51 protein-coding genes (1 of these 51 cut by a window edge) are annotated in these 55,846 nt (G+C 64.3%); 21 read left to right on the top strand and 30 right to left on the bottom strand.

All coding sequences use genetic code 11. From position 1 onward, the window contains the following. Positions 1–2,119, bottom strand: partial view of a PAS-domain containing protein gene (locus N4G42_RS22590; protein ID WP_260668805.1) — the 5' portion only. It extends 560 nt beyond the left edge of the window; the window shows 2,119 of its 2,679 coding nt (coding positions 1–2,119); its start codon is at positions 2,117–2,119; its stop codon lies off the left edge, out of view. A gap of 239 nt (positions 2,120–2,358) precedes the next feature. Here N4G42_RS22590 and N4G42_RS22585 point away from each other — a divergent pair, with 239 nt between their 5' ends. Both N4G42_RS22585 and N4G42_RS22580 read left to right on the top strand, forming a co-directional pair. Beyond that, positions 2,359–3,729 carry a dicarboxylate/amino acid:cation symporter gene (locus tag N4G42_RS22585; RefSeq protein WP_260668804.1) on the top strand — a complete coding sequence of 457 codons (1,371 nt, stop codon included), beginning with the start codon at positions 2,359–2,361 and terminating at the stop codon, positions 3,727–3,729. A gap of 172 nt (positions 3,730–3,901) precedes the next feature. Beyond that, positions 3,902–4,348 carry a DUF2214 family protein gene (locus N4G42_RS22580; protein ID WP_260668803.1) on the top strand — a complete coding sequence of 149 codons (447 nt, stop codon included), beginning with the start codon at positions 3,902–3,904 and terminating at the stop codon, positions 4,346–4,348. Positions 4,349–4,445: 97 nt separating this feature from the next. Here the strand turns inward: N4G42_RS22580 and N4G42_RS22575 are convergent, their stop codons facing one another. Both N4G42_RS22575 and N4G42_RS22570 read right to left on the bottom strand, forming a co-directional pair. Further along, the gene (locus N4G42_RS22575) at positions 4,446–4,739 is read right to left on the bottom strand and encodes a PsiF family protein (RefSeq protein WP_260668802.1); all 294 of its coding nucleotides are present in this window, start codon (positions 4,737–4,739) and stop codon (positions 4,446–4,448) included. A gap of 84 nt (positions 4,740–4,823) precedes the next feature. Further along, a complete protein-coding gene (locus N4G42_RS22570) occupies positions 4,824–5,348 on the bottom strand; it encodes a hypothetical protein (RefSeq protein ID WP_260668801.1) in 525 nt (174 codons plus the stop codon). A 110-nt stretch (positions 5,349–5,458) separates the two neighbouring features. On the opposite strand from N4G42_RS22570, the gene argS reads away from it, so the two are divergent. The 6 genes from argS (at position 5,459) to N4G42_RS22540 (ending at position 11,757) form a co-directional block, all read left to right on the top strand. Beyond that, entirely contained in the window at positions 5,459–7,168 is a 1,710-nt protein-coding gene (argS, locus tag N4G42_RS22565; RefSeq protein WP_260668800.1) for an arginine--tRNA ligase, read from the top strand. Positions 7,169–7,183: 15 nt separating this feature from the next. Beyond that, complete coding sequence (locus N4G42_RS22560) at positions 7,184–7,840, top strand: SPOR domain-containing protein (RefSeq protein WP_056747785.1); 657 nt, start codon at positions 7,184–7,186, stop codon at positions 7,838–7,840. A 112-nt stretch (positions 7,841–7,952) separates the two neighbouring features. After that, on the top strand, positions 7,953–8,609 hold the full coding sequence (locus tag N4G42_RS22555) for a thiol:disulfide interchange protein DsbA/DsbL (protein WP_056747786.1): 657 nt from the start codon (positions 7,953–7,955) through the stop codon (positions 8,607–8,609). A 108-nt stretch (positions 8,610–8,717) separates the two neighbouring features. Continuing rightward, on the top strand, positions 8,718–9,377 hold the full coding sequence (gene lptA / locus N4G42_RS22550; RefSeq protein ID WP_192422346.1) for a lipopolysaccharide transport periplasmic protein LptA: 660 nt from the start codon (positions 8,718–8,720) through the stop codon (positions 9,375–9,377). Further along, a complete protein-coding gene (gene lptB / locus N4G42_RS22545; protein ID WP_056065226.1) occupies positions 9,374–10,156 on the top strand; it encodes an LPS export ABC transporter ATP-binding protein in 783 nt (260 codons plus the stop codon). The genes lptA and lptB overlap by 4 nt, the downstream gene beginning before the upstream one ends. Further along, on the top strand, positions 10,156–11,757 hold the full coding sequence (locus tag N4G42_RS22540) for an RNA polymerase factor sigma-54 (protein ID WP_108498276.1): 1,602 nt from the start codon (positions 10,156–10,158) through the stop codon (positions 11,755–11,757). The genes lptB and N4G42_RS22540 overlap by 1 nt, the downstream gene beginning before the upstream one ends. Positions 11,758–11,819: 62 nt before the next feature. On the opposite strand, the gene N4G42_RS22535 is transcribed toward N4G42_RS22540, so the two are convergent. Next, positions 11,820–12,299 (bottom strand): glutaredoxin family protein, encoded by a 480-nt coding sequence (locus tag N4G42_RS22535; protein WP_260668799.1) that lies wholly within the window; start codon positions 12,297–12,299, stop codon positions 11,820–11,822. A gap of 239 nt (positions 12,300–12,538) precedes the next feature. On the opposite strand from N4G42_RS22535, the gene N4G42_RS22530 reads away from it, so the two are divergent. From N4G42_RS22530 to N4G42_RS22520, 3 genes are read left to right on the top strand one after another with little or no spacing between them, the layout of a single operon-like run. After that, complete coding sequence (locus tag N4G42_RS22530; protein ID WP_260668798.1) at positions 12,539–13,021, top strand: acyl-CoA thioesterase; 483 nt, start codon at positions 12,539–12,541, stop codon at positions 13,019–13,021. Further along, positions 13,018–14,310, top strand: a complete 1,293-nt coding sequence (locus tag N4G42_RS22525) for a class I SAM-dependent RNA methyltransferase (protein WP_260668797.1) — start codon at positions 13,018–13,020, stop codon at positions 14,308–14,310. Before N4G42_RS22530 ends, N4G42_RS22525 begins: the two co-directional genes overlap by 4 nt. Next, positions 14,300–14,785: a putative toxin-antitoxin system toxin component, PIN family gene (locus N4G42_RS22520; protein ID WP_260668796.1), complete on the top strand. Its 486-nt coding sequence runs from the start codon at positions 14,300–14,302 to the stop codon at positions 14,783–14,785. Before N4G42_RS22525 ends, N4G42_RS22520 begins: the two co-directional genes overlap by 11 nt. A 398-nt stretch (positions 14,786–15,183) precedes the next feature. On the opposite strand, the gene N4G42_RS22515 is transcribed toward N4G42_RS22520, so the two are convergent. Together N4G42_RS22515 and N4G42_RS22510 are read right to left on the bottom strand one after the other, a co-directional pair. Further along, positions 15,184–16,005, bottom strand: a complete 822-nt coding sequence (locus N4G42_RS22515) for a hypothetical protein (protein WP_260668795.1) — start codon at positions 16,003–16,005, stop codon at positions 15,184–15,186. Between the two features lie 8 nt (positions 16,006–16,013). Next, complete coding sequence (locus N4G42_RS22510; RefSeq protein ID WP_260668794.1) at positions 16,014–17,756, bottom strand: FMN-binding glutamate synthase family protein; 1,743 nt, start codon at positions 17,754–17,756, stop codon at positions 16,014–16,016. Positions 17,757–17,972: 216 nt separating this feature from the next. On the opposite strand from N4G42_RS22510, the gene N4G42_RS22505 reads away from it, so the two are divergent. From N4G42_RS22505 to N4G42_RS22495, 3 genes are all read left to right on the top strand, one after another. After that, positions 17,973–18,830, top strand: a complete 858-nt coding sequence (locus N4G42_RS22505) for a UPF0149 family protein (protein ID WP_260668793.1) — start codon at positions 17,973–17,975, stop codon at positions 18,828–18,830. 33 nt (positions 18,831–18,863) lie between these two features. Next, positions 18,864–19,682 carry a sterol desaturase family protein gene (locus tag N4G42_RS22500; RefSeq protein ID WP_260668792.1) on the top strand — a complete coding sequence of 273 codons (819 nt, stop codon included), beginning with the start codon at positions 18,864–18,866 and terminating at the stop codon, positions 19,680–19,682. A gap of 121 nt (positions 19,683–19,803) precedes the next feature. Further along, positions 19,804–20,364, top strand: a complete 561-nt coding sequence (locus N4G42_RS22495; protein ID WP_260668791.1) for an IPTL-CTERM sorting domain-containing protein — start codon at positions 19,804–19,806, stop codon at positions 20,362–20,364. A gap of 55 nt (positions 20,365–20,419) precedes the next feature. Here N4G42_RS22495 and N4G42_RS22490 read toward each other — a convergent pair whose 3' ends face one another. The 8 genes from N4G42_RS22490 to N4G42_RS22455 all read right to left on the bottom strand — a co-directional run bounded on the left by N4G42_RS22490 (position 20,420) and on the right by N4G42_RS22455 (position 28,398). Beyond that, a complete protein-coding gene (locus N4G42_RS22490) occupies positions 20,420–20,920 on the bottom strand; it encodes a nuclear transport factor 2 family protein (protein ID WP_260668790.1) in 501 nt (166 codons plus the stop codon). A gap of 84 nt (positions 20,921–21,004) precedes the next feature. Beyond that, a complete protein-coding gene (locus N4G42_RS22485; protein WP_260668789.1) occupies positions 21,005–22,894 on the bottom strand; it encodes a cyclic nucleotide-binding and patatin-like phospholipase domain-containing protein in 1,890 nt (629 codons plus the stop codon). Between the two features lie 218 nt (positions 22,895–23,112). Beyond that, entirely contained in the window at positions 23,113–24,018 is a 906-nt protein-coding gene (locus tag N4G42_RS22480) for an alpha/beta fold hydrolase (RefSeq protein WP_260668788.1), read from the bottom strand. A 90-nt stretch (positions 24,019–24,108) separates the two neighbouring features. Beyond that, entirely contained in the window at positions 24,109–24,636 is a 528-nt protein-coding gene (locus N4G42_RS22475) for a CinA family protein (RefSeq protein ID WP_260668787.1), read from the bottom strand. After that, positions 24,636–25,160: a phosphatidylglycerophosphatase A gene (locus tag N4G42_RS22470; RefSeq protein ID WP_015016078.1), complete on the bottom strand. Its 525-nt coding sequence runs from the start codon at positions 25,158–25,160 to the stop codon at positions 24,636–24,638. Before N4G42_RS22470 ends, N4G42_RS22475 begins: the two co-directional genes overlap by 1 nt. An 18-nt stretch (positions 25,161–25,178) precedes the next feature. Continuing rightward, positions 25,179–25,658 (bottom strand): universal stress protein, encoded by a 480-nt coding sequence (locus N4G42_RS22465; RefSeq protein ID WP_260668786.1) that lies wholly within the window; start codon positions 25,656–25,658, stop codon positions 25,179–25,181. 110 nt (positions 25,659–25,768) lie between these two features. Further along, entirely contained in the window at positions 25,769–27,445 is a 1,677-nt protein-coding gene (locus N4G42_RS22460) for a DUF4139 domain-containing protein (protein WP_260668785.1), read from the bottom strand. 68 nt (positions 27,446–27,513) lie between these two features. Continuing rightward, positions 27,514–28,398 carry a LysR family transcriptional regulator gene (locus N4G42_RS22455; RefSeq protein WP_260668784.1) on the bottom strand — a complete coding sequence of 295 codons (885 nt, stop codon included), beginning with the start codon at positions 28,396–28,398 and terminating at the stop codon, positions 27,514–27,516. Positions 28,399–28,540: 142 nt separating this feature from the next. On the opposite strand from N4G42_RS22455, the gene N4G42_RS22450 reads away from it, so the two are divergent. The 3 genes from N4G42_RS22450 (at position 28,541) to N4G42_RS22440 (ending at position 32,266) form a co-directional block, all read left to right on the top strand. Next, positions 28,541–29,581, top strand: coding sequence for an NAD-dependent epimerase/dehydratase family protein (locus N4G42_RS22450; RefSeq protein ID WP_260668783.1), 1,041 nt, complete (start codon positions 28,541–28,543; stop codon positions 29,579–29,581). 33 nt (positions 29,582–29,614) lie between these two features. Continuing rightward, a complete protein-coding gene (locus N4G42_RS22445; protein WP_260668782.1) occupies positions 29,615–30,796 on the top strand; it encodes an Acg family FMN-binding oxidoreductase in 1,182 nt (393 codons plus the stop codon). A 153-nt stretch (positions 30,797–30,949) separates the two neighbouring features. Next, a complete protein-coding gene (locus N4G42_RS22440) occupies positions 30,950–32,266 on the top strand; it encodes a ferric reductase-like transmembrane domain-containing protein (protein WP_260668781.1) in 1,317 nt (438 codons plus the stop codon). 23 nt (positions 32,267–32,289) lie between these two features. Here N4G42_RS22440 and N4G42_RS22435 read toward each other — a convergent pair whose 3' ends face one another. From N4G42_RS22435 to apaG, 7 genes are all read right to left on the bottom strand, one after another. Next, positions 32,290–32,841, bottom strand: a complete 552-nt coding sequence (locus N4G42_RS22435; protein ID WP_056065265.1) for an RNA polymerase sigma factor — start codon at positions 32,839–32,841, stop codon at positions 32,290–32,292. Positions 32,842–32,847: 6 nt separating this feature from the next. Beyond that, a complete protein-coding gene (locus tag N4G42_RS22430; RefSeq protein ID WP_056065267.1) occupies positions 32,848–33,051 on the bottom strand; it encodes a DUF2892 domain-containing protein in 204 nt (67 codons plus the stop codon). Positions 33,052–33,171: 120 nt separating this feature from the next. After that, entirely contained in the window at positions 33,172–34,146 is a 975-nt protein-coding gene (thiL, locus tag N4G42_RS22425) for a thiamine-phosphate kinase (protein WP_260668780.1), read from the bottom strand. A gap of 56 nt (positions 34,147–34,202) precedes the next feature. Then, on the bottom strand, positions 34,203–35,330 hold the full coding sequence (locus tag N4G42_RS22420; protein ID WP_056065271.1) for a YbdK family carboxylate-amine ligase: 1,128 nt from the start codon (positions 35,328–35,330) through the stop codon (positions 34,203–34,205). Continuing rightward, positions 35,320–36,582 carry a cation:proton antiporter gene (locus tag N4G42_RS22415; RefSeq protein WP_056065273.1) on the bottom strand — a complete coding sequence of 421 codons (1,263 nt, stop codon included), beginning with the start codon at positions 36,580–36,582 and terminating at the stop codon, positions 35,320–35,322. The genes N4G42_RS22420 and N4G42_RS22415 overlap by 11 nt, the downstream gene beginning before the upstream one ends. Positions 36,583–36,740: 158 nt before the next feature. Further along, entirely contained in the window at positions 36,741–38,759 is a 2,019-nt protein-coding gene (locus N4G42_RS22410; protein WP_146872025.1) for a site-specific recombinase, read from the bottom strand. 88 nt (positions 38,760–38,847) lie between these two features. Continuing rightward, positions 38,848–39,255 (bottom strand): Co2+/Mg2+ efflux protein ApaG, encoded by a 408-nt coding sequence (apaG, locus tag N4G42_RS22405; protein ID WP_056748068.1) that lies wholly within the window; start codon positions 39,253–39,255, stop codon positions 38,848–38,850. Positions 39,256–39,343: 88 nt separating this feature from the next. On the opposite strand from apaG, the gene rpe reads away from it, so the two are divergent. Next, positions 39,344–40,024, top strand: coding sequence for a ribulose-phosphate 3-epimerase (gene rpe, locus N4G42_RS22400; protein ID WP_099731931.1), 681 nt, complete (start codon positions 39,344–39,346; stop codon positions 40,022–40,024). Positions 40,025–40,093: 69 nt separating this feature from the next. Here the strand turns inward: rpe and N4G42_RS22395 are convergent, their stop codons facing one another. The 3 genes from N4G42_RS22395 to N4G42_RS22385 form a co-directional block, all read right to left on the bottom strand. Next, positions 40,094–40,486, bottom strand: a complete 393-nt coding sequence (locus N4G42_RS22395) for a hypothetical protein (RefSeq protein ID WP_056747839.1) — start codon at positions 40,484–40,486, stop codon at positions 40,094–40,096. A gap of 127 nt (positions 40,487–40,613) precedes the next feature. Next, a complete protein-coding gene (locus tag N4G42_RS22390; protein WP_260668779.1) occupies positions 40,614–42,785 on the bottom strand; it encodes a HAMP domain-containing sensor histidine kinase in 2,172 nt (723 codons plus the stop codon). Beyond that, the gene (locus N4G42_RS22385) at positions 42,782–43,474 is read right to left on the bottom strand and encodes a response regulator transcription factor (RefSeq protein WP_260668778.1); all 693 of its coding nucleotides are present in this window, start codon (positions 43,472–43,474) and stop codon (positions 42,782–42,784) included. Before N4G42_RS22385 ends, N4G42_RS22390 begins: the two co-directional genes overlap by 4 nt. 230 nt (positions 43,475–43,704) lie before the next feature. Here N4G42_RS22385 and N4G42_RS22380 point away from each other — a divergent pair, with 230 nt between their 5' ends. The 3 genes from N4G42_RS22380 (at position 43,705) to N4G42_RS22370 (ending at position 48,218) form a co-directional block, all read left to right on the top strand. Further along, positions 43,705–45,051, top strand: a complete 1,347-nt coding sequence (locus tag N4G42_RS22380; RefSeq protein ID WP_260668777.1) for an SPFH domain-containing protein — start codon at positions 43,705–43,707, stop codon at positions 45,049–45,051. A gap of 2 nt (positions 45,052–45,053) precedes the next feature. Continuing rightward, a complete protein-coding gene (locus N4G42_RS22375) occupies positions 45,054–46,565 on the top strand; it encodes a hypothetical protein (RefSeq protein ID WP_260668776.1) in 1,512 nt (503 codons plus the stop codon). 261 nt (positions 46,566–46,826) lie between these two features. Then, positions 46,827–48,218 carry a TniQ family protein gene (locus N4G42_RS22370; protein WP_260668775.1) on the top strand — a complete coding sequence of 464 codons (1,392 nt, stop codon included), beginning with the start codon at positions 46,827–46,829 and terminating at the stop codon, positions 48,216–48,218. Positions 48,219–48,220: 2 nt separating this feature from the next. On the opposite strand, the gene N4G42_RS25695 is transcribed toward N4G42_RS22370, so the two are convergent. The 6 genes from N4G42_RS25695 to N4G42_RS22345 all read right to left on the bottom strand — a co-directional run. Next, the gene (locus N4G42_RS25695; protein WP_409557858.1) at positions 48,221–49,513 is read right to left on the bottom strand and encodes a TniQ family protein; all 1,293 of its coding nucleotides are present in this window, start codon (positions 49,511–49,513) and stop codon (positions 48,221–48,223) included. 42 nt (positions 49,514–49,555) lie between these two features. Continuing rightward, entirely contained in the window at positions 49,556–51,061 is a 1,506-nt protein-coding gene (locus N4G42_RS22365; protein WP_260668774.1) for an ATP-binding protein, read from the bottom strand. Next, positions 51,062–53,374, bottom strand: coding sequence for a hypothetical protein (locus tag N4G42_RS22360; protein ID WP_260668773.1), 2,313 nt, complete (start codon positions 53,372–53,374; stop codon positions 51,062–51,064). Then, on the bottom strand, positions 53,353–54,366 hold the full coding sequence (locus N4G42_RS22355) for a TnsA endonuclease N-terminal domain-containing protein (protein ID WP_260668772.1): 1,014 nt from the start codon (positions 54,364–54,366) through the stop codon (positions 53,353–53,355). Before N4G42_RS22355 ends, N4G42_RS22360 begins: the two co-directional genes overlap by 22 nt. 159 nt (positions 54,367–54,525) lie before the next feature. Further along, the gene (locus N4G42_RS22350; RefSeq protein WP_260668771.1) at positions 54,526–54,738 is read right to left on the bottom strand and encodes a DNA-binding protein; all 213 of its coding nucleotides are present in this window, start codon (positions 54,736–54,738) and stop codon (positions 54,526–54,528) included. Between the two features lie 889 nt (positions 54,739–55,627). Beyond that, positions 55,628–55,846: hypothetical protein (locus N4G42_RS22345; protein WP_260668770.1), on the bottom strand; the 219-nt coding region annotated here is incomplete at its 5' end.

Genomic DNA, 55,846 nt, shown 5'->3' with positions numbered 1-55,846 from the left:
GGCCTGCGCCCCGGTCGTCGGCGCGGCCTTCGTCCAGGCGGCGGAATTCTTCGAAGATCTCGCGCTGCAATGCCTCGGGGATGCCGGGGCCCTGGTCGTGCACCTCGATGCGCAGGTGGTGGTCGCCCACCCTGCGGCAGCCCACCACGATGCGCCCGCGCCGGCTGTAGCGGATGGCGTTGGAGACAAAGTTCTGCAGGATGCGGCGCAGCAGGTTGTCGTCGGTGCGCACCACGGCGCGCGTGGGCACGCAGCGCAGTTGCAGGCCCTGGCTTTCGGCCATCACGCCAAAGTTGTGGCCCAGCACCTGTAGCAGGGGCCCCAGGGCCACGTCGTGGATGTGCACATCGAACTGGCCCGACTCCATGCGCGAGATGTCGAGCAGGCTGTTGAGGATGGCGTCCTGCGCGGCCAAGGCGCCGTCGATGCTGTCCACGGCGTGCCGTTCGGCGTCACCCGGCAGATGGCTGCGCAGCAGCGAGGTGAACATGCGTGCGGCGTTCAGGGGCTGCAGCAGGTCGTGCACGGCGGCGGCCACAAAGCGGGTTTTGGATCGGTTGGCCTGCTCGGCCTCGCGCCGCGCGGCGTCCAGGTCGCGGGTGCGGTCGGCCACGCGCTGCTCCAGTGCGTCGGCCAGCGATCGCAGCTCGCGTGCGGCGTTCTTGTAGCTGGTGATGTCGGCGTAGCTGGTCACAAAACCGCCCTCGGGCAGCGGGTTGCCCCGGATCTCCAGCACCGTGCCGTCGTCCTTGGCGCTTTCGTGCAGGTGGGGGGTGCCGCTGCGCAGGTGCGCCAGGCGGCGTTCGATGGCTTCTTCCACCGGGCCCGGGCCCAGCAGGCCCCGGCGTGCGTTGTGGCGCATCAGGTCTTCAATGGGGCGGCCCACCTGCATCAGGTCGGCGGGGTAGCGGAACAGTTGCACATAGCGCGAGTTCCAGGCCACCAGCTTCAGGTCGGCGTCGATGATGACCACGCCCTGGGGCAGGTGTTCCAGGCTGCGGGAGAGGCCCGTGTCCGTTTGTTGCGCGGCTTGCTGCGCGGCCTGCACGATGCCGTCCTGCGCGGTGCGCAACTCCTGCGCGTGCTGTTGCAGCACGGTCTCCAGCTCCTGGCGGCTGCGCTGGCGCAGGCGGGCCAGGCGCTGGCGCTGGCGCACAAACAGCACCAGCAGCGACAGGGCCAGCCAGCCGCCGCCCCCGGCTGCGGCCGCCCAGCGGCTGTCGGCCATGCTGCTGTGGGTGGTGTGCACCAGGTGCAGTTGCCAGGGCGTGCCGGGCAGGGGCTGGGTCAGCCACAGCATGCGGCCGGGTGGGGCGGGCATGTCGGCGGACGTTTGCACGCGCACCAGCCGTCCGCCGTTGTCCAGGTGGTCGTCCACCCGATAGTCGAGCGGGCGCAGAGGCTGGTCGGAGTATTGCCGCGTGGCGTTCAGCTCGCGGCGCTCTTCGTCGTCCAGCGGCTCCAGCAGGCGGTAGCGCCAGGCGTCCTGGCTGGCCAGAAAGACCACGCCATGCGCGTCCGACGCCAGCACGATGTCGGGTGTCTGCAGCCATTCGCGCTCCAGCTCCTGCAGCGCGATCTTGATGGCCACCAGCCCCAGGATGTGGCCGCTGTCGTCGCGGATGGCCTGCGACAGGAAGTAGCCCGGCTCGCCCGTGGTCACGCCGATGCCGTAGAAGCTGCCGCGCCCCTGGGCCAGCGCCTGCTGCACATAGGGGCGAAAGCTGTAGTCCACACCCACATTGCTGGTGGCCGTGCGCCAGTTGCTAGCTGCCACGGCCAGGCCGTCGCGGTTGAGCAGGGTGAGGGTGGACGACTGGCTGGCGCCGTTGGCCTGCTCCAGCTTGCGGTTGAGCTGCGCCACCTCGTCCGGGCTCAGGGTGCGGCGCAGGGCGTCCTGCAGTTGCGCGTCCAGGGCCAGCACCTCGGGCAGGGTGCGGTAGCGGTCGATGCGCTGGGCCAGCGTCTGGCCGTACAGGGCCAGCTGGCGCTGCACGCTGTCGCTTTCGTCCAGCAAGGACCGGTGCCAGGCCCATTGGCCGGCGGCAAACATGCTGGCCGCAGTGCCTGCAAGCAGGAGGAGCAGCGTCCAGAACTGGCGAAGGCGGGGCGTGGGCATGAAAAAACGGAGTTCTGAAACCAGTCTGGTGCAGGTGGGGAGTGTGCCGCACCGGTTCCAGGGGGCTCCAGGGGCTAGGTAGTTACCCTTATGGTGCGTCGATGCTCTCCTCTGGGGCGTTGGGCGACTAATACCAATAGGTTATCGGCTGAAACAAAGTGCAGCGGTACAAACGGCACCCTGACAGCGCACCGGTGCACTCCGGTGGTGCAGTCCCAAGACCCCAGGAGACCCGTTCCATGCACAACCATTCCGCTCCCGCAGCCTCGACCTTGAAGCTGCCTTTTTATCGGCAACTGTACTTCCAGGTGGTGTTCGCCATCGTCCTGGGCGTTCTGCTGGGCCATTTCGAGCCGTCCTACGGCGAGGCGCTCAAGCCGCTGGGCGATGCTTTCATCAAGCTGGTCAAGATGATCATCGCCCCGGTGATCTTTCTGACCATCGTGACCGGCATCGCGGGCATGTCGCAGCTTTCCACCGTGGGCCGCGTGTTTGGCAAGGCCATGGCGTACTTTCTGTTCTTCTCCACGCTGGCCCTGGTGGTGGGCCTGGTGGTGGCCAACGTGGTGCAGCCCGGCGCGGGCATGAACATCAACGTAGCCGACCTGGACCAGACGGCGGTGAAGGGCTACGTGGCCAAGTCGCACGAGATGACGCTCACGGGCTTTGCCATGGACATCATCCCCAAGACGCTGGTGAGCCCGTTTGTGGGCGACAACATCCTGCAGGTGCTGCTGGTGGCCGTGCTGTTCGGCATTGGCCTGGCCATGGTGGGTGAGGCAGGCCGCCCGGTGCTGAACTTTCTGGACGCGCTGACGACGCCTGTGTTCAAGGTGGTGGGCATCGTGATGAAGGCGGCGCCTCTGGGTGCGTTTGGTGCCATGGCGTTCACCATTGGCAAGTTTGGCCTGGGCTCGCTGGTCAACCTGGCGTGGCTGGTGGGCTCGTTCTATGTCACCTCGCTGCTGTTTGTGGTGGTGATCCTGGGCTTGGTGGCGCGCCTGTGTGGCTTCTCGGTGTTCAAGCTGATCCGCTACCTCAAGGCCGAGCTGATGCTGGTGCTGGGCACTTCGTCGTCTGAATCCGCCCTGCCATCGCTGATGGAAAAGATGGAAAAGGCGGGTTGCAGCAAGTCGGTGGTGGGCCTGGTGGTGCCCACGGGCTACTCGTTCAACCTGGACGGCACCAACATCTACATGACGCTGGCCGCGCTGTTCATCGCCCAGGCGACCAACACCGAACTGACGCTGGGCCACCAGGTGGCGCTGTTGCTCGTCGCCATGCTGTCGTCCAAGGGCGCGGCGGGCGTGACGGGCGCGGGCTTCATCACCTTGGCCGCCACCCTGGCCGTGGTGCCCGAAGTGCCCGTGGCCGGCATGGCGCTGATTCTGGGCGTGGACCGTTTCATGAGCGAATGCCGCTCGCTGACCAACTTCATCGGCAACGCCGTGGCCACGGTGGTCGTCTCCCGCTGGGAAAACGCGCTGGACCAAGATCGCCTGGACGCGGCGATGAATGGCCATCCGCTGCCGCTCGCAGTGTCTGCAGCCTCGGCCCCCGTGGTGTCGGCGGATGTGCCTGTGGCGACGGTGGCGCGCACCGTGGCTTGATGGCGGGTACTTGCTGAATCAGCGCTGCCAGCGGCGCGGGCTTTCGGGCCCGCGCCGCTTCTTTTTGGAGCGGTCAGGCCCGCGCCATCGCGCACAATGGTGGCCCTGCCGGATGGCACTGTGAGCGCTTGGAGCTGCGCAGTGGCCTCGGGCGCTACAAGGAATCTGCACCATGACCCTCGAAGCCATCCTGGCCGCCTTTCACCTTCTGGCCATCCTGACCTTTGTGGTTTTTCTGTCCAGCCAGGCGGCGCTGTGCCGTATCGAGTGGCTCAATGCTGCCGTGGTCGAGCGCCTGGCCCGCTTGGATGTGATCTACGGTGTGGCCGGGGCGGTGATGATTGGCAGCGGCCTGGCCCGGTTGATCTGGGGCGTGAAGGGCGCCTCGTGGTACCTGTCGCAGCCCCTGTTTCACATCAAGATCACCCTGGTGCTGGCCATGGTCGTGCTGTCGTTTGTGCCCTCGGCTGCGTTTCGCCGCTGGCGCCAGAACCTGCGCATCACTGGCGCCCTGCCGCCCGCCGCAGAAGTCGCGCGGGTCCGCCGCCTGGTGATGATCCAGTCGCATGTGCTGCCTGTGGTGGCCGTGATTGCAGTGTTCTGGGCGCGCGGCTGGTAAGTGCAAACACGCCCCCCATAAAAAAGCCCGCCTGGCTGGATGCCGGCGGGCTTTTGCTTATCGAGCCCGGTGAAGATGCACCGGGTGTGAACTTACTTCACTTCTTCAGGCACTCGCTCATGAAGGCCTTGCGCTCGTCGCCCTTGAGCGTCTTGGCCTTGGCGTCAGCGTTGCAGGTTTTCATCTTGTCCTGCTGGGTGGCGGGCTTGTTGCTCAGGCAGGTCTTCATGAAGGCCTTGCGCTCGTCGCCCTTCATGTCTCCGGCGTCCTTGTTGCAGGTCGCCATCTTCGATTGCTGTTTGGTAGGGGCCTTAGCGTCTTCGGCGGCGTGGGCACCAAAGCCCAGTGTCAGCGCCAGGCCGAGTGCAGTCAGGGAAAGAAGCTTTTTCATGGAATCTCCTGGTGTGAATGCGTTATGGGGGGTCCCGGCGGCATTGCACCATAGAACATGGCGCGCGACAACGCGGACCCGTCATCACAACCCTGCGCGGGCCCTGGTGGCCGCGGCTGCATGAAAGGCTTTCAGTGCCGTGTGGATCTGCCGGGGGTCGTGCGCCAGGCCACCCAGGGCAAACACCACATCCCCCCGTTGCTGCCAGCGTTTGAGTGCCTTGACGATCACACCCCGTGCGGAGTCTCTGTGGCCGGGGCGCAACTTGACCAAGATCACGCCTTCGTAGTCGTCCAGGTGCGCACGTTCCATGGCCTCCCAGGTCACGGTGTGCGGGTCGTCCTGGCGCAGATCGGTGATACCGGTGGCGTCAATGACCACCGCCGGGTCTTGCTCCCGGTAGGCCTCCAGGGCGGACCGGCCCAGGGTTCCGCCCACACAGAAGGAGACGAATGCGGCACACAGGCAGAGGGCCGTGAGCAGTCGGTCGTTCGATACAGACGCCCAATACAGCGAGAAGGCCAGGCATACCGCCATCAGCAGCACAAAAGGCACCTGAAACACCAGGGTCCAGCGGCGCCGATAGAGCAGGATGGGCTGGGGTTGCACGCGCACTCTCCGGTTGAAAGGGCATTGCGGCCCATTGTGCCTTTCGCTGCGGGATGCCTCCTGGCGGCGCGTCTGGCGCCCTGCTGCTGGCAGACCCGTAAAATCCACCGATGCTCACAGCCAAAAATGAATTGCTCGCTGCGCTCGCAGCCGAGCTGGAAAACCTGTTCCCCGGCGCTGGCGCCAAGGCAGCCTTTGAATCTCCCAAGGTGGCGGCCCATGGCGACTTCGCCTGCACCGCGGCCATGCAACTGGCCAAGCCCCTCAAGCTCAACCCGCGCGCACTGGGCGAGCAGCTCAAGGCCGCACTCGAAGCCACGCCCGCCTTTCAGCGCTGGGTGTCCGCCATTGAAATCGCGGGCCCGGGCTTTCTGAACATCCGCCTCCAACCCGCCGCCAAGCAGGAAGTGGTGCGTGAGGTGCTGGCTGCGGGCGAGCGCTTTGGTTACCAAGCCAGCAACGGCCAGCAGGTGCTGGTCGAGTTCGTGTCGGCCAACCCCACGGGCCCGCTGCACGTGGGCCACGGCCGCCAGGCCGCGCTGGGCGATGCGATTTGCAACCTGTTCAGCACCCAGGGCTGGAAGGTGCACCGCGAGTTCTATTACAACGACGCAGGCGTACAGATCGACACGCTGACCAAGAGCACGCAGCTGCGCGCCAAGGGCTTCAAGCCTGGCGACGACTGCTGGCCCACCGACAGCGAGAACCCGCTGGCCAAGAACTTCTACAACGGCGACTACATCGCCGACATCGCCGAGGCCTTCAAGGCCAAGGCCACCGTGAAGGCTGACGACCGCGAGTTCACGGCCAACGGCGATGTGGAGGACTACGACAACATCCGCCAGTTTGCGGTGGCCTACCTGCGCAACGAGCAGGACAAGGACCTGCAGGCCTTCAACCTCCAGTTCGACGAGTACTACCTCGAATCCAGCCTGTACACCAGCGGCCGCGTCGAGGCCACGGTGAACAAGCTCGTAGCCAACGGCAAGACCTACGAGCAGGACGGTGCGCTGTGGCTCAAGTCCACCGATTACGGCGACGACAAGGACCGCGTCATGCGCAAGCAGGACGGCACCTTCACCTATTTCGTGCCCGACGTGGCGTACCACATTGCCAAGTGGGAGCGCGGCTTCACCAAGGTTGTCAACATCCAGGGCACGGACCACCACGGCACCATCGCCCGCGTGCGCGCCGGCCTGCAGGCGGCCGATGTGGGGATCCCCAAGGGTTACCCCGACTACGTGCTGCACACCATGGTGCGGGTGGTCAAGGGCGGCGAAGAGGTCAAGATCAGCAAGCGTGCCGGCAGCTACGTCACGCTGCGCGATTTGATCGAGTGGACCAGCAAGGATGCGGTGCGCTTCTTCCTGCTCAGCCGCAAGCCCGACACCGAGTACACCTTCGACGTGGACCTGGCCGTGGCACAGAACAACGACAACCCCGTGTACTACGTGCAGTACGCGCATGCCCGCATCCAGTCGGTGCTGCGTGCGTGGCAAGAGGCGGGCGGTGGTGATGTGGCTTCGCTCAAGGATGTGGACCTGTCCGCCCTCGAAGGCCCGCAGGCCCAGGCGCTGATGCTGCAACTGGCCAAGTACCCCGAGATGCTCACCGCCGCCGCCGACGGTGAGGCGCCACACGATGTGACCTTCTACCTGCGCGACCTGGCCGCCAGCTACCACAGCTATTACGATGCCGAGCGCATCCTCGTGGACGACGAGGCTGTGAAGAAGGCGCGCCTGGCGCTGGTCGCTGCCACCGCCCAGGTATTGCACAATGGCCTGGCCGTGCTGGGCGTGTCGGCCCCGGCCAGAATGTAAGCAGTTACTACCAATATGAAAAAGCAACAGACGGGCGGGACCATTGTCGGCTTCATCGTCGGGGTCATCGTGGGCCTGGGCGCGGCGCTGGCCGTGGCCGTGTACGTGACCAAGGTGCCGGTGCCCTTCCTGAACAAGGGCAATGGCCGCGGCGCCGACCTGGACGCAGCGGAGTCCCAGAAAAACAAGAACTGGGACCCGAACTCGCCGCTGTATGGCAAAAACCCGGCCCGCCCTGCGGCGCCAGCGGTGGCAGCAGCCGCGTCAGCCCCTGCATCGGCACCGGCACCCGAGGTGCGCGCCGCCGCGTCGGCTGCCAAGCCTGCCGCGAGCAAGCCAGACGCCAAAGCCGAGGCCAAGGCCGAGAGCAAGCCGGGCGCTGACCCGCTGGGCGATCTGGCCGTGGCCAAGGCCGCGGCCAAGGGCAGTGTGGACCCGTTTGACTACTTTGTGCAGGCGGGCGCCTTCCGCACCCAGGCCGACGCAGACGCCCAGCGCGCCAAGCTGGCCATGCTGGGCTGGGAGGCCCGTGTGAGCGAGCGTGAGCAAAATGGCCGGGCGGTCTTCCGGGTGCGCATCGGTCCTTTCACCAAGCGTGACGATGCCGAAGTGCTCAAAGAGAAACTCGATGGCGCCGGGCTGGAATCGGCGCTGGTGCGTGTGCAGCGCTGATCGGCCTGTGGCTGTGAACAGGGGCCTGTGCATACAGCGCCACCACCAGGGCTGAACTTTTTGTAAAGGGATGTCTCACATCCCGCATACCTGAACCAGGAGAGTCTTTGTCATGAAACGCCGTGAGTTTTCTTTGTCCGCCGCCTCGGCGGTTGCCGCTTCTGCCCTGACGCTGCCAGTGGCCAACCCCGCGATGGCGCAAGCCCGCCAGTTCAAGGAGGGCAAGGACTTCAAGCGGCTGGACAAGCCCGTCGCCCCCGATGCGCCGGCTGGCAAGGTCGATGTGATCGAGTTCTTCTGGTACAGCTGCCCCCACTGCAACGCCTTCGAGCCCACGCTGGACGCCTGGGTCAAGGCTGCGCCCAAGGACCTCTCCATCCGCCGCGTGCCCGTGGCGTTCAACGCCAGCTTCGTGCCCCAGCAAAAGCTGTACTACACGCTCGAAGGCATGGGCAAGCTCGAAGCCCTGCACGCCAAGGTCTTCCGCGCCATCCACGTGGAAAAGGCCAAGCTCGCCAAGGACGACGAAATCCTGGCCTGGGTGACCCAGCAGGGCGTGGATGCGGCCAAGTTCAAGGAGGTCTACGGCTCCTTCAGTGTGGCCAACCAGGTGCGTCGCGCCTCGCAGCTGCAAGATTCGTACGGTGTTGAGGGCGTGCCTTCCATGGGTGTGGCAGGCAAGTACTACACCGACGGCACGATGGCCGGCAGCATGCAAACCGTGTTGCAGGTGGTCGAATACCTGGCGGCCACGGCACGCAAAGCCTGATGATGTGCCGACCCTGTCGGCAAGTTGTCCCAAAGGCCCGCTGACGCGGGCTTTTTTTTCGGGGTGGGTACCATCGGGTGGCTACAATCATTGCAAGATTCGTGCCCTATGACCCACCGCCTACTCCCCCTCCTTGTGCTCGCAGCCTTGACCGGCCTTGCGGGCATGGCACATGCCGAAAAGGCTGACCGTGCCAAGCCCATGAACATCGAGGCCGACGCCCTGCGCCACGATGAACTCAAGCAGACCAGCGTGTTCTCGGGCCGCGTGGTGATGACCAAGGGCACCATCGTGCTGCGCGGCGCGCGGCTGGATGTGCGCCAGGACGCCGACGGCTACCAGTACGGCGTGGTCACGGCCGAGGCGGGCAAACGGGCGTTCTTCCGCCAAAAGCGCGACACCGTGGCGGGGGCGCCTGACGAGTTCATCGAAGGCGAAAGCGAAGTCATCGAATACGACGGCAAGGCCGACAACGTGCGCTTCATCACCCGCGCCGAACTCCGCCGGTACCGTGGGTCGGTATTGAACGACGAGATCACCGGCGCCGTGATCGTCTACAACAACCTCACCGATGTGTTCACCGTCGATGGCCAGAAGGCACCAACGTCCTCTGCCGCAGCGGGCGACACACCAGCGCCCGGTGGTCGTGTGCGCGCCGTGCTGGCGCCCAAAGACCCTCCGCCCGGCGCGGCAGCCCCGGCCCCAGCGCCTGACGCGCCCGCACCGGCGCTGCGCCCCAGCAACAGCCTTGGCGGCGGCGCCAAGTGAGCGGGCCTGCTGTGAGTACCGGTCCTGACTCCCAGGCGGGTAGCCGCCTGGAGGTACAGCATCTGGCCAAATCCTATGGCAGCCGCAAGGTCGTCAAGGATGTGTCGCTGGTGGTGCAAAAAGGCGAGGTTGTGGGGTTGCTCGGCCCCAACGGCGCGGGCAAGACCACATCCTTTTACATGATCGTGGGCCTGGTGCGCAGCGATGCAGGCGATATTCGCATCGACGGCCACTCGGTGGCCCACATGCCCATCCACCGCCGCTCTCGGCTGGGTCTGTCGTACCTGCCGCAAGAAGCCTCGATCTTCCGCAAGCTCACCGTCGAAGAAAACGTGCGTGCGGTGCTGGAACTGCAGCGCGCCGATGACGGCCAGCCGCTATCGCGCGACGCCATCGAAGAGCGCCTGACGGCACTGCTGCAAGAGCTGCGTGTGGACCACCTGCGTGCCTCGCCCGCGCTGGCGCTGTCCGGTGGCGAGCGCCGCCGCGTCGAGATCGCCCGCGCCCTGGCCACCCAGCCGCGTTTCATCCTGCTGGACGAGCCTTTTGCCGGCATCGACCCCATCGCAGTGATCGAGATCCAGCGCATCATCGGCTTCCTCAAGGCACGCGGTATTGGTGTGCTCATCACCGACCACAACGTGCGCGAGACGCTGGGCATCTGCGACCACGCCTTCATCATCAGCGACGGCCGCGTGCTGGCGCAGGGCACGCCGTCCGAGATCGTGGACAACGCAGAAGTACGCCGCGTGTACCTGGGCGAGCATTTCCGCATGTGATGAAGCCTGGACTGTCGCTGCGCGTCTCGCAGCACCTTGCATTGACCCCCCAGCTCCAGCAGTCCATCCGGCTGCTGCAGTTGTCCACGCTCGAACTCTCGCAGGAAGTCGAGCAGATGCTCGACGAAAACCCGTTCCTCGAACGCAATGCCGACGAAGCCCCGCGCGAGGAGTTTGGCCTGGAAGCCGCCGACACGCCCGCGCAGGCCGACGACTACAGCGCCGATGATGCTATGTTTTCAGGAGCTGTCAGCGCAAGCAGTACTAGCGCTGAGAGCCAAAACGAGGCTGAAATCCCCAGTGGAGGCGCCGACGAGCCCGACTGGAGCGGTGACGGCACCGTCGAGATGGCGCCCAACGACGCCGAGTGGGGTGGCGACGCCCCGGCGCGCACCCGCAACGATGCGGAAGGCGACGAGGCCGACGCCACCGAGCTGGCCCGTTCGCACGAATCGCTCACCGCCTTTTTGCACCGCCAGGCACTGTCGCTGAGGCTGTCTGAAGTGGACACTGCCGCGCTGCGTTTTCTCATTGAATCGCTGAACGACGACGGCTACCTCGAAGAGCCTCTGGAAGAACTCGCTACCAGCCTGGCCGGGCCCGACGACCTGGAACAGATCGAAGAACTGGTGCACCGCTTCACCGTGGCCCAACGTCTGCTGCAGAGCCTGGAGCCCGTGGGCGTGGGCGCGCGCAACCTGGCCGAATGCCTGACGCTGCAGCTCACCGCGCTGGCGGCCGACGAAGACAGCGACGCCGACCCCGAGACCGTGCAGACCGCGCTGCGCATCTGTCAGCAGCCGCTGGAGATGCTGGCCCGCCGCGACATCCGCCGCCTGACGCAGCTGTGCAGCGAAGGTGGCGTGGCCGGAGAAGAACGCACCCGATCTGCCATGGCACTCATCGCCCGCCTGGAGCCTCGCCCTGGCCGCCGTTTTGCCGACGTAGAGCGCAACATCATCATCCCCGACGTCATCGTGCGCAAAGCCGGCCGTGCCAACGGGCGGGACGGCCAGCACAACTTCATCGTGCAGCTCAACCCCGATGTGATGCCCCGTCTGCGCGTGCACGACATCTACGCCGGCGCGCTGCGTGGCCATAAGGGCGGCGAAGGCCACCAGGGCATGCAGCAGCGCCTGCAGGAGGCGCGCTGGTTCATCAAGAACATCCAGCAGCGTTTTGACACCATCCTGCGCGTCTCGCGCGCCATCGTCGAGCGGCAGAAGAACTTCTTCACCCACGGTGAATTGGCCATGCGCCCCCTGGTGCTGCGCGACATCGCCGACGAGCTGGGCCTGCATGAGTCCACCATCAGCCGCGTGACCACGGCCAAGTACATGGCCACGCCGATCGGCACCTACGAGCTGAAGTACTTCTTTGGCTCTGGCCTGGGCACCGAGACTGGTGGCAATGCGTCCAGCACGGCCGTGCGCGCACTGATCAAGCAGTTCGTGTCCGCCGAAAACCCGGCCAAGCCGCTGTCCGACAGCCAGATCGCCGAGATGCTCAAGGAGCAGGGCATCGAATGCGCACGCCGCACCGTGGCCAAGTACCGCGAGGCGCTCAAGATCGCGCCAGCGAATTTGCGCAAAGCGCTTTAGCGCTGCCGGCGTGGAGGCGCGCGAGTGTTCTCTGGCCGTCCAGGCGACGGTTCGGTGCTGGGCTATTTGCGCGCCATGAATACCGCGTCATATGCTTGTGGCGTGAATCCTGCGATCTTCTGGCCGTTGGTCAGCAAGACCGGTACGCCTCTGGCCCCCAGCTGACTGAACGCCGCCTTGCCAGAAGGCGTGTCGATATCCAGCTCCCGATAGGCGATGCCCTTGCTCGCCAGATAGGCCTTGGCCGCCTTGCAGTAGCCGCACCAGGTGGCCATGTACAGCACCACATCGCCCCGAGGAGCCGCAATCTGTGGAGTGTCCGGAGTGGCTGTTTTGGGGGCAGGGCCCGCCCCCGGTACCACGCTGACCGGCAGGTTTTCCAGCTTCATCGTTTTCTCTACGGCACCGGCCGTGGGAGGCTTGTCGCTGTAAACCACCCTGCCGTCCGTACCCACTGATTTGTACAGCGTCTGGGCGTTGGCTGCCAACGGCACCACGGCCAGCGCCAGGGTGGTCAACAGGGTCCGAACAAAAGGGCGCATGAAGGGGCTCCGGTAAAATCCACTGCCCGAGAGCATACGAGACAGTGGCGCCCGGCCCACAGGACTCGTGCGCAACACTCCCCTGCAGTGGCCTGGGCACCACGCTGTGGATGGGATGGCGTCCCCCTGTGCTTCCCATCTGGCGCCTGGAAGGGCAGACCCTGTCTTTCGCGCAATGCGCTATGTCCGTCGCTGGCACCTGCCTTCGCTTCCTGTTTTGCCCTCCCACTTCCCGCACCATGGCCCGCATCGTCTTCGACCTCCCACCGCACTTCGACTTTGCCACTGAACTGCAGATCTACATCAGCCACGTGAACCAGGGCGGGCATCTTGACAACGCGCAGTTGCTCAGCCTGGTGTCTGAAGCGCGCGTGCGCTTTTTCCAGTCGCTGGGATACCCCGAGGCCGATGTGGGCGGTCTGTCCATCGTGGTCGGCGACATCGTGGCGCAGTACAAGTCCGAAGGTTTCCATGGCGAGACCATGCGGGTGGAGATGGCGCCAGCGGATTTCAACCGCTATGGGTTTGACCTGGTCTTTTGCATGACCGAGAAGACCTCAGGCCGCGAGGTGGCGCGCGGCAAGATCGGCATCGTCTTCATCGGCAAGGCCGACCGCAAGGTGGCACTGATCCCCGAATCTATCCGCCAATTGCTGCTGGCCCGCGCAGGCACGCCGGATTCCCATGCATTGTCCGAGCGCGTATCCTCCCTATCGACATGAACCAACTCCAACTTTTTCTCCCCTGCGCCGCGGGCGTCGAGGGCTTTCTGGCCGACGAGGTGCATGGCATCACCGGCCTCACGGGGCAAGACCTGCTGGTGGGCCGGGGCGGCGTGCTGCTGCGCGCCTCATGGCGCCAGGCCATGCAGCTCAACCTGCACAGCCGCCTGGCCCAGCGCGTGCTGGTGCAGCTGGCGCACCGCCCCTACCGGTCTGAGAACGACCTCTACGCCATGGCCAGCGAGGTGGCCTGGGAGATCTGGTTCACCACGCGCCAGACCTTCAAGGTCGAGGTGACGGCCCAGCACAGCCCGCTGCAGAGCCTCAACTTTGCGGGCCTCAAGGTCAAAGATGCCGTGGCCGACCGCTTCCGCCACAAGAGCGGCGTGCGGCCCGACGTGAACACCCAGTGGCCCGATGTGCGCATTCACCTGCACCTGACCACCGACGAGGCCACGATCTACATCGACACCTCGGGCGAGCCGCTGTTCAAGCGCGGCTGGCGCGAGGATAAGGGCGACGCGCCGCTCAAGGAAACCCTGGCCGCCGCCATGATCGCCGCCAGTGGCTGGGACCCGCATGGCGACAACCCCCAGCCCCTGTACGACCCCTGCTGCGGCAGCGGCACCATCGTGGTCGAGGCCGCACAGATCGCCTGCCGCATCCCGGCGGGCATGTTGCGGCGTTTTGCGTTCGAGAAGCTGTTGCCGTTCCAGGCGCATGTCTGGGGCGCTATTAAAAACGAAGCTGAAAGCGCAATACAGACCAGCGCAGTGCCCATTTTTGGCAGTGATGTGGCCTTCCGCATGGTCGATTTTGCGCAGCGCAATGCCGAGCGCGCAGGCGTGGCCGAGGCCGTGCAGCTGCGCGGCGGCGACGCCCTGCAGCGCATGCCGCCCTGCGACCAGCCCGGCGTGATGCTGCTGAACCCACCCTACGGCGAGCGCATTGCTGCCGCAGGTAGCGCCGGCCGCAACGCCAGCGAGCGCGCCGCCGACCGCGCCCAGGGCATGGCCGTGGGCCGCGAAGAGGCGCAGACCGAAGACGGCGGTGAGTTCTTCAGCCAGCTGGCAACCCACTGGAAGAAGAACTACAGCGGCTGGACCGCCTGGATGCTCACGCCCGACCTGAAACTGCCCGGCAAGATGCGCCTGAAGGAATCGCGCCGCGTGCCCATGTGGAACGGCCCCATCGAATGCCGCATGTTCCGCTTCGACATGATCAAGGGTGCTGTGCGCGACCGGGCTACCAAGCCTGCCCCCGACGGCGGCCCACGCCATGAAGGTTGAGCTGCGACTGCCCGCAGAGGCGCTAGCAGACGAGCCCGCTCGCCCCGTGGTGGTGGACACCAATGTGGCGCTGGACCTGCTGATTTTCAGCGACCCGCGCACCGTCCCCCTGCGTACGCTGCTGGCCCAGGGTCGCCTGGCCTGGATCGCCACGCAGGTCATGCGCGACGAGCTGGAGCGCGTGCTGGCCTATCCGCACATCGCAGAGCGCATGGACTACTACCGCGTGGGTGCCGCGCAGGTGCTGGCAGCGTTTGATGCGCAGGTGCGGCTGGTGGACATCGCACCCAAGGTGGCCTACGTGTGCAAGGACGCGGACGACCAGAAGTTCATCGACCTGGCGGCGGCGCACCGGGCAATTTTGCTGAGCAAGGACAAGGCGGTGATCTGCATGCGCAAGCGGTTGGTGAACCTGGGGGCGGATGTGGCGACTGCGCTGGTGCTGGAAGAGGCGCTCGCCACGGCGGCGGCCTGATCACGCATTGATTAGTTTCTGCTGCAAGGATCGGTATGGGGCCGTTGGGTTTTCTTGTCCTCTCGGGCTTCTTCGCCTACCTCGCTTTTGATGCGTTTCAGTTCAACCGGACATCCGGTCACAAAGTCTGGGCCGTGCCGCCCTCTTCCGGTCGGGCGGTTGGTGTGGATCCTTTGTCGCGCGCCGAGCAGGAGGGCGCGCAATCGAACGAAATCACTGCAGTGGGGGGGCATTCCCGGCCTCTACTGGATTTTTGTGATGCTGTCGGTGGGCTGCTTGGGGGTTGCTGCCTGGCTGTGGCTAGCGTAGGTTGGGGTAGCGAGGTCTAACCCGACGTTTTCTTCCACGGGCATGGCCTGTCGGGTTACGCCAGCGGCTAACCCGACCTACTGGTTGATCTAGCCTTGAGCCAAGAGGTCATACGCCGCCCGCACCCGCTGCAAATCCCGCCCCAGTTTGCGATTGGTGGGCAGATTCCGCATCCACCCCATCCGCCGGACACTGGTGGCCAGCACCGCCCGCATCTCCTCGCTCCCCTGCGCCACCCACGCCGCCCAGCGCTCGCGCCCCTCGGTCAGCGTGCCGCTGGCATGCAGGTAAATCGCGGTGGAATGCGCGTAACACAGCGCATCGCGCACATGGCACACCGCCAGCGGCAGCACGGCGGCGGGGTCGTCCTCAAAATCGATGCAGGCCACCTCGCCATCGGGGCAGCGCACCAGATTGCGCGCAAACGCCTGGCTCAGGCAGGTGCCCCGGTGGTGCACCTGGGTCAGGGTGTCCAGCCCCTGCTGCCACAGCGCCAGCACAGCGGCCGTGTCGCCCGCCTGCACGGCGTGGTCGATCTCGTTGCCCAGCGAGTGAATCTCTTCCCCCGTGTGGCCCAGGTGGCGCATGGCAAAACCATGGGGCAAGGCGGCCAGCACCACGGGCACGCGGATGCCGCGCGCGGCCAGGTCACGCAGGCGCTGCACTTCGGTGGCTATGGCCGCAGGGCCGCCGGGGTTGGGCACGGGGCGCAGGGCGTCCAGCCGCAGCAGGGCAGCCAGCGCGGCCATGGCACGGTAGCGGCCCATGCCGTGGGGTGCACCCGCACGCTTGATCCAGATCTGCTCATCGCCCAGCACGTGGGCCATCACGTTGTGCGGCTGGGTGGCCAGCTGCTGCTGCAAAAAGGCGGCGTAGTCCGCGGCGGTGTGGGTGGGGGCGGATGCGTCCATCGTCAAGTTCATACAGCGGCGTCCCCCGCCACGGCCGCTGCGGTGCCCGCGGCTGCTGCGTGCACCAGCTCGACATGGTGGGGAATGGAGGGTTCCAGTGCAGGTTCGCTGGCCTGAAAGCTGTGCGCGCTGGCCAAGGGCCAGTACAGGCGGAACACGTTGTGCTGCGCGTCGAGCGGGCCGAGCAGCGCGCCCGGTTGCATGCGCGTGATCAGGTTGGACAGCAGGCGCACCTCGGTGTCGCTGATGCGGCGCACGATGTGGTGGGCCGTGATGTCCTTGGGGTGGCGCAGCCCGGCGGCCTGCACCAGTTCCTGCAGCGCGTGCAGCGTGCTGCGGTGAAACTGCGCCACGCGCGTGGCCTTGTCGGGCACCACCAGGGCCTGCTGGCGCAGCGGGTCCTGGGTGGTCACGCCCGTGGGGCAGTGGCCGGTGTGGCAGTTTTGCGCTTGGATGCAGCCCAGCGCCATCATGAAGCCACGCCCCGCGTTGCACCAGTCGGCGCCCAGCGCCATCATGCGAGCGATGTCGAAGGCGCTGATCACCTTGCCCGCGCAGCCAATGCGCACGCGGTCGCGCAGGTTCACCCCCACCAGCGTGTTGTGCACCAGCAGCAGGCCTTCTTGCAGCGGGGCGCCCACGTGGTCGGTGAATTCGACGGGCGCCGCGCCCGTACCGCCCTCGGCGCCATCGACCACGATGAAGTCGGGCGTGATGCCCGTGACCAGCATGGCCTTGACGATGGCAAACCACTCCCAGGGGTGGCCCAGGCAGAACTTGAAGCCCGTGGGCTTGCCGCCCGACAGGGTGCGCAGCCGCGCGATGAACTGCATCATTTCCACCGGGTTGCTGAACGCACTGTGGCTGGCGGGCGAGATGCAGGCCTCGCCCTCCTTCACCCCGCGCGCAGCGGCGATCTCGGCCGTCACCTTGGCGCCCGGCAGCACGCCGCCGTGGCCCGGCTTGGCGCCCTGGCTGAGTTTCAGCTCGATCATCTTCACCTGCGGGTCGGTGGCGTTGGCCGCAAAACGCTCTTCGCTGAACGTGCCATCGGGGTTGCGGCAGCCAAAGTAGCCCGAGCCGATCTCCCAGATCAAGTCACCCCCGTGCACGCGGTGGTGTTGGCTGATACTGCCCTCGCCCGTGTCGTGCGCGAAGCCGCCTTTTTTTGCACCCTGGTTCAAAGCCAGGATCGCATTGGCCGACAGCGCACCAAAGCTCATGGCCGAGATGTTGAACACGCTCGCGTGGTAAGGCTGGGTGCAAGGCGCCACAGACTGCGACGGCGCATCGGGGTTGCCGCCGATCCACACGCGAAAGTCGTGCGACGGCAGCTGTGTGGGAGCGAGCGAGTGGTTCACCCATTCATAACCCTGCGCGCCAACGTCCAGGTGCGTGCCGAACGGGCGGTTGTCCGGGTCGCCCTTGGCGCGCTGGTACACCAGCGAGCGCTGGGCGCGCGAGAACGGCGCGGCCTCGCTATCGCTTTCGATGAAATACTGGCGCACCTCGGGCCGCACATATTCGAGCATGAAGCGGATGTGGCCGATGACCGGGTAGTTGCGCAAAATGGCGTGGCGCGACTGCTGCAGGTCGTACACGCCCACTGCTACCAGGGCAGCAAACACCAGCACCACGGGCAACCCCACGTGAAAAGCCACCAGCGCAAACAGCGACAGCAGCAGCCCGAAAACGCACAGCGCAAAGGCCGTGTAGCGCACCGGGTACAGGGAGTTCAGTTGGTGGAGCATGGGGGTCCTGGTTCTGGTGGCGGTGCGAGAGGGGGCTACACTGACCGCCTTTTTATCGGGTTGCCATGTTGCGCAAGGCGCTTTTGAGGCCCGGCACCACCCCGGGCCGCCGTACCTCCGCCGCTACACCAGCGCCACGGCACAAGGCCTGCGCATCATAAAAGTAAAACAATGTTTTACCGCCCCCGCTTTCTCGCTTGACGACCGGAGCCCCCCATGACCGAACCCACATCGCCCACTCCCTCCACCGACGATCTTGACGACCCCACGGGCGCCCCGGCCGCCGCACTGGGCCCTGAAGAGCTGGAAGAGATCGACAACATCCTCGACGACCTGCGCTCGCGCGGCGAGGAAATCCCGCAGTGGGAGTTCTGCGACGGTTTCATGACCGCGCTGATCTGCAGCCGCCGCCCCATCGCCCCGGCCGAGTACCTGCCCATGCTGCTGGGCGACGGCGCCGAGCTGGATGTTGCCGAAGGCGACCCGCTGCCCCAGTTGCCCGCCTTTGCTGACGCCGCCCAGCAGGCGCGCTTTTTAGAGCTGTGGAGCCGCCGCTGGGTCGAAATAGCGACCCAGCTCGACACCGACGTGAAGACGCTGGACGACGACCGCACCTTCCAGCCCGAAGCCATGGACATGCGCGGCGCCGTGGCCAGCCTGACCGACGAGCAGCGCGCCGAAATGGGCGACGACCAGGAGATCCCGTCCTTCGGCCAGGTGTGGGCCCTGGGCTTCATGTTTGCGGTGGAAAACTGGCCCGAAGACTGGGCCGCCCCGCGCGACAAGGAAGCCGCCAAGTGGCTGGACGACGCGCTGGACCGCATCGTTGCCCTGACCGAAGACGACACCGGCAAGCCCGAAGTCTGCATGTACGACGAAGACGGCCCACCCAGCACCAGCCAGGCGCGCGTCGAGGCCTTCGGCGAAGCCATCTGGGCCGTGTACGACCTGCGCCAGCTGTGGAAGAGCATGGGCCCGCGCGTGGAGACGGTGCGCAAGGCGCCCGAGCCGGGGCGCAACGACCCTTGCCACTGCGGCAGCGGCAAAAAGTACAAGAAATGCCACGGCGCTTGAGGCCTCTTTAGCCTCTTTAGGTACACAAATCTGATGCAGTTCATGCAGGCCGTGATGGATCACTTTGAATGGGGGCAGTACGTATTGCTCTCAGTAGTCCTGGGCATTCTTGCTTTGACAGAGCACTTCTGGCCTCGCCGTGTGACTGGCGAACGCCACCAAGGCCGGAGAAGGGTCAACCTGCTGCTGTATGGGCTGGGTGGTCTGTTGATGTGGTGGGTGGCCGAGCCTGTGCAGACCGCTGCGGTGCGACTTGGGGCGTCCTTGGGGTGGACCGGGTTGGCCGGGGGGGCATTGCCCGATGTTCCCAAGATCGTCATCGGCGTGTTGCTGGTGGATGCAATCCAGTATGTGCTGCATCGTGCTTCGCACGCCATTCCACTTCTGTGGCGAATGCACCAAGTGCATCACGCGGATGCCGCATTCGATGTGACGACCAGTGTGCGCCACCATCCTCTGGAAGTGGTGGCACTTGCGGCTCTGACGCTGATGCTGTGCGCGACACTGGGCATGCCTCTTGTGTCCTTGTTGTTCTATGCGGTGCTTCAACTGGTGCACACCGCGTTTTGCCATGCCAATGTTGCGATCCCATTGCGCTGGGATCGGAGACTGCGTTGGGTGATGGTGACCCCTGATATGCACCGTGTGCACCATTCCGACCGCATGGATGAAGGCAACAGCAACTTCGGAATGGTGTTCCCCTGGTGGGACCGCCTGATGGGAACATATTGCGCGCAACCAACGTTGGGCCATCAGGGCATGCACTTAGGGCTGGCCAACGACAACAACAATGATGCCCGGCCTGACCGGTTCTGGCGGGCCCTGATCCAACCCTTTGGCAAGCTGCCCTGAGGCCTCCCCTTCAAGACCGGGGGCACGCGGTCATTTTTTGCAAGACATTTGCAAAACCCTGAAGTACAAACGCCACTCGCTCGATTGAGCGTTCAGAAAATTTGTATTTTTTAAGGGTGATATGTCGAAAGTTCGTTGGATGGGCGCGCTGTTGGTTGGCGCAGGCGCTTTGGCGGCAACAGGTGCGCAAGCAGGCGTTGTTTTTACTTTTAGCAAGGCGTTTGGAGCGCCCAGCGTCTCGGTCGGAAGTTCCACCTCGCTGGCGTTCACCATCAATCGGCTGGGGCCAGCTGCGAATAACATCACGTTCACAGACAATTTGCCGGCGGGCCTGGTGGTGTCCACTCCCAACGGTTTGGTGGGCGACTGTGGGGTCGGCAGCGTGGTGACCGCCGCACCGGGTTCCTCCTCGGTGGCCTTGGCCGGCGGGGTGTTGGCCGGTGGGGCCAGTTGCACGTTTTCTGTTCAGGTCACCGCAACAGCGCCGGGTGTAAAAAACAACGTTACTACGGGCCTGAATTCCAGTTCTGGCAGCGCCCCTGCCGCCAATGCCACACTCAACGTGCTCGCTGCCAGCGCAACCTCGGTTCCGACGCTGAGCGAATGGGGGCTTATGGTACTGTTGCTGGCCATGGCGGCATCGGCATTCAATGCTGTACGTCGCAAGAAAATCGGCAGCTAAAGCGCAGTCCTTTGCACAAGGGGCTTGTGTCGTGTCCTGCGGGCTTCTGTGCGGATCAGAGAGACCGTACTTCCTGCGCCAGAAACTTCTTCAAATTCCCCGCTGCCGTACTCCGCACCTTGCGCTTGAGCGAAGGCGACCAGCCCAGCAGCAGCCCCGGTGCGCCCAGTGCCTGCCGCGCCCAGCGCCAGAAGTTGAAGCGGTCGCGGTGCGTGGCAATCAGCCCCTCGGGCGTGAAGGTGAAGGTGCCGTCGATGATGTTGTGCACCCTGCGCCCCGTGGCGCTGAAGAGGTAGTGCGCCTCCCAGTGGGCCTTGCCGCCCTGCGCATCGGCGTCGATGCCGCTGAACTCCAGCTTCCAGTGCTCGGCGGCGCCGGGCTTTTTCGTGGCGGTGCACAGCATGCGCCACATACCTGCCACCTGCTCGCGGCCTTTCAGGGAAAAGGCTTCGTCGTCAAACGTGGCGTCGGGGGCATAGCAGGCGGCCATGGTGGCATGGTCCAGTTGCGCAAACGCGGTGTAGAAGCGTTGCAGGGTCTGGGCGTTGGGGTGCATGGGTTCTCCTCCTCAAGGGCGCCCATGCTACACCGGGGCCGTCGCGCTGCCTGCCCCCTGCGGGACCGGCGCGGCGATGTGCTTTCAGCTGGTGCGCAACCCACCGATGCGCCGCCGCTGGGTGTCGTCCAATGCGTCCAGCACCTGGATGCCGTGCGCATACCCCTGCTGCACGATCTGCTCGAACCGGTTCCACTGCAGCATGCCCACGCGGTCCATGGGGGGGTTGAAGTACAGGTCTGTGAGCTGCTGCGATTGGCGCTGGCGCGACATGCTGTACAGGATGGTGACCTGCATGAGGTAGCTGGCCAGCGAGGGCAGCTTGTAGCGCCGCTGGGCGCGCGGGCGCAGCTTGTCGCGCAGCAGGGCCCAGCTGCTGGGGATGTCGTCCAGCTCGATGCGGCGCGGTTTGCGGAAGTTCAGGTCCACACCAATCACCGTGCCCACGCCGCGCATGTTGCTACGCATCACGTCCACGGGAAAGTTGTTGAACGTACCGCCATCGCACAGCAGGTCGCCCTCGTGCACCACGGGCGGCAGTGCGCCGGGGATGGAGATGCTGGCCAGCAGCGACTTCACCAGGCTGCCCCGGCGCACCACCTGTTCGCTGGCGCGCGAGTAGTTCGTGGCCACGCAGTAGTAGTTCTTCCACAGGTCTTCCACCTGGGCCGGGAAGCCCACCAAGCTCCCCACGGCCTCGTGCAGGATGTGGCGCAGTCGGCGGCCCTTGATGAGCGACATCAGCGGCAGCAGGTTGAAGTCTCCCGTGGGGTTGGTGCGGAATGCCTCTCGCGCGTTGGCCATCACCGTCGCCAGCGGCTGGTCGGACGCCACATACGCGGCCATCACCGAGCCGATGCTGGTGCCCCCCACACAGTCGATCTCCACGCCTTCTTCCTGCAAGGCGCGGTAGATGCCCAGGTGCGCAAAGCCGCGTGCGCCGCCGCCCGCCAGCACGAGGCCCACGGCCGTGCGGCTCTGGATGCGGGCCAGGCGCGCCATGTCGCGGTCGAGGGTGGGGCGCACATGCACGTGGTCGGCCACGGGGCGGCGGTCCAGCCATAGCTGGGTGCCACGTGGGCACTGCGCGCCTTCCGGGTGCAGCAGCACCAGGATCTCGGCGGCCTCGGCCAGGGGCGCGCGGCGCAGCAGGCAGTTTTCCTCGATGGGGTGGATGGCAGGCTCGGCCTGCGCGTCGGCCAGCAGCAGCAACTCGTCGCAGTGGCGGCTCACGCGGCGCGTCCAGGGGGTGGGCTCGGGGTCGGCCAACAGCAGCACAAAGTCGTTGCGGGCCTCGATCTCGTCGAGCAGCATGGCAATGCGGCGGTTGGCCGTGGCGTCTGCGCCTTCGCGCTGCGCAATGCCGGGCTCGAGCAATTCGGCGTCCACGGTGGTCGAGTCCACCACCCGTACGCGGCCCACCGTGCCGAGGTGGCGCGCCAGACGCTGGCCAAAAGCCTGCAGGTCTACGCCGCCGCTCACCGGCAGCAGGCCCATGGCCACCGGGCGCTCCTGCGCGGCCGTATGGGCGGCGGTGCCGGACTGCAGGCGCTGGATGATCTGGCGCGTGAGCGCAATCGACACCTGGGCGCTGCTGGCCAGCAGGGTCTTGAACACGTCCTTGGTCAGTCGCACCAGCACCGAGTCGCGCACGGCGACCACGGTGGCGGCGCGCGGCGCGTCGGTGAACAGGCTGATCTCGCCAATCACCTGGCCCCGGCCCATATCGGCCACACGGCGCTGCGGGCCGATGCTGCCGTCATCGCTGCGCACATAGGCACGCAGGCGGCCGCTCACGGTGAGGTACATCGACTCGCCGGGCTCGCCCTGCGCCATCAGCGTGCTGCCGCCGGGCACCTCCACCCACTCCAGCTGGGCGCGCAGCAGCTCCAGCGCCTCGGGCTCAATGCCTGGCAGAAAGCTGCGCAGATGCTCGGTGAGGAGGTGGGTCTGGGTCGCGGTAAAGGGAGGCATGGTCACGCAATCGGCAAGGCACAGTGGGGGCGCTGCGGAAGGTGATGGCTTACCAGCCACCGGTGCTGGCCATGGGTTCCGCAGCGTGCGAAGCGGCGGATTCTAGGAACGCAATGGCACCTGTGCGCACTGCACGGGGCATGGTGGCCGCGCAGCGCGTGAACAAATGCACGGCAGATCCTTTCGATTGCCCTTTCGGGCCGCATCGGACCTGGTCGTCAGCGCATGAAGGCGCTCAGCGCCTGGGCCGTGGCCTCGGGCAATTGTTCGGGGATGAAGTGCCCCGCCGCAACGGCCTGGCCAGTGACCACGCCCGCGCACTGCGCCTGCCACAGCGCCAGCGGATCGAACAGCCGGTGCACCACACCGTGCGCACCCCAGATCACGAGGGTGTCACAGGTGATCTTCTCGCCGCGCGCGCGGCTGTCACGGTCGTGGTTCAGGTCGACGCCCGCACTGGCGCGGTAGTCCTCACAGGCGGTGTGGATGGCTTCGGGTGTGCAAAAGCAGCGTTCGTAATCGGCCAGGGCCTGGGGCTCGATGTGGGCCAGGCCCGCGCTGCCCCAGCCGCCCAGCTTGGCGTGCAGGTAGGCGCGGGCGTTGCCGCCGATCATGGTCTCGGGCAGCGGCGCGGGCTGGATCAGGTGGAACCAGTGGTAATAGGCGCGCGCAAACTCCATGTCGGTGCGCGCGTACATGTCGAGCGTGGGGGCGATGTCGATCATGCACAGCTTCTTCACGCGCGCTGCGTGGTCCAGAGCCAAGCGGTGGGCCACACGGCCGCCCCGGTCGTGGCCGCACAGGTAGAACGTGTCGTGGCCCAGCGTGGTCATCACCTCGGCCATGTCCTGCGCCAGGGCGCGTTTGCTATAGTTGCTGTGGTCGGGCAGGCCGGGCGCGTGGGAGGAGTCGCCATAGCCGCGCAGGTCCGGCAGCACCAGACAGTAGTCGCGTGCCAATTGCTGCGCCACGCGGTGCCACAGCGCATGGGTTTGCGGAAAGCCGTGCAGCAACAGCAGCGGGGGCGCGCCCACAGTGCCGCCGGTGCGCACAAAGATCTCCGCGCCCGAGGTGGTGATGCGCCGGGCGGCAAAGCCGTCAAACCAGGAGGGTTTCGTTGTCATGGCCGTATGGTGTGACAAGGGGCGGGTGGAGTCCTGTCTTGTGGACGACAGCGGCCGCCCATGCAGGGGCCGGGGATCTTGCCAGCGAGGTCAGGCAGGCAGCAGGCTCAGCAGCCGCTTCAGGGCGTATCGCAGCGTGGCCGTGCGGACTGTTGCGCGGTCCCCTGCAAAGTGCTGCATCTCGCTGTGGGTTTCGCCGCCCACGCACCAGGCAAACCACACGGTGCCCACTGGTTTGGCCTCGGTGCCGCCCGTGGGGCCCGCGACGCCGGTCACGGCCAGGCTGACCTGCGCGCGCGAGTGGGTCAGCGCACCATCGGCCATGGCGCGTGCCACAGGCTCGCTCACCGCACCGTGCTGCTCGATCAGGCCGGGGGGTACCCCCAGCATCTCGGCCTTGGCCTCGTTGGAATAGGTCACAAAGCCGCGCTCGAACCACTGGCTGGAGCCAGACAGGTCGGTGCAGGCGGCGGCGATCATGCCGCCGGTGCAGCTCTCGGCAGTGGCCAGCATGTGGCGGCGGGCCAGCAAACGCAGCGATATTTGCGTCAAATTGGCATCAAGCGCTTGTACTTCTTGCGCTAGTAGCTCACTTTTTGATAGTGATGTGGGTGCCATCAGAACCTCCACAGTGCGATGACCAGCAAGGTACAGAAGGCTGCCACAAAGTCGTCCCACAAGATACCCCAGCCCCCGCGCCAGCCAAAGCCCTTGAACAGGCTGTCGGCCCAGCCCACCGGGCCAGGTTTGGCGGCATCAAAAAAGCGGAACAGCCCAAACGCCACCACCTGCCCCCACAGCCCCATGGGCATGGCCAGCCACAGCACCAGCCAGAAGGCCACCACCTCGTCCCACACGATGCTGCCGGGGTCGGCCACGCGCATATGGCGCGCTGTGGTGGTGCAGGCCCACCAGCCCACCACGGTGCTGACCACGATCAGCAGGCCCATTTGCCGCGGGTTCAGCCACTGCTGCAGCACCAGGTAGGCCAGCCAGGCCCACAGCGTGCCCACGGTGCCTGGCGCCTTGGGGGCCAGGCCCGCGCCAAAGCCCAGCGCCATGAAGTGGGCGGGGTGGGACAGCATGAAGCGCACGCTGGGGCGCAGGGGGGCCAGGGGTGGCAGTGGCTCGGAAGCGGTCATGTCGCGACGGAAAATTGATCAGGCGCTGGCGGCGCCGCCGTCTGCGCCGGCAGGCAGGCGCACCAGCAGTACGGGCACGGGAGCGGTGCGGGCAATCTGCTCGGCATCACTGCCCATCAGCACGCGTGCCAGGCCACGGCGCCCGTGGGTGCCCAGCACGATCAGGTCGGAGCCCCAGGCCTGCGCGTGTTCCACCACCAGGTCAGCCACCCGGGCATCCAGGTTTTCGATCAGCACCGTGTCCACCGGCACGCCGCTTTGCGCCACGCGCTCTTGGGCGCGGCGCAGCAACGCCTCGCCCGCCTGGCGCAGGCGGGGCAGCACCTCCTGGCTGTAAACCTCGGGCCGCTCAAAACCGCTGATGTGGGCCAAAGGGTCCATCACGTTCAGCAGGCGAATGCGTCCACCCGTTGCCTTGGCCAGGCCCGTGGCTTCGTTCACAGCGTGGTCGGCGGTGGGGCTGCCGTCAACGGCAACAAGGAGGTGTTGGTAACTCATGGCGGCGGGCTCCTGGGGGCATGGTGGCACCAATGTGATCGCTGGGGCGGATTGTGACCGACACGCCGTTGCGCGGGGTCTTTGGAGGGCCAGTCACCGTGTTGCCAAGGTCACTGGCGTTCGATCAGCTCCACGTCCTTGGGGTAACGGATGGTGTGCTCGGCGCTGAACTGGGCAGTGGCCCCCGTCGCCACGGATTGCTGCCAGGATACGGTGCCGGGCGTGCGGTTCCAGGCTGTGTCCGACGGCTGGGGCTGGTAGCGCGATTCGACCTCGATCTTTTCGTTGCGCGACACTGGTGCGGCATGCAGCACCTGCAGCGTGATGGCCGTCTTGTGGCGGTTCTCCACGCTGTAGGTCCGGCGCGTCTTGCGCTCCACGCGCGAGCCGGTAAACCCGCTGCTCCCCGTCAGATCCTGCACGGGCTCGGCCCGTACGGTGACCAGCTCATCGCGGCCAAACGACAGGCTGGTGCTGCCGGCTGGGGCGCCCGCACTGGGCGCGCCAAAGTCGATGCGGCCGTTGCCCACAAAGGCGCCATCGCGGTACAGGCCTGCTGCGCCTGCCGGCCACACGCCGGGCGGCTGGGCAATGTGGGCAACCAGGTAGGCGGCTTCTTCCATGGCCGGTGCCGTGCGCGTGACCAGCGTGGCGGGGGCGCTGTGATTGCCCAGCGCCAGCGTCACGCGCTGGCCGCTGGAGGGCACGGAGATGCGCTGGGGCACGGCGAACTCGGTGGCAAACCCCTTGTCGAGGGCGCTCACTTCAAACGTGGGCATGGCTTCCTCGGCGGCATTGCGGGACCGGGACAGGGACGCAATGGCCGGTGCGGGCGCAGGCGCCATCGCCATGGCCGGCGCGGGCGAGGCCTGCGGGGGCGGTGCCACGTTCAGCCACCAGGGGCGTGGCAGTTGCCCTTGAGCGGCGCGGCCCGGCTGGCCGGTGGACAGGGTCAGCTGCACATTGCCCCAGTCTTCGCCGCTGTTCTGGGCCACCAGCGCCTGGCGTTCGATCAGCACCGTGGATTTGTTCGCATCCAGCGTGGCGCGGTAGCTGGGCTGCCAGCCGGGGCCGCGCACCTGGTAGGACAGGCGCAGCTCAGCCTCGCGCTCGGTAGCCAGGTTGATGGTGACTGACACCACCCGCGCACGCTGGCTGGCCACGCGGTCGCGCTCTGCCACGAGCGGCTTGAGGGCCAGCTCCAGTGCCTCCTGCTTGCGCTGGAGCTGGTGTGCGCGTGCAAAGCTGTCCTGCCCGGATTTGCGCAGGACCTCGGCAGTGGCGGTGATCTGTGCGGGCGTCGGTGTGGCAGCACGGGGGGCGGAAGTGGCAGGCGCTGCCGACTCCGGGCCCGCGCCGGTTTGCGCCACGCTGCGCAGATAGCCGTCCACCAGCTGCAGGGCCGAGGCCTCGGCCTTCACCCCCGCGATCTGGTCCTCCAGCTCGCGGATGCGGCCGTCCAACGGACTGGCGCAGCCTGCCGCCACATCGCGGTCCTCGGTGAGCACATTGAACTCGCCCACGCGCACGGCGGGGTCGGCGTTGATCTGCAGGCTTTGCACATCCAGCGACGCGGGCAGGCAGGCCAGCGTGAGGCTGCGCGCACCAGCGGCCACCTTGGCCACGCGCTCTACCGTGGCGCTGCCGGGGTAGACGGTGACACGGGCGATGCGGGAGGTGTCTTGGGCGGCTGCAGACAGCGGGGCCAGGACGGCCAGGCCCAGTACCAGCAGTGCGGGGCGCGCTGGAAGGTGAAGGAAGGGGAATGGGGGGCTCACGGGGCGCATGGGGCTCCTTGGGCGCAATGGACAAAGGGACTGGGATGCTAGCAGCCAGGCAGCGAGCTGCCCGTGGTCTACAGCACCAAGGGCACCTCTGCCGCCAGAAAGTCATACACCGCCCGAATCTTGCGGCTGGTGCGGATCTCGCGGTGCACCGTGAGCCAGATGGGCAGCTCGGGCAATGGCAGCTGGGGAAGCACGGCCACCACGTTCAGGTCGGTGCGGGCCAGATAGTTGCCCACAAAGCCGATGCCCAGCCCCGCCCGCACAGCCTCCCAGTAGGCCATGAGGTCGTCGGTGCGGAACGCGAAGTGCCCGCGCTCCACCGGGTAGCCCATCGCGGCAAAGCCTTGCTGGATGTCTTCGTGCCGGTCGTTGCCCACCAGCTCGTGCTGCAGCAGGTCGGGCGGTTGGCGGGGTGTGCCCTTGCGGCGCAGGTAGTCGCGGTGGGCGTAGGCGCCCAGCGTCACCGCGCCGATGCGCTTGGCCACCAGGCTGGCCTGGTCGGGGCGCACCATGCGCAGCGCAATGTCGGCCTCGCGGCGCAGCAGGTTGGTGACCTGGTTGCTGGCCACCAGCTCCACCTGCACCTCGGGCAGCGCCTGGCGCATGTGCGCCAGCACGGGCGGCAGCAGCACGCAGGCCACGGGCTGGCTGGCGGTGATGCGCACGGTGCCCGTCACGCCTTCCTCCGCGCCCGACACGCTGCGTGCGAGCTGGTGGGCGCCCATCTCCATGGCGCGGGCCGATTCGGCCAGCCGCAGCGCCGTGGCCGTGGGCAGCAGGCCGCGCCCGGTGCGCTCAAAGAGCACCACGCCCAGCTGCGATTCCAGCTCGGCAATGTGGCGGCCGATGGTGGGCTGGCTGGCGTTGAGCGCACGGGCGGCGCCCAGCAGGCTGCCCTGGTCGAGTGCGGCCAGGAAGGACTGCACGAGGCTCCAGTCAAAGGTCTGGTTCATGGCAATAGCGTGCCCGCAATGGGGCGGCAGGAGGGTGGTTAGAGGTATTCATATTTGCATTGCTGATATGAACACTTAGCCAATTGTGTAACGGTGCCGGCGTTTTCACAATCGCTCCATCCCTTGTGAATGGAGCCCTCAGATGATCACCCATACCCGTTTTCCACACTGCACGGACAATCCCTCCACCGTGTTGATCCTGGGCGCCCGGGGGCGGCTGGGACTGGCGGCCACCCGCGCCTTTGCGCAGGCTGGCTGGCAGGTGCTGGCACAGGTGCGCCCCAGTGCGCAGAGCGCTGCATTGCCCGCCATTCCAGGCGTGTGGTGGATGCCGGTGGCAGTGGAGGACACTGCCGCGCTGGCGGCCCAGGCGCAGGGCGCGCAGGTGGTGGTGCATGCGCTCAACCCTGCCTACACCCACAAGGCCTGGCGCGAGCAGGCCCCGGTGCTGATGGAGGCGGCCATCGCCGTCACCCGCCAGCTGCGTGCCACGCTGATGCTGCCGGGCAACGTCTACAACTTTGGCGAAGCCATGCCGCCCGTACTGCGCGAAGACACGCCCCAGGCCGCCACCGGTTTCAAGGGCCGCATGCGGGTGCAGCTGGAGCAGCGACTGCAGGCCGCCACGCGACAGGGCGAGATACGTGCTGTAGTGTTGCGCGCCGGGGATTTTTTTGGCAGCGGCACGGGCAGCTGGATCGACCAGGCCATTGCCAAGGACCTGCCCCGGGGCCGCATCACCTGGCCCGGCCCGCTGGACGTGGCCACGCCCTGGGCCTACCTGCCCGACCTGGCCCGCACCTTCGTGCGTGTGGCGCAAGAGCGTGACCGGCTGGCCGCCTTCGAGTGCCTGCATTTCGCTGGGCACCACGTTACCGCGCAGCAGTGGCTGCACAGCTTCACGGCCATTGCAGCAGAGCAGGGCTGGTTGCCCGATGCGGGCGCGCTGCGGGTGGGCCAGTTGCCGTGGCCGCTGCTGCGCGTGATGGGTCTGGTGGCCCCCACGTTCGCTGCGCTGGCGGACATGCGCTATCTGTGGCGCACGCCCCACCGTCTGGACAACACCCGCCTGCGCGCGCTCATCGGCGACGAGCCACACACCCCCTTCGATCAGGCCGTGCGCCAGGCGCTGGTCGATTTGGGGCTGGTGTCCACCCGTTCAATCCGCGCCGCGCTGGCCTGACCGCATCACCTTTTGAACCACCGGAGCATTCTCATGAACCGTCGCAACTTCATCCGTTTGGCAGGGGGTGGCACCATCGCCGCCGCCACTGCGGGCACGCTGGTCGCCTGTGGTGCCGTGGGCTCGCACTATCCCGCCGAGGCGGTGGAGGCCTGGAAAGGCCCGGTGGGCGAGACCGACCTGCGCCGCCGTGCCGTGGCCTATGCCATCACCGCACCCAATTCGCACAACCTGCAGCCCTGGCTGGTGGATTTGCGCGAGAGCGGTGTCATTACCCTGCGCACCGACCCTGCGCGGGTGCTGCCACAGACGGATCCGTGGGGGCGCCAGATCCTGATCGGCCATGGCGCCTTTCTGGAGCTGCTGGTGATGGCGCTGGCTCAGCAAGGCGTGGCCAGCGAGGTGTTGCTGTGGCCGCAGGGCGAGATGCCTGCGGCCCTGAAGGACTGGGACGACCGCCCCGTGGCGCGCATCACCCTCAAGCCTGGTGGCCAGCCCGACCCGCTGTTTGCGCAGGTGCTGCTGCGCCGCACGCCCAAGACGGATTTCGATACCACCCGAGCCATCGCGCCCGGGGTGCTGGCCCAGTTGCTGGGCAGCACCCCGGCTGAAGCCCCGCTGCGCGTGGGCGGCACCGTCAGCGCCGACCAGTTGCCCGCGCTGCGCACGCTGTGCTGGGAATCTGCCCGGGTAGAGCTGCTCACGCCGCGCACCATGATGGAAAGCATCCAGCTCACCCGCGTGGGGCCAGGCGAAATCCTGCAGCACCGCGACGGCATCTCGATCAACTCGCCCTTTGTGCGCGCCGTGGACGCTCTGGGCATGTTCGACCGCACCCAGCCCCCGGCCGAAGGCAGCGCCGCCTACAAAAGCGCCATGGGGCGTTTTGAGGGCCATAGCCGCACGGCCATGGGTTTTGTGTGGATCACCGGTCCCAACACCCGCAGCGACCAGATCCGTACCGGGCGCCTGTATGTGCGCCAACAGTTGCAGGCCACGGCGCTGGGTGTGGGCATGCACCCCATGAGCCAGGCGGTGCAGGAGTTTGCCGAAATGGCCCCGCACTTCGAGCGCGTGCACCAGCTGTTGATGGGGCGGCCCGCGCCGCGCACGCCCCAGGAGCCCACCGTGCAGATGTTCTGCCGCATGGGCTACCCGCAGGGCGAGGTGCCTGCCACGCCGCGCAGGCCGCTCGCGCGTTTTGTGCGGACTTGATTGCGGGGAGGCCGGTGCCCGCACAGCGGGCTGATGCAGATCAATCTCCGGCCGCAAGCTGCAGCGCTTTGCCGCTGCTTCACACACCGTTCAGGTGGCGTTCATCGCAGGTTTCTATATTTGCTGCATTGCAACAAGTGGTGGGGACTGGTGATGTGGAAGAAGGTCTTGGGGGGCTCCCTGGTGCTGGCATGTACGGCGTGGCTGTTGGCTCTGTGGGTGCCGCAGCCTGCGCCGCCCGCGTGGGGTGATGTCTGGTGGTGGCGCAACCAGCTGATCCTGCTCAGTGGGGTATCGGCCTGGGCACTCATGTCGCTGATCATGGTGCTGGCCGTGCGGCCCGCGTGGCTGGAAAAGCCGCTGGACGGCCTGGACAAGAGCTACCGCCTGCACAAGTGGGCGGGCATCGGCGCGATCGTGCTGGCGTTGCTGCACTACGGGCTGCAGCTGTCGCGCAGCCTGCTGGCCGCCTGGGTGGGTCGCCCGGTGCGCGCGCCGCGCGCGGACTGGTGGCTCAACACCTTCCGCCACCTGGCCGAGGAGATGGGGGAGTGGGCTGTGTGGTTCCTCGCGGCCATGCTGGTCATCACGCTGTGGCAGCGGTTCCCGTACCACGTGTGGCGTTACCTGCACAAGCTGCTGGCCGTGGTGTACCTGGTGCTGGCCTTCCATGCCGTGGTGCTCACGCCGCCCGCCTGGTGGCAGCAGCCTGCAGGCGTTCTGGTGGGCCTGTGCACGCTGGTGGGGGTGCTGTGCGCCGTGCGCTCGCTGGCCGGGGCCATCGGGCGCAGCCGCCGCCATGCGGCCCGTGTGGTGGGCGTGTCGCCCCAAGGGGCTGGGGTGCTGGAAGTGACCTGCCAGGTCAGCCCCGCCAGTGGCTGGAAGCATGCGGCCGGTCAGTTTGCGTTTGTCACCTTTGGCCGTGCCGAAGGGGCGCATCCCTTCACCCTGCTCAACGCCGACCAGGACGATGGCGTGCTGCGCTTTGCGATCAAGGCGCTGGGCGACCACACGAGCCAGTTGCCCCTGCATGTCCGTCCCGGGCAGCAGGTGAGCATCGAGGGGCCGTACGGCTGCTTTGACTTTCGCAGCGACAGCGCCACCGAGCAGGTGTGGGTCGCCGCAGGCATTGGCGCCACGCCGTTCATGGCCTGGCTGGAGTCGATGCAGTCCACGCCCGCGCTGGCGCCCCGGGTGCACCTGCACTACTGTGTGCGCCATGCGGGCGAGGCGGTGTTTGCCGAGCGCATGGCTGCACTGTGTGCCCGCTTGCCCAGCGTGACGCTGGAGATTCACTACAGCGACAACGCCGGGCCCGTGACACCCGCAGCGTTGCTGGCGGGCACCAGCCCGGCGGCGAGTGTATGGTTCTGTGGGCCGCAGGGTTTTGCCGAGGCGGTGAGCCAGGGCATGGAGCAGCTGGGGCGTTCGCCTGCGCGCTTTCACCAGGAGCTGTTCCAGATGCGCTGAGGCGGGTTCTCTGCGCCGCAGCGCTACGTGGTGCCGGTGCGGTCCGTGGGTGCCAGGTACTCCCGCACCAGGGCCCGCGCGCGGTGCAGGCGGCTTTTGGCCGCCTCGCGCGTCACACCCAGCCGCTGCGCCATCTCCTCGATGGTCAGCTCCTCGAAGTCGCGCATCAGCAGGGCCTCGCGGTACAGGGGCGGCAGCGAGTCGATGGCCAGGGCCAGGTCATGGCGCAGTTCGTGGTCGGGGCGGTGCGACCAGGCGAGGTTGTCTTCCACCTGTGCCAGCGGCTCGCCCTTGAGCCAGGCCAGCATGGGCTGCATGCACAGCCGCTGCACGATGCGCACCACCCACCCGCCGAACGCCGCCACCTCGCGCAGCGCGCCCACGCGGCGGTACACGATGATGAGCGCCTCCTGCACCACGTCGTCCGTCGCCGTGGTCGCGGCGCAGTGGCGCAGCGCGTAGCGGCGGATGTCGGGACGGGTGAGGCGCAGCAGCTGCTCCATGGCCGCCGCGTCACCGCTGCGTGCGGCGGGGAGCAGCTGGGCCACGGTGGGGGCTGGGTGGGTGGTGGCCATGGGCGGTCACTCGACAGGCTTGCGGCCCACCATGGCACAGGCGGGGCAGTAGCCAAACGCGCCGCTCAGGATGCTGCCAACGCCCGAGGCGGCCAATGCCAGGCCCAGGGGCGATGCGGACATCCACCACAGGCCTGCAGCGATGAGGGCGACGCCCCCTGCAACGCGCAGCAGGCTTTCGGGGCGGGTGATGTTCTTGCGGTACAGCATGGTGAAAAACTCCTTGGTGGGGAAATGAAGGCGCCGGCACAGGGCACCTTCCCTACCAAGAGCGGCTGGTTGCGCAAAAGGATTCATGGGTTGCAGAAATTTTTTGCCCGCCACCGCCCGTCACCGGAAATGGTCGAACGAGGCGTAACGGTTCTCCACCGCCTGCCCCTGCGCGTCCACCAGCCTCAGGCCTGGCTCAGCCAGCACGGTGCCGATGCGGGTGACGGGTGTGCCGCTTGCCTGCGCCGAGGCGGCCACCGCGTCACGCCGCGCGGGCGGGGCGGTGAAGGCCAGCTCGTAGTCGTCGCCGCCCGCCAGGGTGCATTGGTGGATCAGTTCAGAGTCCAATGGGCTGGTTGCGCTAGTCGAATATGTCTTAGCTGCTATCAAATGTATAGTTTTTGAGGTGTCGATACAGGCCCCTGCCCCCGAGGCTTGGAGGATGTGCGACAGGTCGCCCAGCAGTCCGTCGCTCACGTCCATGGCGCTGGTGGCCACGCCGCGCAGGGCCAGGCCCAGGGCCACGCGCGGGGTGGGGCGCTCCAGCCGCTGGCGGGCGCGGGCCATCACCTCGGCGGGCAGGGCGATGTGGCCGAACAGCGCCTCCAGCGCCAGCCGGGCGTCGCCCAGCGTGCCACTCACATAGATGTCGTCGCCGGGCTGTGCGCGGCTGCGCAGCAGGGCCTGGCCGGTGGGTACCTCGCCAAACACGGTGATGCAGATGTTGAGCGGGCCCTGCGTGGTGTCGCCGCCCACCAGCTCGCAGCCGTGGGCATCGGCCAGCGCCAGCAGCCCGCGCGAGAAGCCCGCCAGCCAGGCCTCATCGACCCGGGGCAGCGACAGGGCCAGCGTGAACGCGAGCGGCTTGGCACCACACGCCGCCAGGTCTGACAGATTCACGGCCAGCGCCTTGTGGCCCAGGGCTTCGGGGTCCACGTCGGCAAAGAAGTGGCGGCCCTCCACCAGCATGTCGCTGCTGATGGCCAGCTGCATGCCGGTGCGCGGTGCCAGCAAGGCACAGTCGTCGCCCACGCCCAGCACGGCGTGGCGAACGGGGCGCGTGAAGTAGCGCGCAATCAAGTCAAATTCACCCATGCCCCGATTGTGAGTGGGATAAGAGCGGGCAGCTGGTGGAGGGGCGTGCCAGATTCTCAGCCGGCCGCCGCGCCGCGAAAGCGCTGCGCTGCCTGGCGGCTTACCTCGGCCAGCAGCTGCTCTTCGCTCTGGCGCTGGCGCAGCCAGCGGGCATCGTTCTGCCCCGCCTCGACCTCGGTGCGCAGCATGTGCATGGCGCTTGATGCGCCCTGTACGGCCGCGTGGCCTGCGATCTTGTCCATGGTGCGCAGGATGTGCTCGCGCAGCGGCATGTGGTCGCCCGTGGCCGGGTCCACATACACCGCGTCCATGCCAAACCGGCAGGCCTGGAAGCGGTTGTAGGTGTACACGAGGTAGTCGTCCTCTTCGGGCATGAAGGGCTGGTCGGCCAGGAACCACGCGCCCAGCGACTGCACGTAGCCCGCGAGGGCCGCAGCGCGCTCGATGGTGAGCGGCGTGTCGAACACGCGGATCTCGATGGTGCCGAACTCGGGCTTGGGGCGGATGTCCCAATAGAAGTCCTTCATGCTCTTGACCACGCCCGTGCGGGTCATCTTGTTGAAGTAGGTCGTGAAGTCGTCCCAGGTCAGCGCCATCGGTGCGCGCCCCGACAAGGGGAACGCGAACACCGAGTTGAGCCGGGCCGAGTCAAATGCCGTGTCCTGCCCTTGCACATAGGGGCTGGACGCCGACAGCGCAATGAAGTGCGGGATGTAGCGCGACATGCGGTGCAGCATCAGCAGCGCGGCATCGGCATCCGGGCAGCCAATGTGCACGTGCTGTCCGAAGATGGTGAACTGCTTGGACAGGTAGCCGTACAGCTCGGACAGCTCGCGAAAGCGCGGCTTGTCGTAGATGCGTCGCTCGTGCCACTGCTGGAACGGGTGCGTGCCGCCACCCACCACGGCAATGTTGAGCTTGTCGGCGCTTTTGACCAGCGCATCGCGGATGGGCGTGAGCTGGCCCAGCACCTCGCTGGCCGAGTGGCAGATGCCGGTGGAGATTTCGATCATGCTGTTCGTCATCTCGGGCACCACGCTACCGGGCAGCGGGGTTTTCTTCATGAGGCGCAGCATGTCCTCGGCGTAGGGCGCCAGGTCGTAGTCGTTGGTGTTGACCAGCTGCAGCTCCAGCTCGACGCCCAGCGTCAGCGGCTCGGAATGGGTGAAGGCTTCAAGACTCACGGGGGGACTCTCCGTTGTTGTTGCTGCGGGTCAGGGGTGCCCAGGGTTTGGAGCTTTCGCCCGCACGGTAAATGGCCACGGTGGCAATGACGGCACCAAATACCTCCATCAGCAAGATGGCGGGCAGCGCCACACCCGCGATCACATGGCCGGTGGAAGGCGACGCGAGCACAAACTGCGAGGCGATCAGCAGGGCGATGGAGGACATGGGGGTCATCGCGCAGCCCACCCACAGCGCCTGCTTCCAGCTGGCGCCGCTGCCCACATTGCCCAGCGCCACGCCGGTGGCCTTGGCCAGCAGGCGCACGGCAATCAGGGCCAGCACCACACCGGCCACGGGCGCGCTCCAGTCGGCCTGCGCTGCCACGGTGGAAACCAGCACGAACATCAGCATGGTGAGCAGGGACGATGCATTGCCCAGTTGCCGCGGCCAGGCCCAGGGGCGCGGGTTGAGCTGTTTGAGCAGCATGCCCCCCAGCAGCGCGGCCAGTGGTGCCGAGCCACCCATGTGAGCGGCCACTGCCGTGCCTGCAGCCACCAGGGCCAGGAACAGCATGGAGGTGTTTTCGCTGGTGGGGCTCATGAAGCGCAGCGCCATGCGCAGCACCAGGGCCAGCACGGCGGCCACCACGATCGATACGCCCAGCACCACCACCACGGGCGACACGGCCTCCAGCACGGTGAGACTCTGGCGGTTGATGAGTTCTGCCTTGGCGCTGCCCAGGGTCAGGGCATACAGCGTGGAGAGTGTGGTGAGCACAATGGCGCGTTCGGTCACCGGGCCGGCGGCACGGGTGTCGGCCACCACACGGGTCAGCACTGCAGGAGATGCCGCCAGCGCCACCAGGGCCAGCGGGCCAGCCGCCTGGGGCGGCAGCTGCAGCCACACCAGCACCCAGTACACCGCGAAATAGGTCAGCACCGATTCGGCAATGCTCTGCACCAGCACCATGGGGTTGTGGCGGAACCAGCGCAGCGGGATACGGCCGCCACATTCGAACAGCACAATGGCCACGCCCAGCTCCAGCAGGAACAGGCCGATGCCCTGCAGCGGCCAGACTGCACCGCTGAAGCCTGCCAGGCCGGCTGCCGTGCCCACCAGCGAATAGCCCACCACCTTGGGCAGGCCGGTGTGGCGTTGGGTGAGATAGCCTGCCATGGCGGCTACCGCCAGCAGCAGTGACCATTGCACCGTGGGCAGCCCGGCCGAGGGGCGCAGCCACTGCGCCCAAAAGCTCAGGATTTCATTCATGTCATCGGACCTCTGCGTCAGACGGGCGCTGCCCGTTGGAGTGGAGGCCCCGGCGCACAGGCCCTCCGCAGATGGGACGGGGTGCGCTGGGGCGTTGGACCCTTGAATTTACAGGCGGAAACACTCCGCCCTTGTAGGACAGAGGCGGCGGTTTTGCCTCAGCCCTGTGCCGTTGTCGCCAGCGGCCCCCGCCGCTCGGGCACAAAAAAGCTCAGCGGCGCGGTGCGCAGGCGGGCGCGGATGGCGGCATAGATGCGCGAGCGGTCCACGCCGCTCACGTTCTGTGCACGCAGCGCCAGACTGAAGGCCAGATAAAAGCTCACCGACACATTCAGTGCGCCCAGGAACGGGAGCGAGGCTACCGCCCACCAGAACGCGGGCAACTGCAGCACCTGCAGACCCAGCGTGGCGCCGGCGGCCGCCACCTGCCCAGTGGACAGGGTGACGTGCCGTACATCCAGCCCCAAGCCGAAAAACGCAGCGAAAGCAGGCACCAGGCCCAGCATGAAACCCAGCGAGATGTTGGCTGCAAAACCCGACAGGTTCTCGCGCAGGAACCTCGCCCAGCGCGCGGCGCGCTCGGCACCCAATAGCCCGGTGATGCGCGGGTTGTAGTGCAAGGCCGAGTCCATGCGGTGCAGCACAAACCAGTTCTCTGTCCAGCCCGCGATGATGCTGGAGGCAAACAGCAGCACCCCGGTAAAGGCGGCAAAGAACAGCGACGGCCCCAGCAGGTGCAGGGACTCGAACACATGCTCGGCCTGCTTCTCGCTGATGGCCGGGTGGCCCGTGGCCAGTGCAATCAGTGCAGCCAGCGCCAGCACGGCTGGGAACACCACCAGCACATTGCCCAGCACAGCAGCCACCTGCGAGCGCACCAGGTGCGTGATCTCGTCCACGAACGACTCGATCGCATCGCCGGTGCCCAGCTCCTTGAGCTTGGCCGCCATGGCAGGCGCGGTCATGGCAGGTTGTTTGGTGGCCACCGTGAAGTGCAGCAACTGGATCAACACAAAGCTCACGGCATAGTTGATGCCCGCCATGAAGCCGCCCCAGAAGGCCGAGAGCGCGAGCGCATACAGGCCAAACTTGATCAGTGTGGTGAAGGCCATCAGCGCACCGCCGCCTGCCGCCTTGCGCAGCATGGAGCGGTATTCGGCACTGGTGCGGGTGATGTAGTGTTCGCCCGTTTCGGCGCTGCGCTCGGCCACCTTGGCTGCCAGCAGCGAGGAGTTGGAGGCCAGCAGCGCGCGCAGGCTGCGCCGCTCTTGTCCCACCATCACCAGCTGTGCCATGAGTTGCGCCGCAGTGACTGCGGGCTGCGCGGACAGCAGGCAGTCGAGCAACACGCGCACGCGCAAGATGCGCTCGCGCAGCTGCCGCAGCCGGAACACCAGCCCCACCGAAATGCCGTTGTCCTCGAAATGCGTATAGACGGTGGCAGCCGCCGCGCGGCAGGCCTCCAGGCGTTCGCGCAGGCGCTGGGCGGATGCGTCCAGCCGGTCGGGGGTGCGCAGTGCGTGCAGCACCTCGACCCGCAGGCTTTCCACGTCGCGGATGAGGGCGTGGAAGGGTTGTGCCTCCCGTGCAGATTCGCTCATGCGCAGCCGCAGTTCGGGTGCAAAGCCGGTCGAGAGGATTTGCCCTGCACAGTAGGTGATGGCGTCCAGTAAGGCGCGGTGCCAGCGTGTCGCGCCGCCTGCGCGCTCATCGGCGTTGTCCTGGGCCAGCAACATCACCAGGCGGTTCAGGGTGGCTTCATCCAGCGCTGCCAGCCATTGCGCGTCGAACGCACTGGGCAAGGCCAGCATGAACAGTTCGGACGCATCGATGGTCTCTGGGCTGCCCGGCAGCAGCTTGGTGCGCAGGCGTTCGGCCATCTCACTGACCAGGGCGGTGCGGGGTGCAAAGCCAAAGTCCGCCAGCAAGGTGGTGATGTCTACCTGGTCCACCAGCGTCGCCCACCAGGCCTGCAGCCGCTGCTGAATATCGGGCCGCGCCGCGACCGCATCGATGAAAAGCTGCACCCGGCCCACCGCAGCAGGCACCGAATCACGCTTGCCGCGCACCCAGTCCAGCAGGTGGATGAGCCACAGATGGCGATGGGCCAGGTCGGCGGCAGGGTCCAGCGCCGCCAGCAGGTGGGCCAGGTCTTTGGGCTCGGCGGAATTTTTCATGGGTGGACTGCTCCCACAGGAAAAGCCGCCCATCCGATGGATAGCGGTCCCATGGAGGGGTGGGCATGGGGACTGTGGGAATGGTTCTTCAATGCAGCACCCGGCCGCTCAGGGGCTCACCCGACGGGCCGTGGCTGATCGCCTCCAGCACGAACAAGGGCACCGGGGTATTGAAAGGCTCGCCATCTTCGGCCACGCAATGGAAGGTGCCGTGCATGGTGCCGCTGGAGGTGCGCAGGCGACAGCCGCTGGTGTACTGGAACGACTCACCCGGCTTGAGCAGTGGCTGCTGTCCCACCACGCCCAGGCCCTTGACCTCTTCGGTGTGGCCGCGCGCGTCGCTGATGATCCAGTGTCGCGAGATCAGCTGGGCGGGCGCGTCCCCTGCGTTGGTGATGGTGATGGTGTAGGCGAAGCTGAACACCCCGGTGTCCGGCGCAGACTGCTCGGGCAGGTATTCGGGCAGCACTTCCACGTCAAACTGGTACTTTGGCATGGGCCGCATGGTAACCGTGCCGCCCCCTGTGTGGGCAACTCCCACGTGCCAAAACCCCAGTGGTTCTGCGCTTTGCGACAATCGGGGGATGAGCCGCACATTCCAAATCGCCCCCTCTATCCTTTCCGCCGACTTTGCCCGCCTGGGCGAGGAAGTGCGCAATGTCATTGCCGCTGGCGCCGACTGGATTCACTTTGACGTAATGGACAACCATTACGTGCCCAACCTGACGTTTGGCCCCATGGTCTGCCAGGCCTTGAAGCCCCACGCCAAAACGCCTGCGGGCGTGGCCGTGCCGATTGACGTGCACCTGATGATCCAGCCTGTGGATGCCTTGGCCGCTGCCTTTGCCGACGCGGGTGCTGACTACATCAGCTTCCACCCCGATGCCTCGGGCCATGTGCACCGCAGCATCCAGGCCATCCGGTCCAAAGGCGTCAAGCCTGGCCTGGTGTTCAATCCCGCCGAACCTCTGGACGTGCTCGACTGGGTGATCGACGACATCGACCTCATCCTCATCATGAGCGTGAACCCCGGCTTTGGCGGCCAGAGCTTTATCGACTCCGCGCTGCGCAAGATCGAAGCTGTGCGCAAGCGCATTGATGCTTCTGGCAAGGACATTCGTCTGGAAGTCGATGGCGGCATCAAGACCGACAACATCCGCCGCGTGGCTGACGCGGGCGCTGACACCTTTGTGGCAGGCAGCGCCATCTTTGGCAAGCCGGACTACCGGGGCGTGATCGACGCGATGCGTGTGGCCTTGGGCTGATCGCCTGGGTCGCTGCGAAGATTGGGCGCGAATGCCTTTGTGACGGACCGCACCTAATGGGAGGTCAGGTTACTGTTGCGCAGGCACGGTGATGGTGGTCGTGGTCGATTCGCGCAGCACGCCGCCACCGGATACCGAGCCACTCGCCGGGCTGCTTTGCACGCGGCGCATGCAATCCGCCTGGTCAGCAGCCGTCTGGAAAGCTGCACAACGCTGGGTGGCGTTGTCGGTGGCGGCGGCTCCAGGGTTGCTGAGATCGCCCTTGCGGGAAGCGTCCAGTGCGTTGTTGGCCTCGCGCAGGCAGGTGGCCAGGCTGTCCTGGGTGTTGTTGGTCATGCACTTTTCCCGCTCCTGCTCGTAGCGTGCCCGCGCGTCCTGCGGCGGCGTTTGAGCGGATGCGCCCGCACAGGCCAGCAGCAAGGCCGCAGTGAAGACAGAGGTGGCAAAGGAAAGGCGTTTCATGGAGGGCTCCTGAGGCAATGGCAGACGAAGGTCTGAACCTATGCCTGCAGGGTAGGCGCCGGGGCCATGTGCCCCTGTCGGACAGAGCCGCCCTTGCCCGTGCGCGCGCTTCGCGTCTTGGGCTGGGTCAGCCCAGTCGCTGAAAGGTCAGGATGAAGGCCACGCCATCAGACGTGTTGCGCGCATTGATGGTGCCGCCCATCTTGGCCATGTAGGTTTTGGCCACAAACAGCCCCTGGCCCCGGTGCTCGCCCTCGCCCAGCGGGGTGGGGCTGGCGGGGTCGGAAACGCCCAGCTCAAAAATCCGCTCCAGCAGTTCGTCTGCAATGGTGGAGCCCTGGTTGTGCAGCGTAGCGCTGGCGGTGGATTCTGACGCCGTGAGCGTCAGCCTGATGGGGCTGCCTGTGGGGCGATAGCGGTCGGCATTGCGCAAGATGTGGGTCACCACGTCTTCGAGCGCAAACTCATCGGCCCGCACGATGACCGGGCCAGGGTGGCTTGGGCCCAGGTCGTACACCACATCCAGAATGCCCGCAAAGTGGGCGTTGTCGGCCACGTTGCGCAAGAAGGCATCCAGGTCCAGCCGCCCCTCGGGCACATCGGCGGCCTGCAGCGCTTCGGCGGGCGATGCCGTGCCATACAACACATGGATGGCCTGCTGCATGCGCTGCACATAGCGGTGGCCGGGGTCTTGCGGGCCGTTCAGCGCCATCAGCGACTGCAGGGGCGACATGATCTCGTGCCCTACGGCGTGCCACATGTCGCGCTCTTGCTGGGCGCGCAGCTGCTCGCGCTGCAGGTCGTCCTTCACGCGCTGCAGCAGGTCGGCCAAGCCACCGGCCAGGATGCCCAGCTCGTCCGAGCCGCGCAGGTCCGACACATCCAGGCCGCCCAGCCGGGGGCCGGTGTGGCCAGGCTGCACGTTGTACGACACGGCGGCGGCGCGGCGGGTCAGGGCCGTCACGCGGCGGATCAGGCCCACCTCGACCACCAGCCAGGCCAGCGCAATGGCGCCCAGCATGGCACCCAGGTACCACGACAGGCGCGTGGCCACAGCGGCCAGGCCTTGCTCCACGCCGCGCAGGTGGCCGGTGAAGTTGACCACGTAGTTGCCGGTGGGCGTGTCCAGAATGTCCAGGGCCGTGGGGGCGGCGGGCGTGGCTGCTGCCGGGCCCACACCTGCGGCCTCCAGCGGCAGCCAGCGGATCAGGCGCAGGAGCCAAGGGGCAGATGGATCGGCCTGCACTTCGACGCCCTTGAGGGTGATGGCGCTGGCTTCGTCACTGCCCAGCTTGCGGATCTGCACACGCTCGCCCGGCAACAGGCTGCGCGAGAGGTCTCCCAGCGATGCGGCCAGCTGCGCGCCGGGTGCGTCGCTGTCGAACAGCGGTTTGGTGTCCTCGCCCGGCGCCAGCATCTCCACCCGCACGCGCATCTGCCCCAGGTCTTCCGGCGGCCAGACCAGACGCTCGTCCTTGCGAAACAGCGCCTCGCGGAACAGTTCTACCGGCAGGCGGATGGAGTAGTGGGTGCGGCGCAGGCAGTCAGTGGTGGCCTCGCCAGCGGGCGAGCTGGCCGATGGGGGCGGCAGGTCGCGGCACTGGCCGTTTTGCCACAGCCAGCCGCGAAAGTCGCGCACGGGCCGCGCGCGGGCGTCGAGCTGCGGCGTGCCGTTGTCCACAAACCCCGTCAGGCGCCCGCGCACAGCCGCGCTGCCTTGTGGGGGCATGGCCTCGTATGGCGCAATCCAGCGGTAGGTGGTGCCCCGCATGTCCAGGGTGATGCGCGCGCGGTGTGCCTCGGCGGGCACCAAAGCGCCGCGCTCGCGGGGTATCAGCTCGCCCGCATAGAAGCCGCCCACCAGGTAAATGAAGCCGCCCGCATAGGGGTTGTTGCCAATCGCTGCGCACACTGATGCGCCATCGGGGTACTGCACAGAGCAGCCCGCCATCTCCACGGCTTGCTGTGATTTTTGCGGGTCGTCAAAGTCGATGGCCGCATAGGGCAGCAGCAGCGGCGCCAGCGGCGTCACGCCCTGGCCGAGGTGGCTGGCGTTGAGCAGCGCCAACTGGCCCGAGGGGTGGCGCAGCCGCGCCATGACCTCGGCCTGGCTGCGCACAAAGCCATGTTGGTAAGCCTGCCAGGCGCGCTCTTTTTCGTCCTTGAGCACTACCACGCTCAGCGCCACCGTGGCCAGGGCCAGCAGCACGAACACCCCGCGCACGAGGATGCGCAGGCGGAACGCGGGCAGGCCCAGGCGGGGCATTTCCAGCGCGGGGCGGCGCAGCAGGCGCTTCATTTGCTGACCCAGCGGAAGCCGCGCATGGGCACGTTCTCAATGCCTTCAAATCCGGGGTCCACTTCGCGCAGCGCCTCGCGAATGGTGCTGACATGCTTGCGCACGTTGTCACGGTTGCGCCCGCTTTTCACCACCTCGAACAGTTCGTCATACGACACCACCTCGCCACCGCGCTGGTGCAGCGTAGCCAGGATGCGCTGGGCCGTCAGTGGCAGGTTGATGCGCTCGCCGCGCCAGGTGGGGGTGCGCTGCCACAGCGGGTCCAGCACCAGCGCATCGCCCGCCGGGGCAGGGGCTGCGCTGGCCGGGGCCTGTGTGGTACGCAGGATGTCGAGAAAGGTCTCGATGAAATCGGCCTCTTCGAACGTGGTTTTCTGCAGATAGTCCCACGCGTCCAGCGCCTTCATGATGCTGCGGTAGATGGCCGCAGGCATGGCCGACACCACCAGCACCGGCGTGCCCTGGCGCAGCTTGTTGATGGCGTTGATGAGGGCCACGCCCGCATGGCGCTCCCGGCCCAGTTCGATGTCGAGTACCACGGCGTCGTAGTGCTCGCGGGCCAGCGCGGCCTCAGCCTCGTCGCGGGTAAACCACTGGTCGATGACGATACCGCTTTTGGCGCTGCGTATCCACCCGGCCAACTGGTTGCTGGTGGGCAGATCGTCTTCGATCACGGCAATGCGGGTCATGGGCAGGGCGGGGCAGTAGAGGGGTGGGTGGATTATCCCGGCGCCCCGTTCTGGGCGGTGTGAGTTTTTCTTCCGGGGCCGGAAGGTTCGTGCGACCGGTGTGAGCGCATTGGGGGCTGCACTGCGTTGTTGCTTCCGGGGTGGATCCGAACAATCGGTCCTCAATGAGCCAGCCACGGCGACGGCTCAGAAACGACAACAACATCGAACCAACCTGAGAGAGAAACACCATGAAAGCCACCTGGAATCGCATCGTGCAGACCCTGAAGGGCCGTCGCTCCACCCCCTTGCCCGAAGCGGGCACGGAACCCGTGTTGGACGCTGATCTGCAAGGCATCCCCCCCACAGCGGGCCCCGTGTCGGCCGCCCCGTTGAACTGGGCCTACCTGCTGCCCACCGCCCGCACCGTGCGCTGGCTGGCCGCTGGCGCCGTGGTCGTCGCAGCGGGTCTGATGGTGTACCGCAATCCGCCCGTGCAACACCTGGCGCAAGGCGACCTGGGTGTGCGCCTGAACCAGTTCACCGGCTCGGTGAGCCTGTGGCGGGATGGCAGCGTGTGGGTGGTGCCCGGCCTGCACACGGTGCGCGTGTTCTCGCTGCGCGACCAGAGCTATCGCCCTGAGGCCATGCGCCAGGCCACGGGTAGCGCGCCGCTGCAGTCGGTGGAAGGCCTGTCGCTGGGGCTGGATTTGAGCGTGCGCTATGCGCTGGACCCCAACTCGCCCGCCGTCAAGGCCGGCAACCTGCCCGACAACGTGGGCGTCGACATCGTGGAGCCCGCCGTGCAGGGCCTGGTCTACAAGGTTTTTGCCCGCTACACCGTGCGCGAAATCTTCTCGTCCAAGCGCGCCGAAATTGCACAGATCATCGAAACCGAACTGCGTGCCCGCCTGGCTGCCGATGGCGTGACGCTGCGCAGCCTGCAGATCGGCAAGGTGGACCTGCCCGCGGAGTACCGCCGCGGCATGGACAGCCTGCTGGCCGAAGAGCTGGCGTCCGAAAAAATGCGCTACACGCTGGAGCTGAAAGACAAGCGTGTGAAGGAAACCGAGCTGGACGCCAACGCCGACAAGGTGCGTCGCGAAGTGGCCGCCGAAGCCGCCGCGCGTGAGCAGGTCATCGCCGCCAAGGCCCAGGAAGAGGCCATGAAGCACGTGCTGCCCTTCAAGCAACGCCAGATCGAACAGCGCCAGCTCGAAGCTGAAGCTGAACGCGTGGCCCGCGTCAAAGCCGCTGAGGGCAGCGCCCAGGCCCGCCGCATCGAAGCCAACGGCGAGGCCGACGCCCGTCAGAAGCTGGCCGAGGCCGAGGCCTACCGCATGGACCGCGTGGGCAAGGTCAACGCCGAGCAAATGGCCCGCGAAGGCGCACTGGTGACCAAACACCCGCTGCTCATTCAGAAGACGCTGGCCGACAAGCTCTCGGACAAGATCCAGGTCATCATCGCGCCCCCGCCTACCAACGGCGACTTCATCGGTGCTGCGCTGCTGGGCGGCAACCGCAACGCCCAGGCCGGTGCAGCCCAGGCTGCGGCCGTGGCCGACGACGCCACCACCACCCAAGCCGTGGAGCAGTGAACATGAACGCCACCTTCGCAACTTTGTTGGCAGCCGTGGCCAGCGCTGCAGTGACCGTGGCGGCCGAGGCCGCCCCCCAGCCATCGCCCAGCGCCATCGTGGTGCAAGACCAGGCCAGTCTGCGCGCGGCACCGCGCGATGGTGCCCAGCAGCAGGCCAGCCTGTGGCAGGGCGAAGTGCTCGAAGTGCGCGGCGAGCGCCTCGACTATTTGCAGGTGTGGGACCACAAGCGTGAGCGCGGTGGTTTCATCCGCGCCAGCGATGTGCGCCGCGTGGCCCTGACCGAGGCCGAAGGCCCCGCGCTGCTGGCCGTGATGCGCTTTGTGCAGGACACCCCGGGTGCCGAGGCGCTGGGCATCGGCCTCACCGCCGCTTACCTGCAAGCCGCGCCCGCCAAGGCCCTGGCGGGTGTGGAGGGCGCCCAGGCTTTCGATGCCCTGGGCACCTTTGCCGACCGGCTGGCCCGCCGTGCCTCGGTGGCCGTACCGGGCAAGGCCTCGGGCGCTACGTTGTCAGCACACCTGGACGTGGCCAACGGCTACGGCGTGCGCTTTGCGACCTACGAGGTCGAAGGCCGCATGCAGGTCTGCTACGAGGGCGAGGCCTTTCGCCGCCTGCTGGCCATGCCCGTGGCCGATGCCGAGCAGCGCGCCCGTGCCGTCCTGGCGCTGACCCGCCCCGAATGCATCAACCCCGACCTGCCCGCACACGAGCGTGCCAAAGTCACCACCTGGCAGGCGGAGGTGCTGGAGCGCGTGGACGTGGCGGGCCTGCCCGGCTACCTGCGCAACCGTGTGCAGATGCGGCGCGCCAGCGTGTGGGGCGCCGCAGCCTTCCAGCAGGCGCGTAAGAACGCGGCCGACCTGGCGGTGGCTGCGGCCGCCGCACGCGCCCTGACGGAATTCAGTGGCGTGAGCAAGGTTGACCTGCCCGACGAGGACCAGAGCGCCTACAACGACGCTGCCATGCGAGTGAGCGCCGTACGCTGGGCGCTGGTGCCTGCTGCGGCGCCTGTCGCGACCGCCGCCGGAGCACGCCCCACACTGCTGACCGAGCCCGGCGCCCCCGGCGAAACCTGCGTGCTGCTGGTGGACGCGCAGCACAGCGCCAAGGCGCCACTGCTGCGCCGCTGCACCTACGGCGTGGTGTGGACTGCATCGGCCAGCACCAACCGCGAAGGCACAGCCTTGGCCCTGGCCGTGCAGCCCATGGAAGGCTGGCGCGAGCTGTGGGTGCTGCGCAAAACGGAAGGCGGCTGGCTGGCCGATGTGCTGCCGCCCGCCGCCGCCACGCCCGAGACCGGTGTAGCCGAATGGGCGGGCTGGGTGCCCGGCGGCCAGCAAATGCTGGTGGCGCGCGAAGCCCGGGGCCAGGGCCGCTACCGCAAGAGTTTTGAGGTGGTGCGGCTGGAGGGCTTGACCACCGAGCGCGTGACGGGCGATGTGGCAGCCCTGCCCCTGTTCCAGCGCTGGCAGGACCCAGCGTGGAAGCGCGAGACGATCAGTCTGCGGTGAACGAAGCAAGGCAGACCAGGGGAGGATTTGACGGGTTCCGTAAACTTGGTCCCGTCTTCTCTTTCCGAATGCTTGCCCAATGTCTCTCGCCGTTACCCCCTCGCTGTCCACATTGCTCACCGTGGGCCGATTGAATAAGGTTGGAAAAAAACCTTGTTCTTCGCAGAGGAGGAACGAACACGCAAAAAATGACTGTGGCAAAGCAAAGGTGGAAAAAATAGAGATTTTCCCCGGCAGTCTTGGCGAAATCGAGGAATAGAGTTGGAAACATACTCTTTCAGCGGTGGCGCAACGCTAACAGAAGGAGCGTATCTTCACACTGCTTTAGTATATTTTCATCGTTCCACTGGTGCGCGCACTAAGGGGCAGACTTCATCGTACTTTCGAGAAGTACGGCTTAATAAAAACATTTCTCCGGTAATGGGGAGGAATGCAGGAAATATTAGTCGTGGATATTTCGTCGGTGCTGTTTCACCTCAAGATGTACTGCGCCGCCATACGTTGTTTGGATATTTTCATCTCCGCTATGACACCGATTTTGCTATTGTTGGTGAGAAGAAGTTAATCGACGGATTGTTTGGCGATCACGTTACGGCAAGATTCGATTCTTCGATGGCATGCAAGTATCTCCGCTGGTGTCCACGTTGTTCCGATGAGGATTTTAAAGCCTACGGATTCGCAAGTTGGAAGACAGTTCATCAGATTCGATCGATTCACGTTTGTCACATTCACGGTGATCTATTGCTTCTTCGTTGCAAGCAATGCGGGGAATATCCGGGAGACTGGAGGAAGTTCAGACTTCCTGGTGAAGCATGCCCAAATTGCAGGAGTTATGAATTTGAGGGAGCCAGTATTGTTGCGGGGTCCGCGTATCAACAGTTCGTGCAAGATGTAGCGGCGGCGTTCTCGTATCAGACTGACATGTACCGAGACAAGGCATGGGCTACGTTGATGGCAACCTTCGTCTCGAGATTCAACTCGCTGAGTGACGCGGAGAATGCGCTTTCCAATTATCTGTATTCCAAATGGGAAGTGTCGTGCTTGGCCGCGCTCGGAGATCTGCTGCAAGTGCGGGTTGGTTCTACATCGAGGTTATTCGATATCGGTACGAAGAGCATTTGCTTCCGCATTTTATTGTGCCGCGCGATGATGACCTTAGATCCCGATTTGCTCAGAGAAGGTGTAGCAGTAAGCACCCCGTTTATTGTTGGGAGCGGCAATCTGTTCGCTTCGACCGTTGGTCGTCATGCTATTCTCGTCGGGATTGATGAACTTACAAGAGCAGCGCTAATTGCTCCTGGTAGCATCAAAGACGCGGCTGCAAGTATGGGACTTGACTATGACAGCACCTATCGGAAGTGGAAGCGACTCTTGAAGTCAATGTTGGCCGAACTGGGTGAGGACGCGGTAAGGGGGATGCTTCCAGAAGGCAGGCGATTTCACAAGGTTACACGGGTGGGAGGCGGGCAAGATCTCATGGCCGCTTACAAGCATAGGATCGCGACCGCATTACTAGAAAGCCCGACGCATACTCGAGCCAGTCTCTGGCTTGAGCACTTTAGGGCGATGAAATATCTGTCTTTAAATGATTATGACTGGCTAGCCAACTTAATTGGCGGAAACATGCTGAGCAAGCGCCCAAGGATCAAGTAGCTTCAGTTAAACAATTGAAACTGTCTAGGGTGTCTTGTAGGGATAGATCCAAGGAGTTGAGCAAGACGCCGAGGTGAATGCTCCCGTAGCCATCGAAGATCCGCCGAAGAGTTTCTCTCAATGTCTGCGAGTGAGCACTTAGGCGAGTTGTTTACAAAGGCTGTGATTCGCTCGACGCACTCATTCTCTCTACCTTCTCGCAGTCGAAATCTCCATGCGCGGCGGAGTTCCGGATCAACCTCCAGCCATCGAACAATGTCGGCTCGACTGACGCTCAATTTGGACATCACTTCGGCATAACTAATGCATGCCATAAATGCTCGGCGGACGTGTTCTGGTGCTGACTGTGGGTGCTCTCCCAGGTTTGCAAAGAGTGGGAGCTGCCCCCCGACTACAGGACCGCTGCCGGAAGCTACCAATACAAAAGTTTGGGCTGCGTCAGTTGAAGAAGCCCAGTCGAGAGCGCACCAGAGCAGCACCCAGGGGATGGCGGTGTCTCTCTTCCGACGCCATAACAGACTAGGAATTGGGGACGCCTCAATGGACTGAGTCATTTGGGGTTGTGCAATGCGAGCAAGGGCGGATGAGCCTGTGGAGCAAAACCATCGAGTCAACCTCTCGTGCCTAGCACCATCGACGGAATGGATGACGCCCATTTCCTTCAGTCGCAAGAGTGTCGACAGGCGCACTGCGCCCATGTCGATTGATTGTATGCCGCGAAGAGCTGCGCTTACGGACGCGACGTGCTGTGCTGCACGGACAGCGTGAGGTGAAAGGTCAAAGCTAAATCCTGTGCTTTGGCTCGGTAGTCTCCACTTTTTGCTTCGAATGTTGCTTAGCTCAAGTGGCTTGTCATGTTTTTCGCAAAAAACAGTTATAGGGAACTGATGGGATGTATGCCAATAAGCACGTCCTACCTTGGAAATATCGTCATTGACACAACTACGGCACCACTTCAGAGGATGAACTATCTTCAGTGTCCGAGATGAGCCAATTAATCGTCTGTTCCAGTGTGGCGATTCTTGCTGTAGCCCTTTTGCCGCTATCTCCGTTTGTTCTTGACGACTCAGAAAGGGGAGATAGAAGCCTGCGACCGTGTGACTTCGAAGGATCTCGGTAAGCGAGTCTTCCGTTCTTTGCGCTGCGCGAACGAACACCTCCATGGACTGGGGGAACTCGTGCTGACGAGCTGCATGCTTCGCATGAAAAAACGCTGCTCCGGTGGCCTCCGAGTTCCGCTGGCAGCTGAGCACGTGGTTTGCCGAACACCAGCTGTAAAGCGTTTCATCAGGCATTATGGAGGTTAGACACAAGAACATAGGTTCGTTCTACGTGAACTACTGTTTAGCTTCCCCATCGCATTTAGTTGGACTAGCAGTTTTTTTACCGCTTGCTTTAAGACTTGCCAGTTGGACTTCAAAGGCATTGATGAGATCCGCTGTTATGCCCAATGCTCTGATGTCGTCAGGGGACATGGTTTTGAATGCCTCAAGTTGAGCTGAGAGCTGATTCGCCTCGCGAGTTTGTTTAGATTTGAACTGGGTGAGCAGCCTTTGTGCGGCGGAGACGACTGTGGAATTGCGGCCCTCAATCAAAGCAGGCTGTTTGGCTGTGACTGTCGATGCTCGTTTGGAAGTCTTGCTGGCGGGCGGGATATCGATGAATTGGTTTGCAACGTTGAAGTCGTCGGAGGACAGAGACAGGGCAACTGACCGCAGATGTTTGAAACGAGGGGACTCTTGCGCTTCTAGGAAGTCTTGCTCACAAACTTCTGCTGTGTCGTAGGCCCGTCGCAGAGCGGACCGTTGTACTTCCTGATGGTATGCGACGAATAGGCCGGGCAGGCCACTTGAATTTTCGATCTCAAATCGAGACCTCAAATCTGTGTCTATATTCCAGTTTTCCACTATCGAAAATTTTCTCGCCTGGGGAACGAAATGCTGTTTCCACCATGTTTCCTGACCAGTGACTGCAGGCTCAAACAGACAGATGCCGCCGACGCTAAAGCGTCGCATCACTTGGCTGAAGAGTTTTATGTGCTCGAAAGCCAAAGGATTCCCGGAAAGAACAACAGATACCCCCAAGTTCATCAACTGAAGATAGAACAATGTGAAGTCGAGTCGCCACGGGCTGTCTTCGAAGGTTGATTGTTGTTTCTCATCTATGCATAGAACAGCAACCCTGTGGAGCGTGAGCAGCTTGGATACAGTCACCAATAGCGTGTCGATGTTGGTTGTCTTCTTGTGTTGCTCAAAATAGGTGGTCCCCAATTTTTCATCAAGTGTATGAAGTATCCGCTTGAGGAGGGCTCCTCGTGAGCCATTGCTTGGGTGGTCGACCAGCAGATAGACACATTGGCGTAAGCTGTAAAAGCCAGCCGAATCAGATTTTCCGTATTCCAACACTTGCTTTGGGACGAATACGCTTAAGGCCCTCTTGAGTAAAGCCGTTTTTCCGGTTCCTGTCATGCCTGCGATCAGCAGGCCTCCCCCTTGAACATTCTCTAAGCTTCGCAGATCCTCTCTCGTGCAAGCCATACCAATCTGGTTGCATCTCTTTCTTACGACGGGGTCCAGTGGATTATTCTGAGCTAAGGATCGCCTAAGAAGAATTTGTAGCCCCGAGGCCGGTTCAAGCACCGCACTTGATGGGACGAAGTGTTGATCACTGATGTTCAGTAGAGGTTCTCTGCGGTTAGCTGGAATGGACTTCCATTTAATATGGGTGAGTGGTGATGACGCCAAGATTCTGGGTAGGTCTGTGTACGAAATAAATGGCGAAATGTGTTCGAAGAAAGGGTTAGGACCCGCTGCAAGTTCAGGGTGATCATGTGCATTGGACATTTACTCATTCCCCAAAAATCTAGACATTGCATGGTCTGCCAGCGTCGGTGGCATATCGTCAACTTCGTCGACTGGGAGCGTTGGCGAGATAGCGGCCTCATCTAGCTGTTGTTGATCTTGTTCTCGCAGCAGAGCAAGCTCTTCACGCCTGTTTTGCTCGAGATGCGAAACAATTGAGACCAGTGATGGTTTCTTGTTCAGCATGGAGATTTCCGTCTTTACCTCCGCTCTGGCTGATTCTGTCACTGCGGCGAACCGTTGCACCTTGTCTGCACCTTGTTGGTCCCTCTCATTGTTTAAAAGGTCACCCCGAATGGCTTGATCCTCGCAATAGGTAATCCATTCATCCAACACAAGGTTTTTGTTTATGATTTTGTCCCGTGGAGAATGAACTACTCTAATGAGACCGTTGCGCGTCGGCAGCCATGCTTGTGAAAGGTCGGTGGTGTCCATCTTTAGCATAGTCGGAATATCTTTGCCGGTAAGCTTCACCTGTTCCATTAGCCCAGTCTTGGCCAGCGCGTCGCTTGTGTAGCGAAGTCGTAGCAGTCGCATTTTTCGACCGTGAACTTTCCCTATGAGGCGAATTCCGTTCTTGCAAATCACGGCCTGTACATCAGGTAGGTTGTATGCGCGCAGGTCGTTGTAATCGAAATTGAGTCCGACATTCAGACCTTGGCGAGTGAACCAGTTGTATATATTGATTCGTGTGGGCTTGACAGACGGCTCAGCTAACAGCATTCCGTCTGGTGCTAAATTTGGAACTTCCTCCTCGCAGTTATGCCAGATGATGTGCTTAATCAACTCAGACATGTATTCGGCGTAGTTCCACAGGGCCTCTGAGGCAGGATTGACCTCCCCCCGCTTTCTCGGTTTTCCATGTGTCGAGCCGGGAATTTTGTGATCGAGATGGCTGTGCATCCGATCATGCTCGGTCTCTACCCCGCCCTTGGCATCGCCGCGCATGGCTGGGGTGAAATGGAAGCCGATGCCAAACTGTTGCTCAAATTCCGTCGATTCTTGTCCTTTTAGTTCCCCATTGTCGGCTAGGACGGATCTTGTCAGAAGGCCTGGAATCGCTCCCTCGTCAATGTCCACTCCAAACCTGCTTGCCCAGGAGCGTTTATCTCGTAGGGCGCCGTGAAGTATCGTTAGGAGTGCTGTCCTCGGAGAGGCCGGCTCCCATCCGCAATAAACTCCGAAAATTATCCCGGAACGCGACTCTTTGAGTATCAGACGAGTCATTGGGGGCAACTTTTTGAGCCTGCTTCGAAATGACACCAGATATACATCGTTGGACGTACCATCAAACATTGATTGTTGGCCCACCGCGACTAGACTGTCTTGCTCCGATTTACCCGATGTTTTCTTTATCTGTGCTGATTTGGTCGGGCCAAGAAGAATCTCTCGGACTGATTTGCCGTGTTTTTTTTCGCCCCAGCGCATGAACTGATCAAAACTAGGGCGCAGTTCCCTAGGGAATAAAACAGCTTTGACCTCTCCTGTTGGGGACTCTTCATGCACTGCCCAGTAAGCAGAGCAGGTCAAAAGATAGGCGTCCCGCGCAGGTGTTTCCCTTGAAATAAGCGCGAAGCCGTAGCCCAGCCGTTGCTTGTCTAATTGAGAAAGAGGATAGCCTCGAGACTTCCAATGCTGTGTTTTGAAAAGGCGTGGACTTCGACCCAGTTTCGATTCTTGCTTTTTCTCAACTCCAGGGTTGCCGCAGCGGCCTAGATAGCCAGCGAAGAGTGCGCTTCTTACACTTCCGCTCGTCCAATAGCGATTGATCCACCTGCGTAAAGTGAGCGGCGTCCTTTGAAGTTCCCGTGCCCTCTCGTCGATCTGACGCGCGAATGTCGGGTCTGACACAACCTCCGAAACCGGGCGAGCTTGGTGCCCATCGGGTTTGCAAACGATAGGCCTGATCGCCGCGAATCTTTCGTCGCGCTCTTTGAATTGTTTTCGGAGTTTTGCACGCGCTTTTTCTGATGCACATGCATTGAGACGGTCCTGATCCGTATATTGGACTGTCTTTGACTGAATGTTAACCACAACGCATTTTGATGCACGCAATAGCTCCTCGATTTCGGACAAACGCCGGGCGTATGGTTGGCGTACATAAGATTTCCTCTGGTTCGAGTTATCTTTGCAAGGTCGTTCGCGATCAATTAGCCAAATCAATGAGTCGCTGCCATTGTATTGAATATCCAAAATCCGAACGGGGCCGCTGAGCTCCGAGGACCCGGGACCGTTGTCGAGGATGTCACCGAGATTAAGAGGGGGAAGGGGGCTCACGCGTTCTCCTTCAGCCATGCTTTTCTCAGCTCCCTCCAGACTACGACGCCTCCTTTTTGCAGTGGTTCTGAATTGTCGAGCACAAGTGTTAGGTCATGATCGATATCGAGACGCCAAAGTGCGAGCCGATAGAGCTCTTGCACTCTTGAGAGGTCGGTTGATCTGCGCGAGGCAATGCGGCGAAGAAGTGGAAGGGGTGGGGTAACGTGCGCGTGCTCTCCGAGGTCCTGCACGATCTCTTTATAAAGAGATGTCACGATCGCGATTTTTCGCGCGGCCGCATTCATGCGCGGCTCCAATGCATCGAGGTTGTATGTGAGCTCAGGTGGGAATTTTTCTGCGTGAATTAGCAGATGGCGAACCCGGCACTCAACGACGTATCGGCGAGCTAGCTCAAGACGGTCTTTTGCCCGTGATCCAAGAATCGGAGCGGTAGCGATCTCTTCGGGTTTGTTGTCAATCGCGAGAAGGAAGAATTCGCCATTTTCTTTCTTCCACGATGTCAAAATATCTAAGGTGCCGACATAGGGAATATTGGTTCCAACGTACAAGCCGTGCGAGATGCCAGCTTCTCTAGCGATGTCCACTAGCCCTCTGACTCGGACCCCTTTATCGAAACCTGGGAGGCCTTCGCCGGGATGAGCGTGCTCCCAAGGCCACATTGGATACTGTTCTCGGACGTCCGACGCCCCTAACCACTTGGCTAACTGAATCGTTCTGGCTTCCGCGATGGCGCGGAAGTGATGTAGGCGTCCTAGTTCTGGCGCCGGAAGGTGGCCGATGATGCTGAACGGTGAGTAGTCCCGCTTCGTGACGCGAAGCCAAGGCTTGTAGCGCTGGAAATGGCCTTGCCCGTAGCCTCCCCTTATCAGCGCAGAGAGCTTCCGGTGTGACATCTTGCCGGTTTGAGGCGGTGGAGGACGACGCCCGCGAGCGAACTCTCCCTCCGCGAAATCTGTTGCGGTCCACATGATGTGCTTTTCCTGTCTGTTCTGAACAAGAATGAACAAGAGAAAGCTTGACCCTCTGCTAAGGTGCAGATAAATTGGGATCTGTTAGCGATCCTGGGACAAGCTTCTCGGGGGACGAGGCCTCGGGTTGCCGCCTGAGGCTTTGTCTTTTCTGCGATAAATCGCAGCGCGTGGCACGTAGCCGATAGCAATTGGGTCTTACTTCAAGCCGAGCTCCTTTGCGATCTGATAGCTGGCGCCGCGCACACATTTCCGCTTGCCGCGCAAGATGGCATATACAAGGTCTGTACTGAAGCCGCGTTCCCTAGCCCATTCGGACACAGTGATCCCGCGTTGCCTAAAGACATCCCAGGACAGAGGGACGTCTTGATCCTGTGACGCTAAATAGACTTTATTCGAGGGTTCTGGCATTAGACGACGTGCAAAATGGAGGTCGATAGTCGATGTTAGGTGGCTGCCCGTGATGTGTCCACTTCAGTCCAAAAGAGTCGCTGCTGCTATTCAGCTAGTCTCCATAAAAGTATCTTGATTGCATTTCCAGTAGGCGTCGAGAATTTATATGCGGAGGCCACATAAATATCGCTATTCCTCTCAGCTATCGTCTATATCTGCATGTTACATAGCGTTACTTCGCAGATGATTGTTTCTGTCATTGTTTGCGGCAGTGGTGTCTCAAAATTGCGAATCAACTCTTCAACTTGTGTCTATGTGACCTTCGTCGATATCGCAGTCGCAAACTGCCGTTTCCATTTAAGATGTCAGTTGGAAGGGTATTGGGCATGAATCAAGTAGATCCAGATTGAAAGAGTCTGATGATGTCGCGCCTAGACCAAAATACCCCGTGCATTTTCATTACGTTGCAGCGCACCCTTGTCGCTTTCAACTTCACTGGAAGATAGACGGTTGGAGATGTGCATCGCGGTTTGGTCGGCGCCGCGACGTGCTCGGTCTCCTATGGCCGGCGTTCCACCAAGGTCACTAAGGGCTCAATGCTGTTCGCTTGTGTAGCTTGTTGATAGCCCCTCGACACCACCCCTCTTTCATCATGCAAGTTCAGCCCGCGCAGCCACGGGCTTTCTTGAGGGTTAACCCTGGCTATGAAATCCCAGACATTTTGTTGGTCTCGCCTTCTGTGCAGATCAGCCGGGTAGAAGTTTCGGGTGAAACCTAGCTTGAGTGGTTAGGTTTCGAGCGGACAGAGGGGTCAAGTGAATCAGGCTTCTTCAGCTCCTCAATGCACGGGAATCTGAGTGGGGTTACAGAGCATGGGCCTGGCTTTGTCTGCAAGGCGGGCGCAGGCCTATTGAGAAGGGGGCAAGAGGTTTTCCATTCCTCTTGGCCATACGCCTGTGGTGACTAGTGCCCAGATCGCATCACTTATGTCGCCAGCGATGGGGACGATTTCGCGCGATGCATTGGCAGTCATCACCGCGCGCAAACCTGGATCCTCTTCCGGTGGCGCTGACAGGTGATAACTTTGGCCCGACTCTGTTCTGAAAATGCCTTGCGCGAGGTCTAG

This window comes from Acidovorax sp. K2F (assembly GCF_025246485.1).
GTDB classification, from domain to species: Bacteria; Pseudomonadota; Gammaproteobacteria; order Burkholderiales; family Burkholderiaceae_C; genus Acidovorax; species Acidovorax delafieldii.
Note: the sequence above shows the minus strand (reverse complement) of the source record. Positions and strands in the feature narration are given on the sequence as shown.

What these genes read in the sequence shown, in the direction of transcription:
- N4G42_RS22585 (WP_260668804.1), top strand. Translation starts at nt 2,359, where the DNA reads ATGCACAACCATTCCGCTCCCGCAGCCTCGACCTTGAAGCTGCCTTTT.
- N4G42_RS22580 (WP_260668803.1), top strand. Translation starts at nt 3,902, where the DNA reads ATGACCCTCGAAGCCATCCTGGCCGCCTTTCACCTTCTGGCCATCCTG.
- N4G42_RS22575 (WP_260668802.1), bottom strand. Translation starts at nt 4,739, where the DNA reads ATGAAAAAGCTTCTTTCCCTGACTGCACTCGGCCTGGCGCTGACACTG.
- argS (WP_260668800.1), top strand. Translation starts at nt 5,459, where the DNA reads ATGCTCACAGCCAAAAATGAATTGCTCGCTGCGCTCGCAGCCGAGCTG.
- N4G42_RS22560 (WP_056747785.1), top strand. Translation starts at nt 7,184, where the DNA reads ATGAAAAAGCAACAGACGGGCGGGACCATTGTCGGCTTCATCGTCGGG.
- N4G42_RS22555 (WP_056747786.1), top strand. Translation starts at nt 7,953, where the DNA reads ATGAAACGCCGTGAGTTTTCTTTGTCCGCCGCCTCGGCGGTTGCCGCT.
- lptA (WP_192422346.1), top strand. Translation starts at nt 8,718, where the DNA reads ATGACCCACCGCCTACTCCCCCTCCTTGTGCTCGCAGCCTTGACCGGC.
- N4G42_RS22540 (WP_108498276.1), top strand. Translation starts at nt 10,156, where the DNA reads ATGAAGCCTGGACTGTCGCTGCGCGTCTCGCAGCACCTTGCATTGACC.
- N4G42_RS22535 (WP_260668799.1), bottom strand. Translation starts at nt 12,299, where the DNA reads ATGCGCCCTTTTGTTCGGACCCTGTTGACCACCCTGGCGCTGGCCGTG.
- N4G42_RS22530 (WP_260668798.1), top strand. Translation starts at nt 12,539, where the DNA reads ATGGCCCGCATCGTCTTCGACCTCCCACCGCACTTCGACTTTGCCACT.
- N4G42_RS22525 (WP_260668797.1), top strand. Translation starts at nt 13,018, where the DNA reads ATGAACCAACTCCAACTTTTTCTCCCCTGCGCCGCGGGCGTCGAGGGC.
- N4G42_RS22520 (WP_260668796.1), top strand. Translation starts at nt 14,300, where the DNA reads ATGAAGGTTGAGCTGCGACTGCCCGCAGAGGCGCTAGCAGACGAGCCC.
- N4G42_RS22515 (WP_260668795.1), bottom strand. Translation starts at nt 16,005, where the DNA reads ATGGACGCATCCGCCCCCACCCACACCGCCGCGGACTACGCCGCCTTT.
- N4G42_RS22510 (WP_260668794.1), bottom strand. Translation starts at nt 17,756, where the DNA reads ATGCTCCACCAACTGAACTCCCTGTACCCGGTGCGCTACACGGCCTTT.
- N4G42_RS22505 (WP_260668793.1), top strand. Translation starts at nt 17,973, where the DNA reads ATGACCGAACCCACATCGCCCACTCCCTCCACCGACGATCTTGACGAC.
- N4G42_RS22500 (WP_260668792.1), top strand. Translation starts at nt 18,864, where the DNA reads ATGCAGTTCATGCAGGCCGTGATGGATCACTTTGAATGGGGGCAGTAC.
- N4G42_RS22495 (WP_260668791.1), top strand. Translation starts at nt 19,804, where the DNA reads ATGTCGAAAGTTCGTTGGATGGGCGCGCTGTTGGTTGGCGCAGGCGCT.
- N4G42_RS22490 (WP_260668790.1), bottom strand. Translation starts at nt 20,920, where the DNA reads ATGCACCCCAACGCCCAGACCCTGCAACGCTTCTACACCGCGTTTGCG.
- N4G42_RS22485 (WP_260668789.1), bottom strand. Translation starts at nt 22,894, where the DNA reads ATGCCTCCCTTTACCGCGACCCAGACCCACCTCCTCACCGAGCATCTG.
- N4G42_RS22480 (WP_260668788.1), bottom strand. Translation starts at nt 24,018, where the DNA reads ATGACAACGAAACCCTCCTGGTTTGACGGCTTTGCCGCCCGGCGCATC.
- N4G42_RS22475 (WP_260668787.1), bottom strand. Translation starts at nt 24,636, where the DNA reads ATGGCACCCACATCACTATCAAAAAGTGAGCTACTAGCGCAAGAAGTA.
- N4G42_RS22470 (WP_015016078.1), bottom strand. Translation starts at nt 25,160, where the DNA reads ATGACCGCTTCCGAGCCACTGCCACCCCTGGCCCCCCTGCGCCCCAGC.
- N4G42_RS22465 (WP_260668786.1), bottom strand. Translation starts at nt 25,658, where the DNA reads ATGAGTTACCAACACCTCCTTGTTGCCGTTGACGGCAGCCCCACCGCC.
- N4G42_RS22460 (WP_260668785.1), bottom strand. Translation starts at nt 27,445, where the DNA reads ATGCGCCCCGTGAGCCCCCCATTCCCCTTCCTTCACCTTCCAGCGCGC.
- N4G42_RS22455 (WP_260668784.1), bottom strand. Translation starts at nt 28,398, where the DNA reads ATGAACCAGACCTTTGACTGGAGCCTCGTGCAGTCCTTCCTGGCCGCA.
- N4G42_RS22450 (WP_260668783.1), top strand. Translation starts at nt 28,541, where the DNA reads ATGATCACCCATACCCGTTTTCCACACTGCACGGACAATCCCTCCACC.
- N4G42_RS22445 (WP_260668782.1), top strand. Translation starts at nt 29,615, where the DNA reads ATGAACCGTCGCAACTTCATCCGTTTGGCAGGGGGTGGCACCATCGCC.
- N4G42_RS22440 (WP_260668781.1), top strand. Translation starts at nt 30,950, where the DNA reads ATGTGGAAGAAGGTCTTGGGGGGCTCCCTGGTGCTGGCATGTACGGCG.
- N4G42_RS22435 (WP_056065265.1), bottom strand. Translation starts at nt 32,841, where the DNA reads ATGGCCACCACCCACCCAGCCCCCACCGTGGCCCAGCTGCTCCCCGCC.
- N4G42_RS22430 (WP_056065267.1), bottom strand. Translation starts at nt 33,051, where the DNA reads ATGCTGTACCGCAAGAACATCACCCGCCCCGAAAGCCTGCTGCGCGTT.
- thiL (WP_260668780.1), bottom strand. Translation starts at nt 34,146, where the DNA reads ATGGGTGAATTTGACTTGATTGCGCGCTACTTCACGCGCCCCGTTCGC.
- N4G42_RS22415 (WP_056065273.1), bottom strand. Translation starts at nt 36,582, where the DNA reads ATGAATGAAATCCTGAGCTTTTGGGCGCAGTGGCTGCGCCCCTCGGCC.
- N4G42_RS22410 (WP_146872025.1), bottom strand. Translation starts at nt 38,759, where the DNA reads ATGAAAAATTCCGCCGAGCCCAAAGACCTGGCCCACCTGCTGGCGGCG.
- apaG (WP_056748068.1), bottom strand. Translation starts at nt 39,255, where the DNA reads ATGCCAAAGTACCAGTTTGACGTGGAAGTGCTGCCCGAATACCTGCCC.
- rpe (WP_099731931.1), top strand. Translation starts at nt 39,344, where the DNA reads ATGAGCCGCACATTCCAAATCGCCCCCTCTATCCTTTCCGCCGACTTT.
- N4G42_RS22395 (WP_056747839.1), bottom strand. Translation starts at nt 40,486, where the DNA reads ATGAAACGCCTTTCCTTTGCCACCTCTGTCTTCACTGCGGCCTTGCTG.
- N4G42_RS22390 (WP_260668779.1), bottom strand. Translation starts at nt 42,785, where the DNA reads ATGAAGCGCCTGCTGCGCCGCCCCGCGCTGGAAATGCCCCGCCTGGGC.
- N4G42_RS22385 (WP_260668778.1), bottom strand. Translation starts at nt 43,474, where the DNA reads ATGACCCGCATTGCCGTGATCGAAGACGATCTGCCCACCAGCAACCAG.
- N4G42_RS22380 (WP_260668777.1), top strand. Translation starts at nt 43,705, where the DNA reads ATGAAAGCCACCTGGAATCGCATCGTGCAGACCCTGAAGGGCCGTCGC.
- N4G42_RS22375 (WP_260668776.1), top strand. Translation starts at nt 45,054, where the DNA reads ATGAACGCCACCTTCGCAACTTTGTTGGCAGCCGTGGCCAGCGCTGCA.
- N4G42_RS25695 (WP_409557858.1), bottom strand. Translation starts at nt 49,513, where the DNA reads ATGCCTGATGAAACGCTTTACAGCTGGTGTTCGGCAAACCACGTGCTC.
- N4G42_RS22365 (WP_260668774.1), bottom strand. Translation starts at nt 51,061, where the DNA reads ATGTCCAATGCACATGATCACCCTGAACTTGCAGCGGGTCCTAACCCT.
- N4G42_RS22360 (WP_260668773.1), bottom strand. Translation starts at nt 53,374, where the DNA reads ATGGCTGAAGGAGAACGCGTGAGCCCCCTTCCCCCTCTTAATCTCGGT.
- N4G42_RS22350 (WP_260668771.1), bottom strand. Translation starts at nt 54,738, where the DNA reads ATGCCAGAACCCTCGAATAAAGTCTATTTAGCGTCACAGGATCAAGAC.